Genomic DNA, 56,910 nt, shown 5'->3' with positions numbered 1-56,910 from the left:
TCTAATCTAGTTTCATACATTTCTTTTTCACTAGCATATATTTCATTTATATTATCTATTTCATTTTTCTTTTTTTCTTCTAGCTGTTCTTTTTGACTCTTAAGTTCTTCTTTTTTATCTTCTAACTCTTGTATTTCAAGCCTTTTCTTTCTTTCATTAAGTAACTTTTCTAACTCTTTTTCAAGTTGTGCTTTATTGCTATCGTCATGTTCAAATTCTATAGCATTTTTAATTTTTTCTATATTTTTTAGTTCTTCTTTTTCTAGTTCTTCTTTATCTTTTTGTTTTTGTGCATTTTCTAAAGCTTTTAATTCATCATCTATTGATTTAATTTTTGCATCATATACAGTGTTAATTCTTTTTATACTTTCTTCTTTCCATTTATCTAAATTAGTAATTTGCTTCTTTATAGATTCTTCTTGAGCCTTATATTCTTCCTGATATTTAGTCTTAAGTGCATTAACAATTTCTTTAGTTAAATCATTTACTTGTTTTACAAAATCTTTTCTATCTTCCAATTCTTTCTTTAATTGTTCCTCTACAGCTTTTTCAGTTGCTTTAAGTTCATCTATTTTAGCTTTTGTTTCTTTTTTCATTAACTCTATTTTTTCTTTTAATGCATTTTCTTTTTTATCATATTCTTTCTTTATTGAGTTTTCTATTGCATCATACTCTCTTTGTATAGCTTTTTTCTTATTAGCATCTTTTATTTTTTCAAGTTTGTCTTCTTTTTCATATTTTAATTTAGCTAATCTATCTTTTTCTTCATCTTTTAAATCATTTATTTTAATATTTAATAAGTTTAGGTCTTTATCTGAGTTTGATTGTATTTTTTCTATTTCTGATGTTATTAGCTTTGATAATCTAGCTGTAGCACTTTTAACTTGATCTTCATTCTTTATCATACCTACAGCAATACCTTCAACTATACCAGCACCTACAATGTCCCTCATGATTTTTGAAGGGGAGTTTATTTTAAGATTATCTTTAAATCCCTTGACTATATTACTACAAAATCCTGATATTTTTCCCCATAACCAATCGCCAGCGCCTGTTATACCGTTCCATATACCTTCAACTATATCACTACCAATTTTTTTAATCTTGTCTGGTAAGTTTTTAAATCCATTAATTATTTTTTTTACAGTTTCATCAACGGCTTGTTTAGCTTTAGAAGCCATATCACTTCCCCATTGAATTATCTTATTGATAGAATTACTTAACCATGTCCATATTTTATCTGGTAACTCTGAAAAGTATTTTATAACTGAATTTATAGTATTAGATATATACTCTTTAGCCTTATTATAAGTCTGCGTTCCCCAATCTACTACTTTTTGTATAGCATTAGACAACCAATTCCATATTTTACCTGGAAGTTCTGAGAACCAAGTAGAAACACCTTCTATCCATATAGGAATATTTGTACTAAAATAATTCCAAGTATCTACGCCCCAATTAACAATATTTGCTAATGCTTCACCAATTGCATATCCTATTTTATTCGGTAACTCATTAAACCAATTTCCTATATCTTCTATCCATTGTGGAATTGTACTTGTAAAAAAATTGGTTATATTGTCTCCCCATTGAGTGAATGTATCAGTTACACTTGTCCATAAATTATTGAACCACTCTGGTATGCCAGAAAAGAAATCGCATACACTTTGCCACGCTTGAGGTATAGTTTCCGTAAAGAATGTACAAACAGCACCCCAACAAACTTCGGCTGATTGTTTTATAGATTCCCAAATTCCTATTATTACATTTCTAAACTCTTCACTTGTATTCCAAAGAGTCATTATTCCTACTACTACTCCAGCTATCAATGCACCTACTAATACAAATGGGTTAGCTAACCATGTACTATTAAATAGTTTTGCTGCTACTGTAGCAATGGTTAATCCTCCTTCGAGTGCCATTAAACCTTTTACAAAAAGAAATATTTTTTCAGCTATTAAAACTCCTTTTAAAATAATGAAAGAAGTTGTTATGGCTGTAATAGCACCTGTTATTAATGGTCCATTATTAACTACAAATCCTACAAAATCTCCAACTGATTTAACTATACTAGATAATATATCTTTTATAGTTGGAGCATTAGATTGCACATAACCTATTACTTCTTCTATTGCTGGCTTTAACTCATTACCTAAAGGTTCAATTACATCAACCGTAAGTACTCTTCCTAATCCAGCAAGAGCTGACCCTAAATCATCATATTTTTTATTATTTATATCATCTAAAGCATTCGATGTTCTGTCAGCTTCTCCACCTATATACATTAAAGCTTCTACACCTTTAGTACCTAAGTCTTCAAACATTGTACCAAACAAAGCTACACCAATTTCATTTTGTTTAAGAGGGTCTTCAATAGTAAATAAAGCATCTACTACTTCTCCCATAGCATCAGAAGCTACATCTCCACCTTGTGAAAATCTTTCTACAACATCATTTACATTTAGTCCTAAACCCTTTAATGCATTAGAAGTTCCATCACTTCCGTCTTTCATTCTGATTCCAAACTCTTTAACAGCATCACCTAACTTATCTACTGAAAATGTTCCAGCTTCAGTACCATTTTTCAATGAGTTAAGCATTTCTTCTGCACTATATCCAGCTTGTTCAAAATGTACAGAATACTCATTTATGGTGTCCAATAAATCTCCATTTTTATCTAATCCCATTTGAGCACCTTGAGCTATAAGATTATATGCTTCTTCAGAAGATAATCCAAATTGTTCCATCATCATTTTAGCTGTTCTAGTTGATTCATTTACATCAAATTCAAATGTATCTCTTAATAATAATGCTCTTTCTGTCGCTAATTCTAATTCATTTCCCGCTAGATTAGTATTAACTTTAACAGTAGCCATACTTTGTGCAACATCTTCTATAGATTCCCCAAAGTTATTTTTATATACATTTTCCATTGCTTCATTTAAACTATCAAACTCATCTTTACTAGCACCAGTTTTTGTAATCAAAGTATTAAATGCTTTATCAAAATCAGTATTTATTTTAGTTGCATATGTTGCTACAGCTATAGCTCCTGAACCAACAGCAACCATACTAGTACCAATATTTTTAGCTGTACTTAACAACTCTTCTTTTTGCTTCTCTAGCTCTTCAGTTGATTGCCTTACAGCATCTGCGTGTTCTCTTTGTTCTCTTTCAGCTTGTTTTAAAGCTTCTTTTTCAGCATTTAAAGCATTATTTTGTTCTTCTACTGCCCTAGAAAGTTTCTCAGCTTCATCTTTTGCAACTCCATTATTATCTCCAAACTCTTCTAAGTTTCTTGTAGCTGTTTGCAAAGAACTTTTTATATTACTTAATTCATTCTCAGTCTTTATAATTTCTCTTTGAAATGATCTATATTGTTCTTCTCCAATATCTCCGTTTTCAAATTGTTCTTTAACTTGAATTTGAGCTGCTTTTAAAGCATTTAACTTTTCTTCGGTAGTGCCTACTGATTGACTTAATAATTCTTGTTTTTGAGCTAATAACTCTGTATTTGTAGGATCAAGTTTAAGTAACTTTTCAACTTGTCTAAGTTCAACTTGTAAAGATCTACTATTTTTATTAACATCTCCTAAGGCTTTATCAAGTGGGCCTGTATCTCCGCCTATTTCAACTGTAATGCCTTTAATACCTTTAGCCATATTCTAACCTCCCTTCTTTGAAAAATCTCTTAACTTACCTCTATCAGGTTTAGTTTGTTCTAACCTATATGCATTTGCTAAATATTCTCTACCTGATTCAGTTTTACTTTGGTTGTATATAAAAGCATCTCTTCTATAAACTAAATAATCTATATAATCTAAATCATTAACTTCTAATATGTTTAATCCAGTATATTCAGATACGAGCTTCTCCCAAAAGGTTTTAATATCATAATTGATACCCCCATCATCTTCAACAGGATAATAGGGGATTTTTAGTTTTTTGAAGCCATTTGTTCATTCATAAATTGCATATATCCATCGAAGAATATTATTATATCCTCGGTATCAAATATTCCTTCTAATTTTTCTTTAGATATTTTAATTCCACCCTTATTTCTACTCATAACAGTTGCGCAAACGCCATACAATAAATCTATTTGATCATCATTAGCTTCGTTATATTTGCTTATTGATTCTATTTCCATTAATGATTCTAAAACTTTTTTAGTTGGACTCATGATTAATAACGTTGTATTTTCTTCATCATTTAAAGTAACTGTTAAATATCTCTTTTCTATCTTATTAAAATTTATACTTTTCATAATTATCCTCCATACAAAAAGAGATATTAGAATCCTAATATCTCTTTTTTATTTATTTTTTATTTGTCTATTCTTCTACTACAGGTATTTCTTCTTGGTATTTTATTAATGTTCCTTCTTGATCTTGTGGGAAGGCTTTAAATTCGGCATCTATAACAGTTTCTTTATCTTTTGCAAATGTTAATGCAAATCCTGCTTGGTTTTTACCAACTATAGTAACTCTTATATCCCCTTCTATTTTATCTTCATGTACAAAATGAATAATATAAGATTTACCACTTTGAGTACTTATCCCACCTATCTTCACAGTTCTCATCCCTGATGTTTCCGTTACTCTACCAGTTTCACATAATACTTCTAACGTTTTTCCATTAAAAGTCATTATTCCAGTTTTAAAGTTTACTTCTTCTTCTGTTAAAATATCTTTTGCTATAAGTCCCAAATCATCTTTAGCTCGGTAATAACTAGGCTTATATTCTAAAGTCGCTCCTCCTGATATATTCCCTAATATATTATTATCTACTTCTATTGCATTATTTTCTGGAATAGTTTTTCCATCAAATTCTTTATAGTATACTTTTCCACTTCCCAATGTTATTCTATCTGGCTTTGACATATATATCTATCTCCTTTTCTTTTCAGTAAATTCTAAATCATATATAGTTAAATAGTGCGATTCTTCTTCTATCCACTCTCTGGTTCTTTTATAATTGGTTTCTAGTTCATCAAGTATTAAGTTTTCAATTTTTACTGAAGAATCATCTTGATTTATTTCTTTTGTATATAATTCAATAGATGTAACATGATCTATCACAATACTTTTTTTATTATCTGAGCCTCTTACAGATTGCTCATCATTAAAAATTATGTATGGATATCCAGGAGGTTTTAAAAATCTAATTTCTTTTGATTTTATTCCTGTTGTATCTATTAATTCCTTAATATCCATTTTTAACCACCGCCTCAATTCCACGCTCTAGTTCCTTAATAGCAATCTCCTCATTATTAGTTATGTGGTTATCTCCTTCTATAAATCCTCCACCCTTTTTTGCATGACCATTATTAAGTAAATGAGCTAATCTATGTTCAGGACTTCTTACATACCATACTTTAATTTTTTTATGTTCATTTTCATATAGCACCTTACTAGATATAGCTTTTTTATACTTTCCTTTTCTTCTACCTACCTTAGCATCTCTCTTTGTATTTTTAACTAAGTTAGATGTAACTTCATCTGTAACTTTTTTAACACCTAGAGTGACTTCTTTACTATAGCTTTTTAACTCTTTGGATATTGCCTCAGCTAAATTATTAAGGTTAGTCATTTCTACCAACTCCTAAAAGTTTTATACTTTTTCGCTTAAGCATGTAATCGTCATAATCTACTATGTTATATATACAATTATCAAAATTAATTCTATATGATTGAGTATTCAATGATATTTCTTTCAGAGGAGGGCAATATCTAACTTGAAATACTAATTCCTGTGATGATTGTAAAACTCCACTTGATAGATATTCTGACCCCTTTGATTTATTAATACTAGCATGTAGATTTAAATAATCACTCCATTCTTCTGTATCTTCATCTAACTTTTGTATTAAAATAGGTTTATTATATACCATCTTTTTTCTCTCTCCTTAGTTCTAGTATTAATTGTAAAGACATACTTTCTACTAATTTCCTTGTATTCCCAGTTACTTTATCGTTCATACTATGGTTATCAAACAAATCTTCAATTATAATTAAAGCTATTTCTTTTGCTCTATCATCGTCTTTAGGATAATCCTTACCTATAGAGCCTTCCAAAATTTTATCAGATACTTTTATAAGATGAACCAACCTTTTTTCAGTTGGTCCATCTGTATAGTCTATTCCTAAGTAACCTTTAACTTCTCCTGTACTCAGACTTTGCATTTATACACCTCTTAAGCTTTTTTTATTTCTATGTATCCATTTATAAATGCTTTATCATCTTTTTTAGTTACATCTTCTCTTTCTATTGCTCTAAATAAAGTTAAATCTTCTTCAAATGCATTAAGTTCTCCTATTGAGGCAACATCAGATTGTTTTATATTCATTTGTTGTCTATCCCAGAATATTATACCTTCTTTTAAATCTCCTATAATCATCGGTATTTGTTTTACTCCTTCATTTATTGATGAAGGTAAATCTTCATTTGGATACACTTCTATGTCTAATATAGTAGCACCAGCACATAATCTCATTTTTGTAGGATCTGTTGGATTCGGCTGTAGTATATATTTTCCATCTGCATCCTTTAATGTATCTAAATATAGTGCTCCATCATCATTAGTTACTATTAAGCTTGTATCCTTAAATGCTGATCCTATTGTTACAGTTATAGCTTTCTTTATATCGTCTAAATCTTCAAATTTAGTTTTAGCTTTTAGGTTTATCTCTTCTATTATTAACTTATTAGATGTTACCCTTGATTCATCACCTATCCATTCAATTAATACTTCAACCAAATTATTATCAGAATCATATAAAACTTCATTTGTAACAGGGAAGTATCCTGCATATTTTTCTATTTCATAAGATACTCTTTCGAATTTCGGAGTGGCCTTAGCACTTATTTTCCCATTCTCTCCAACCTTTACAAATCCAGTTTGCTGAGATCTTTTCTTGAAAGTTCTACTTCCTTTATTAGTTTTTGTAGTTGCTACAGTTACTAAGTCCTTTAAAGAACGTTTAGATTCTCTATATTTTTCTATTCTCGTTAATATATCCTCCGGAACTGCATACCCTCCATCTTCAGGGTTAGTTTCATTGAATCCTTTTTCTGACTTAAATCCTCTTCTAGCTGCTTCTGCAAACTCTTTTGTAGAATCTTTTTCTTTATTTTCTTTATTTTTTTTCTCAATTTCATCATCATCGGGAGTATTTTTTTCTTTCTCAGCTTCATATAACCTTTTTTCTAAATCAAATTCTTTTTGTAATTCATCAACTTCGTTTAATAAGGCTTCTGCTTTTGCTAAGTCTTTATTTTCTCCATCTTCCATAAATCCTTTAGCCATTAGTCTTTTTTGCTCCATTCTAGCAAATATTTCTCTCATTTTCTTATTCATATCTTAATCCTCCATATTATTTTTTGTAAATAAAAAAGAATCTAACGCTTTAAGTCTTAACTTAAGTTCAGATTCTTTGTTCATTTCATTATTTTTTTCTTTTTCATTTTCTTCAATAAAATCTTTAATTTTGGCACCATAATTCTTAGTTGTTCCTGCTCTTGGTTGCGCTGGAACTGCAACTAAAGATAATTCATATGCTTCTTTTGCACCATCTAGTGTAAAATAACATGTTTTTTTACCTTCTATTGTGTCATATTCTCTTCCCCAATAATGAGGACAGTAGGTTTTAGAATTATCAGTTCCACAAATACTACAATATACATGCTTTGCTTTGCATCCAGTAGATACTTCTTTCTTGATTCCACCTTTAATCTCTGCTATTAGGTCAGCATTACTTGATGTTTTTATCATATATTGTTTTGTTACTAATTTTGTTGATGTTTCTCCTGCACCTGTAATTTTAGATGCATCTTGAAGTAATTCTGTATCAAATATTCTTGCTACTTGATTATCCGCATTCCTTCTATGGTCTTTAATCACTGTTTTCCCTATATATAATTCTTTTAGATCCTTCAATGCATTTAAGTTGAATGGTTCAAAGTTTCTATCGTCTAGCTCATTATCTCCTACTACTGTTTTAAATACGTATACTTCTTCTGCTGTAACGGGGGATAATGTGAATTTATTTATCTTCTTTAGATCTTCTTCTGTAGCATCATGAGTTTCTACATTTGCTGCTTTTAAAATAAAATCTTTTTCTATTTTATCTTTATTCATCTTCCTCACCTCCTTTTTGATACTGTATCCCTGCTAAATTAACAGGAATAGTTGCTCCATTTCCTAATAACTTATCTCCTCCATCTTTAGCTTCAAGGTCTAAAAATGCTCTAGCTTCATTTGGTGTATATATAAAATTCCCTACCGCAGTGCTCAATGTTTCTATTTGAGTTTTTAAATCTGCTCTTAATATAACTGATATATTAAATTTAAAATGGAATCCTTTCCCTAATTCATATCTACTCAATAATTTATAGCTAATTTCTTCTTCATATTGTTTAAGAATATATAGCAATGTGTCAACATAAAAACTTAACTGTTGAGCTTCTGCACTTGCATAACTTGATTTGGTATAATCTCCTATTTGATAAGGTTTAATACCAAATGCACTAGCTATTTGAAGAGCACTATACTGTTTGACTTCTATAAATTGATTGTCTGCCAACTTGATATTTAAAGGTGTAAGCGTTGCACCTAGTGGCATTGGTATTATATTTTTTATACCATCATTTTCTAGCTTTCCTGTTGCATAGCCTTCTATCCCAGATATAAATGTTTTTACATTTTCATCACTTAATGAACCTGTATATTGCACTACCGCCTTTGCTGTAAATCCATTTTCATACATTTTATTAAGTAATTCTTGTGACTTCAAGTTTCCTTGTATACTTGTTTTAAGCTGTTGCCTAACAGATATGCCTTCTATGCCATCAAATGTATTACTAGCTTTAAAATGAAGTATTTCTTCTGAGCCAAACTTATATAGCTTTCTCCCACTTGAATATAAGTAGTAAATATCTGTATTATTTCCTAATAATTTTGCATCATCATACCATATTTGGATTTTAGTATAATCCAATATCCATAATTTTAAATCTTCTCCGGCTCCATCTATGAGTACATATGCATTCCCAAAATGATTCCGGTTATATTCAACTGTACTCCAAAATGTGCTTGATGTCATATATGGATTAGGTCTATCCTTTAAGATAGTATATATTGGATGGTCTCTAGCTGCCGTAACTCCATTTTTATCAGTGTATTTTAATAATTTCAGTGGAAGTTTACCTATTGATTCACTAAGCACTTTAAGACAAGCAAAATATGTCGCTTCACTTAAGTCCTCTTTATTTGTACCTTGTAACCCCAGAAAATCTAAGAGTTGATCTAATGCAATATCTCGTGTATCTGATTTAAATGCTTTATACGCATTTTTAAATCTTTTTCTTATTTTCATTTTTTTCACCTCCCCTTAAATTATTTTTTCCAACCCATTTTTTCTAAGTAATTATCTAATTCTGACTTAACATCTACAACTTCTTTAGTACTAAATTTCATTCTAACTGCATGTGCATCTATTGCTGCATCAACAGGATCTATTCTTTTAAATCTAGCTCTTGGCTCTTTATCTACTTTCATTTCTCCAAATGAATTTTTAACTATCTTTGCATTAGTAAAACTCCATGTTAATAATTCATTTTCCTTGTTATAATCAATTTTTTCTGATTTAACTGCTAATTGCATGTCCACTGTTGCATCATTTAAAAATTTAGCGGATTGAGTTACCATCAATATTGGGCAACCAAATTCCTCTAAATCCGATAATACTCCATCTGCATTATGCGGATCTATTCCTATCCCTAAAAACTTTAGGTTATATTCTTCCTGAAGTTCCTTTAGGTGCTTAATTATAAATTTATAATCATTTTTATAATCTCCACTACCACCAGTAACAGTTAATAATTCCATTGTCTCCCATAAATCATATGGAGCTAAATCTGTTTCTATATGCTCTTCTAATCTTCCTCTTGGCATAAATGAATGCGAATATAAATAATACTCTTCATTATCTTCTTCAAATTCAAGTGCTAAAGTTGTTAAATCTCCTCCACTTGAAAGGTCTAAACCAACCCAACATTCTCGATACCTAAAGTCTTCTAATGTTCTCTTTGAACCACACTTTTTCCACTTCTCTACATTTATAAATTGATCATCTGAATTTTGAACCCACATATTAAGACATTTTGTAAGAAAGTCTCTTAAATCACTTCCTCCCATATCTCTAGCTGTTTTAGCATCAGTTCTAAGCGTTTCTAAACCTTCTTCACTCGATGCTAAAAATGGATTAGCTTTAATCCAATTAGATTCAGCCCAAATATCATCATCTTTATCTAAGCAATAAATATCAACAAAAAAATCCTCAGCAGTAGTTGTACCGTTGAGGATTTTTATACAATAATCATCCATTTCTTTACAGAAACTATTTAATTTATCACCTCTAGTAGTTATCATACTTACTAAAGTTTCACTTAAAGCTCTTGTACCATTGTAAATAGCTTTATAAATTTTATTATCTCTATGCTGATGTAACTCATCTATCGAACTATAAATAGATCTAAATCCATCATCTAATCCAGATTCTCTAGATAATGCTTCTATTGTACAATTAGATTCTATTGCTGTTATCAAAGATTTATAATCTTGGACTATAAATAATTCATTTAAATCTTCATCAATATTTATAAATTTAGACATTTCTTCCCATGCTAATCTAGCTTGTCTTTTCTTTGTTGCTACTGTAAACAACTTACCAAATTTATATCCACTAAATCCAGCTACATAAGTTCCTGTTATACCATTTTCAAATGTCTTACCATTTTGTCTTGCCATAGATTTATATTTACGTCTAAATCTTCTTTTCCCATTTGATTTAAACCATCCAAACGGAACTGCTATATCGAAGGCTTGGCAATCTAATAACTTTACTGCTTTAGGTTCTGAACCTTCTGCTATAGTTAAAGTCTCAGCATAATCAATTATTCTATTTGCTTTTTCAACATCCCAATAATATGGAAATTCAATTGTGTTTTGTCTCTCCAAATCATTTAAATGTCTTTCACAAGCAAGTATATGTAATTCTCCAGCTGTAACTTCTCCATTTACAACTCTTTCAGCATATTCAGTTACCCTATCAAACATTATCCTCCTCCAAACTTAGAGAATTTATTTTTCTTAGGTTCTTCTCTTGGCTTTGGTATAACTAGTTTGCATCTGCTAGATATTGTTAGGCCTAAATCTATTGCATGTTCCCTACACTGCTTTCTATGTCTATCTTCAAACCTAGATAATTTATCATAATCTTCACAGTTATCTAAAGGATCTAGTTTATCTAATTTTTCTTTTACTTTATCGAACCTGCTCTTAGCTATTAGATAAAATCCTAATGCATCACAATCTAAATTAGACATTATATCTAATTCTATTAATTGTTTTGATATCTTTTTGAACTCACTTTTTTGCTTTTTATCTAAATTAGAAGGTGGTTTTATATTATCTGCTAGAGCCTTAACTTCCATAGATTTACGTTCCTCAATCTCCGCTTTTGTAAGGTGTTTCTTACCTTTTGCTATAACTAATTCAATTGGTTGTTTTTGTCCTGCCATATTACCACCTCCTAATCTTTTATAAAAAATCTCCGTGGGGAGTTTTTTCTACAGAGAACTCCCCTTGTATCGTTATCCCCAAAATGATTTACAGAATTTTACCCACCCCTACCCTGTAGAAGCTTCTCAGATTAATTTTAATTTATTTATCGATACTCTATATTATTAACACTTCTTTCTTCTTACACTCCGTTTAAATCGGTCATGTTCTTTATTATGGCAGTCTAAACATAGCGCTTTTAGGTTATAATAATCTAATCTTTGTTCCCAACCTTCAACAGTTTGTATTGGTTTTATATGATGTACTTCACTCGCAATAGCTCCACACTCCTCACATCTATATCCTTTATCAGCCATATACTTAGGTGCTAATTTAAATTTCCAATCAGGGCTATTATAGAACTTAATATACTTAGGATCTCTTTTGTTATTATATTTTCTATTAGCTCTCTTACTATTCTTTACTTTAGCTTCTTCTCTTTCATTCTCTACTATATCTTTACATTTATCACAATATGTTTTTGGGTATAGCACTGGCTCCTTGCACCTTGAACATAGTTTAGTAATCATATTAATATCCTTTCAAATAAAAATAACCTATCCAAATTAGGATAAGTTATTTAATATATCTTTAAAGCCTTTACTTAATGCTATTAGCCCAACTCCAACTAAAGCTACTAGTATACCAAATATACTTGCTGGTATCGCTAACAGTAATCCAACAATTATAAATATAATACCTGATGTCTTATATACTTTATAGTTTAGCTTCAATCGTTTTATATCTTTCTCTGAATAAGTTCTAGTATTTGTTTCTCTTATTTCTTCGTAACCTTTTACTTTATTGTTATTAATTATATTACTACTCTTCGTATAAGATAGTCCTGTATTTCCTAATCCAACTGTTGTTGTCTTTCTTCCATTTGAATTAACTGATACTCTTGCACCTTTTACTCCTGCACTTAATCCTACACTTTTCTTGCTTACATTAAGTTTTACTCCGCCTCCAAGATTTATACTTTTTCTAAATCTAAATCCCACTTATTTACCTCCTAGATAAATATAAAATATTATATCCAAATATTACCATAAGTATTGTTATTTTTATAGTCATAAAGTAACATATCTAATAGTGTGTTACGTTTGTTTTGCAACTCTATATTGATGTGTATACCTAAGTAATATCAATAGTTTTAATATTATCTATTTACTATGATTTCTTAACGATTGTAACATACTCTTTTTATGTTACGTTTATGATAAATAAATAATTAAAAGTATCTAAATGTCTTGTATGCTCTATCCATTCTATCTTGATCTATACCGATATAATGAAGTGTTATAGCTGGACTTGAATGATTAAATATCTTTTGTAGTAATGCTATATCTTTAGTCTGTTTATAATAGTGATATCCAAAAGTCTTCCTCATACTGTGACATCCAAGATATGGAACATTAAACATATCTCCTAGCTCCTTTAGTATCTCATATGCCCTTTTTCTCGTTATTGGCCTATTATAATTATTTCTCGATTTAATTAAAAATTCATCTGTATCTTTTTCTTCTACATACTCTCTAATGGCTCGTCTTAGGATTGGGTTAATCTCAATGAACTTCTGCTTTGATGTTTTTTGTTCTCTTAATACTAACTGTCTTTTATCCTTTACATCATAAATTCTTAGCTTGAGTATATCTGATATTCTAAGTCCTGTATAAATTCCTACTAAAAATAAAATATAGTTACGTTCATTTGTTTTTTTAAGATATGAACACATATTTTCTAGTGTATCTAAGTCTCTTATTGGCTCAACAAAGTTCATTTCTTTTCTCCTTTACATAGAAAAAGGAGCATCCGTTGAAATGCTCCTTCTCCACATAGTGTGTAGTTGTAATTGGTTGAGTTACCCTTGTTTTATTAAGTTTTTTAAGGAACATTTGTTGATAATGATTCCTCCAAGTCTTTCATGATATAATATTAGCACCTTATTTATAACGTATGTGTAACATATTCATAACACTTTTATAACATCTACGCTATTTCAACGCTTTGAAACTTATATTCTACTATTTTTTCTAATGCCGAATCATGCCACCTTTTTGCAGTTGTATGAGAACAACACATATCCTTGCCTATTTTTTCATATGATGTCCTATTGTTTGTAATATCTAAGTATCTCCTATTTAATACTTCAAATTCATAATCATCTAATAATACTAAGTAACCCCTATATTCTTTTAGTTTATGTTTCGCATAGTCTATATTACTTTCTAAAGTATTTAATCTTGTTTCGTCCCTTGCTAATATATCATCTATTGTTACAACTGATGGCGATCCAATAGCTAAACTGAATCCTCCATCTTTATAAGCGCTCATCTTCTCTTTTAATACTTCTATTTCAATCTCCCAAGCTTTTATTTTTTTTAGATTTTTTCTTAATTTTTCTAACTCTTTTTCTATTATCTTTATCATCTTATACTCCCCCTTCCTTATGTATAAAAATAACTTATATTTTCATATAAGCTATTTAGTAAGTTCAAGAAATTTTAATTCTTAGTTACATACTTCTATTTTTATATTGTTTACTTTATCTAATTATGTATTTATTGAGTCTATTGTTGTATTACTTAAATTTTTTTAAGTATTCTTTCATTTCTTCTTTACTTAACTTATAGGTTTTAACTTTACTATGATGTTCCTTTTCGTAATCATACTTTAGTTCACCATCATATTGTCTCCAGTTCCATGTTTTTACATTTGTATCTTTTTTTATAAAATTTTCTGTAAGTTTCATTTTATCTACCTCGCAAATTATTATTTTATTCGCTTATATTTTTATTTTACCATTCTTTTAGTAATAAACCTAATTCAGTAAGGTCCTTCATTCTAGTTAATTCTTTATTACTTATTTTTAGCTTATAATTACCGAGGTCATTTACTTTTAAATTTATTTCTATATTTACGTTATTATCATCACAATAACTATATAAACATACATCTTTTAACTCATTTATGTTATCTGCTATACTCATAACTAAATCGTTGTTTTATAGGCACCTACTTAAATATACGTAGGTGCCTTTTTTATTACAAGATAATTATAATTATCTTATTTGGTGTAGTTCCCAATCTATAAGAAATTCAGCAAGTGCAGTTTCAGAAGTATAATTTTTATTATTAACTCCTTTCCATTCTGTATTTGTCCAGCTTAAATTATATTCATCCATAGTTCTTATTAAAGTTAATCTGAACACATCTGAATAATTCCCAGATCCAAAATCTGTTCTAGGTCTTTTTATTGCTAGTAATACTTTTGGTGAAAATCCTCCTACTATTAATGATGATAAATCATTATCAAGTGTTAGATTATTTAATCCTGTATTTGAGTATCTACTTCTCATAAATAGTTGATTCCCATATACAGGATTCCAAGAATCTCTATCATATCCTTGTTTATCTTTATTAAAGCTTACATTCCAAAATGATTTATTTAAAGTATTTTCTTTTAAAATTGTTTGATAATCAGGCTGTTTATAAGATATTGTTTTAGATACAGTATAATTACCAGTAACACCGCCACCACCTTCAACACTTCCACCATCACTTGAAGATCCTTTTATATCGATACTTCCACCGATAGAATATCCCATAGTTTCAGAAACATTGATAGTCTCTATAGTATTTATTGGTGCACACTTCAATATATTTGCTCTAGAATTATCTCTATCTATTAAATCAGCATCTATTGAATATACTGAAGGCCAAATCATTTTACCCCACCAGTAATCACCTGTTTTTACCATTCCAGATGGTATAAATGATCCTTCTGTTGATAATAATAGTGTTAATTGATTATCCTTAGGATCATCAATAAAAGTTCCATCAAGTACTACCTTAAATTTATTACTAAAGCTATAAACTTTAGAAGACGTATACGTTTTAATTTGATCACTCATAAATCTATTACCTCCTATATATTTTTAATGTGAGAGTTATCCTCACACTAAAAATATATGTCATATATAACAAAATAGTTCCATTTCTAACTATTCTCGAAATATTTCGACAAATTTACGCCAAAATATTTATACTCTTAATGGTAAAAATTGTAGGTTTAGGAAAATCAATTTTAAAATTATGTATTTTCTTATATATATATTTTCTTATATAAATTACTTCTTCCAATACATAGCTTTTATCCTTGTAACGGTCTTTTCTCTTTCTTGTTGAATCATATGTGCTTTCCTGACTCTTAAATCATCGTTTTATCTTCTATAAGTTACTACTGTAAAGGATTGACCACACTCTTTACATATCCCCTCAAGTCCTCTACCAGTTTCTTTTAACCTAACCCACTCTTCACACTCTGGGCACTGTGATTCATACTTACATTCCTTACTCATTGTTACTTTCAGCGACCTAGTTTCCATATCTCAAAATCTCCCTTTCATTACCTAAAATAAATCTTTATGTATTTGTTTATACTCTTTAAGTCTTATTTTCTTCCTAATAGTTATTTCTTCTAACGTTGTATTTAAAGCTCTATATAAATTCACTATAGGTGTAAGTACAATAGTTAATAAGACTATAATAATAAGCCCAAAAATCAAGTTATCCATCTAATATCCACCTCTAAAATATGTTTTTTATTCTGCAAAATGTCTTGCATACTTGGCTACTTCTAATTTACCTTGCCAAAATGCTAGCTCTTTTTGTAACTTGCTCTTTTCTCTAGTATTATTAGTTTTAGTTAAGAGTTTATTTGTTATTGACATTTCGTTTTTACAAGTAACTATTAATGTATCTAGCATTGCTTTTAGATTTTCTAATTTCTCTCTATCACTCATATATACACCACCTCTAAAGTTCTGTACTACATAATAAATAAGGTTTTTCAAAGTCACCATTTTTTACTATTTGTTCTTCCATAGTTATACATTTCCAAACCTGTCCAAAACTCCATTGTATACTACCAATATACTCTTTAGTATTTAGCTCATCTAAATCCCCCAATTGTTTAATTGCATTTTCATCTGCATGTATCCACATGCCACCTTTAACGGACACTTCTTCTATATCAACATCTTCAAATCCATACTCTTCTTCATACCATTTTTTAGTATCTTCAAGATTCCATTTTGATGCTATAAACTCACTATCATATATTTTATAAACTTTTATTTTTTCTATCTCCATAACAATCTCCTCCATCTAACTAAATACTGATTTTATTTACTCTTCATTATTATATTTTTTCGCATGCTGAGCAATCTGTTTCAATTAGTCTAATTTCTTCCGCAGTATCTTATTCTACCAGGTAATCCTTACCACCTAAATTCATATAAGTTAGAAATTCTTTATATTTTCTATTTAATTTTTACATTGTTTTCATACCCCCTCAACTTAACCTAATTTCTTTTGTTCTTCTACTACTAATCTATCTAAGTATTGACTAAGAGCAACTACTACTTCATCATTACCAAACTCACTATATAATTCTGCTAACGCATCTTTCAAAATTTCCATTTTTAATCCCCCTTAGAGTTTATTTCTCTTGCTGCTATTAAATATGCTTCATACAAACTCATATTTTTATTTTCTTTTCTTAAATCTTCCGCTCTTACTTTTAATTCTTCTGCTGCTTCTAAAATTGACATCTATATTCCACCTTTAGCTTTCATAATTGTTGCACAAATATCACAACTTATAATATTAATATTTTCTTTCACTATATATAAATAGGCTTGTCCACATTTTCTACATTCGAATTTCTTTAACACGCATCTAGACTTATTTTTTAAAGAGCCTGTGATTAAGTTCTCTGCCTTTAAATTCAACTATATACTCACTCCATTCTCCATTTTCTTCATAGCTGCACATTTCAATAATTCGACTTGCCGTAGCCTCATTTATTTTTAGTAATCCATCTTTATCAAGCTCTGTTGTTATAATCATTGCTTTATTATTGTTATATCTATAATTGACTATATCTTGTACTATTCTTTGAGTTGCTGGAGATACATCCCCCTTGTATAAATCGTCAATAAAAAGAACAGTTACATTTCTATATTTATCTAATGTTTTTGTGAAATCTTCTTGATCTAACTGATTAAATTTCATTCTTGCTATTTCATTTACAAAGTCTGCATATCTTACACCTACACTTTTAAGTAGTACACTACACGTAGCTATGGCCAGATGTGTTTTCCCACTACCTACTTGCCCTGCTAATAGTAGGCACTTCATTTTATCAAAACTTTTTATATATTTTAAACAAGTTTCAACTGCATTTTTCCTTTGAAAATTATTAACTTTATAGTTATTAAATTTATTTTTATCAAATCTATAACTAAGCCCACTTTTTTCAATTCTTTCTTTAGCCAATCTTTGTTCTCTACATTCGCACCATTTAACTGCATTATCTTTTGTTATTGTATACTCTTTATCTTCACATTTTGGACAGTTATATTTCACTGATATCAATTCCATATTTTCCTGCAAGTTCTTTGACATCCACTTCTTCTTTATATCCTGAATCCAATTTTGATTCGTTATTTGTTGAATCTTTTCCATAACTATTTCCTCCAAAACTATTATCTTTTACCTTATTTTGGTTTATACTATTACTACGTGAATTTTTATTTTTATATATGTTTGTGTGCTCAATTAATTGGGCACTATTTTTTATTCCTTTTTCTATCCAGTTATTTAATATTTTAAATAAATATCTTATATCTCTAATGTTTGCTCCTACCATTTCATCAATAGCACTTATAATCACTTCATGTTCCATATCATCATCTAAGTAACTTAAAAGTTTTATTATGTGATTAGGAGTTATTACTCCCACGTATTTTTGATAGTAATTTATTATTAGTTTGTTTATTTCATTATTTAGTTTATATTTATTATTTAGTAGTTTCGGGTTTTCCGATTCTCGGTTTTTCCGACTTTCGGTTTCTCCGATTTTCGGATTTTCCGATTCTCGGTCATCAATATAATTAACATCTTCTATAGGCAATTCATATACCTCATAATCAAATCCACCTATAAACTTTCCAGATTCTTTATCTTGTCTTGCATATCTTTTTATATATCCATTTTTTATAAGTTCATTTATAGCACTAGATGTAGAATCTCTTCCATCCTTACTTCTTTTTCTTAAATCCTCAATGTATATCTGCCAATCATCTGGCAAACTTAGTAAATATGAATGAAGTCCTTTAGCCTTCCATGAAATTCTTTCATCCTTCAAACATGCTTTGTTTAACATAACATAAGGGTTATTCTTATCCTTTACAACTCTCACTACTGCCATTTTTGTCCTCCTATGCATCTAAAAGACTATCTCTAGATGTTTTTACCTTTATAGTTGTATTATCAAATCTATTGAAGAACTCAGCCTTTATTTTTTCATTTGATATATTAAGACAGTTCATATAATAGTTATCATGTAAGCTTAAGTTTCTACAAATAGTAGATAAAGTTCCAATATCTACTATAGGATCTTCGTTACTTATATAAAATCTTGGAACAGAGAAAGTCAGCTCTATGTCTTTGTTTTCTTCTTTATTCTTATATCTGTAAGTTGCTTCTACATATCTAGATTTGTCTAAGTCTGCTTTTATTAATTTAAATTTACTATGTGCCTTTATTCCTATAAAAGCATCTGCTATTATTTCTATCGCATTATTTTTTATCATATGTACATTCCTCACTAAATTAATTTTATTAAAACTTATTTTTTAGCTTTTTATATGCCTTTAAAGTGCTAAACATTTTATCTAAATCACTTATATACTTATATTCTTTTATAAATTCTTGTAATATTTTAATATCCATTTTACTCCCACCTTGTCCTAATTTTCTCATTGAGAGCATTGCTATTTAGTAGCAACACTTTTCTCTTTCTTATCTTTTTCAATTGATTTTTCTAAGGCTTTCATTAAAGCTTGTATCCACTCTGGAGACTTTTCTTCTTTTAGGACTTTCGCTACTGCAAAACACATTCTATCTTGAAATTCATCCATATTTTCTTCTAATGGATAATTGCAAATAACTTTGAATTCTCGTTTTTTTTCTTTTCTTGCCATACCACATCCCCCCTTACTATTTCTTATGAGTATTAAATTTTGTCCTATTCCTAAATAAAATTATTTATATACAAATATCTTGTTCTATTTCATCAAGTAATCTCTTTATTATGTAATCCTGACCTTTACCAGTAACTCTAGTAGTTCTATGAGTAAAAGTCCCCTTTGAACCTCTTGATATACTCTCACTTACTTCAAACAATCCTCTTTCAACTGCTCTTTGACTTGGTTCTGTTTTACCTTTTAATATAAGTCCCCAAGATCTAAGCTTTTCCCACAATCGTCTTTCCCCTATTATCAGTTGATCTCTTGATATAACTTTTGCTAATTCTCTTACTAATATAGTATTTTGTGATTGTGCTATTTGATTTAAATACCTATCTTTTGATTCAACCTCATAAGTAAGTTGTTGTACTTGTTGCTCTCTTTGAGCAAGTAATGCATCTTTTTGCTCAATAGTTCTTTTTGAAATCATTAAAGCTTTTGCCATTATAGTCTTTTCATCATCTTCTTGAGTTATTGGTATATATCCACCAGTTTGTCTTATTTGTGGCAATACCTCATCAAATACCCAACCTTCAAACCTTTCAGAATTTGGTAATTTAGATTTTGAAATAAGTCTGTATATATCTCCTTCTGGTATTACATTAACTTCTTGTCTACGACCTAACGAATCGTTAGTCCATATTTTTTTAACTTTTTTACAATGATCTTTTATAGCTTTATGAGGATTAGCATATCCTAAACTCTTCGCTATATCTGTAGCTATTACATATAACTCATTATTAATTTCTAATGCTCTTATTTCTCCAAATTCAAAATTCCTAAATTTTATTAATTTACTCATGTTATACCTCCTTTTTACAACCATCATTATTTATAATTTATTTTAAAATGATTTGCTAATTTGCATTAAAACTTTATATAATCTATCTTCTGTTAGAAACCACTTTTCTCTTTTTAACCTGAGTGCGATAATATCACCTCCAGCTTTCCATCATTATCTACACATTTTATGATTATAAATTTTTTGACTTCTTATTTTTAGGAACTAATTGTTCTTTTTATTCGCAAAAAAAATTTCATCTAATGTTGCATCTAATATAATGGATATTTTCTTTGCTAAAAATATACCAGGATTTCTTTTTCCTCTTTCTATCATAGATATATAATCTTTTGTAACTCCTGTCTTTTTTGCTAGTTCTACTTGAGTTATATTTTTTCTAGTTCTATATAGCTTTAAATTGCTTCTGAACATTTGAGCCTCCCTTTTAGAACTTACTGTTCTTTTTATATTTATTATATTATAGAACTAATTGTTCTTTGTCAATCTTTTTTAAGAATGTTTTGTTCCTTTATTTTTTGTTAGTTTCTATTTATAGAACAATATGTTATATTTATTTTGTAAATAGAACATATTGTTTATTTTTAATAGGAGGTAAAATAATACATGTTTGGAGATAGATTAAAATTATTAAGAAAAAATTCTGGTCATACACAAAAGGAGCTAGGAGAAAAACTAAATGTTTCTGGTAGAGTAATCGGATACTACGAATCAAATGACCGATTTCCAGATAAAGATACTCTTACATCTATAGCTGATTTTTTTGATGTGTCCCTAGATTATCTTCTTGGAAGAACAGATGTAAAGAATAGTAATAACAAGCTTCATATAGAAAATGAAAAAGATGTTGAAGAACTTCTTGAAGAAACCATGAGCCAAATACTTGACCAAAAAGGTCTGATGCTTAATGGAGAAATAATTGACGATAATGACCTTATACTTTTAAGAAATGCTATAAAAAATGGTATTGAGTATGCTAAGAGTATGAAGTCTAAAAAATAAGGGGTTGTAGTTTTATGGGGAGAATAAAAAATATAGCAGATAATCTAGCAAATAAATATAAAACTCGCAATCCATATGAATTATGTAAGCTTTTAAATATACCTGTACTTTTTGAACCATTAGGAAATATTAAAGGACTTTTTCAAAATGTTTTAGGTACACCTATAATACATTTAAATAATAGTTTTTCAAAGGATGAACTTAAGCCAGTTTTAGCTCATGAGCTTGGACATGCTTTATTACATAAAGAATTTAATGTATGTTTTTTGAGTAATTATACTTTTTGTATTACTGATAAATATGAAAATGAGGCAAACAACTTCGCTGCTCATCTATTAATAACAGATGAAGATTTAAATAAATTTTCTACTGGATATGAATATATAACTATAGGTCAGCTAAGTGGTTACTTTAGTGTTCCAGAAGAATTTATTATGTACAAAATTAGGGAGTAAATTAATAAATATTTTATCTAGTTAAATAATTTAACATTTGCAAGTTCTAGATGAACTTCTAATGTATAAATCTAATTCTATATATAACATTTTAAGTGGGGTAATATGAAAATAGGAGTTAGAAAACCAAGTATAAAAAATCAATATCCTCAAGAACAACTGTATAAGCCAAAAGAACTATAAAAAAAGATGTAGTCACCTACATCTTTTTTTCACTTAATTAGCATATTCTAGTTGAATCTTTCTCATATTTATCCATCCAAATACTGCTAGTATTCCTATAACAGCTGAGAAGATTACATAAGGTAAAAATAATATTCCACTTACAAAATACAATATCATTGCTGTTAATCCAGCCCATGCTTTATTCGTTATAACTGCAACTATTGAGAATATAGCTGCTATCGCCACACAGGCCATATGAGGCATAACTAAAGTTGCTGCAATTGATGCCCCTAATGTTTGTGCTGCATCAGATGAGTTCCCTATAGCTCCTGAGAAATAAGCTACAAGATAAACTGAATATAATATACCTAAAACCATACTTGTTATTAATACTTTACTTTTTTTCATATATTTATTACCCCCTACATCCTACGATTATTCCAAATAATACTATATCATATCGTCAATGTCTTATTTAGTCATTTTATGTTGTCGTTTAATTTACAATTATAGACTATATCTATATATTTCGCATTTATTCATATATAAAATAATTTATATGTATGTAAAGTTATTATATAAATTAATTATAAATCCATAATAATTTTATATAATTCGTAATTTATAAAATATTTTTTATAAGTTTTTCTCAAATTTATTCTATATAAACATATATCAAATTTAAATTAGTTGAAAATTATAAAACATACCAAAAAGACTAGGCTTCAATTTTCCTATTCTTTTCATTTTTTTAATATTTCCATTTATATATTTAATTAAAAAAATTAATTCTATATATTAAAATTCTCTAATACTAATTCAGAGCATTATAATCTTTAATTCATTACTCTAATATCACTAATATCGATTTTTTTCCTTATTACTTTAAAATATTTAGGTTTGTATTTATAGACATTTTTTCTTTATTTAATTTTATAATTTAACAAATATATAATATCTGAAAGGAGATTGGAAATATGCAAATGATACCTATATCTTCAGGTGGGATAGTCTCTATTGGATACGATAGAAACTCTAGAATTTTAAGAGTTGAATCAAAATCTTCTAATATATTTGATTTCTATAACGTACCTACACATATCTATATTAATTTTTTATCATCTCCAAATAAGACTAAATATTTTCACTCATCTGTTAGAGGTCGTTACAAAGTTCGTAAAATAAAAAAAGACTAGGTTAATACCTAGGCTTTTTATTTTGATAAAAATACACTTTTTAATATACTTAATATTTCAGATGCAATCTCAACATTTGATTTCATATTCTCCTTAGTAATAATAAAATCTGCTGTGACATCTGTAACTACTTCCGTAACATCTTTTACATTCTCACTTATTTCATTGAAATTATCCACTACATCAGGTAATTTATTCAATGAATTATGTATATTACTAGAATTATTCGAAACTAAATCATTTAAGTCTTTTATAAATTTATTCATATTACTTAAAGTAAATATCAAATAAACTAAAGCTATACATCCTAATATAGAGGCCACTATGTATATCACATTTACATCTATATACATAATTAAGCATCTACCTTTTCTTCTATACTACCTTCTAGTAATAATATCTTCTCTTCTATAATTTCTTCATTTTCTGTATTGTTTTTCTTTTTATCTATATACTCTTTTATTCTATTTTTAGATTCTATTATATTGATTTTTTCATTGATTATACCTTTTGCTTCATATGCTTTATTATTTACTTTCGATGCAACCTTATTTGATACTTCTTTGATATCTTTTCTTGTTTCCTTGCCTGATTTAGGAGCTAGAATTATACCACCTATTGCTCCGGTCAACATTCCTGCTACTACCCCCATTGTGGCTACTTTTATATTTTTAGTTCTTATTTCTCTTTGTTTAAGTTTTCTTTTCTCTTCTATTTTTTTGGATAAATTCATATTTTCCAACTCCTTAATTGATTTTTAATTTTACTAATAATATCATCTTTTTTTACATTATATTCTATTTTTTTTAACTTTTATTAAATTGAAATATAAAAATACTAGATAGTTCTAGTCTTTTTCATTCGTATTATTTTCTATTTTTATGGTATTAGTACTTATATTATTGTATATCTTTTTGTCTTTTAAGAATCCAATTTCGAAATATAGTACAAAAGAAAATATAGATGTATAAATTAATATAATTGATATTGATTTATAATATTTTCTTTCTAATGCGAATTTCATAGATTTATAGATAACTAACGGTAAGATCATAAGCAGAAACGATATAATAATATACTCTAAACTATACTCACTATGAATTATAATTTTTACACAAACAGAATAATAATAAATCATAAAAGGTACAATTAAAATTAAAAGTAAATGTTTATAATTTCTCTTTATTCATTTTGTCAACGACCTCCCATAGTTAATATATAGTTTTAAAACAATATTTTAACGTATTTTTATTTATCTTTTTCTAAGTATCTTTCAATCGCTTTATTTCTCTCTATTAAATCATCTATTATCTTATCTAGTTCTTTTAATATACAATAGTGTTTATAACATTTTTCTAGCAATTTTATAACTATAAAAATGTATATTAGTACTAATACATAAATCATCATTTAACCTCATTTACTTTTTTTACTTTTAAAATTAAAATTTATACATTGAAATAAATTATCTTAATTATTTGTTTCAATAATATTATCATAATTATAAAATCTATACTCTTTTTTATATAACCCATTATTTTTATGAATATTTTACTTATATTATCGTTTTATTATTGATATATATTATATTTTGCTATAATTTATAATTGAAAGGGGTGTAAAAATGAAAATAGCAATATACTCAAGAAAATCAGTATTCACTGGTAAAGGTGAATCAATAGAAAACCAAATACAATTATGTAAAGATTATATAAAGCTTCACTATCCTAATGTAACTGATATAAAAATATATGAAGATGAAGGATTTAGTGGAGGATCTACAAATAGACCAAAATTTCAAGAGATGATGAATTCAGCAAAATTAAAAGAGTTTGATATGATGCTTTGTTATAGATTAGATAGAGTTAGTAGAAATATAGGAGACTTCGCAAATTTAATTGATGATTTACAAAAACATAATATAGCTTTTGTATCTATCAAAGAACAATTTGATACCTCTACTCCAATGGGAAGAGCTATGATGTATATATCAAGTGTTTTTGCTCAACTTGAAAGAGAAACTATAGCTGAAAGAGTTAAAGATAACATGCTTGAACTTGCAAAAAGTGGTAGATGGCTAGGTGGTATGCCTCCACTTGGTTTTGATTCTGAAAGTATAACTTATATAGATGAAGAAATGAAAGAACGTAAAATGGCTAAACTTATAGTAAATAAAAAAGAAATGAATTTAGTAAAAATTATATATAATAAGTATCTAGAACTAGGTTCTATCAATCAAGTAGTAGCTTATCTACAAGAAGGAAAATATAAAAGTAAAAGAGATAAATATTTTACAGCTTCTACAGTCTCTAAAATCCTATCTAATCCTGTTTATGTTAAAAATAATGTTAATGTATTAGAATACTTAAGAAACAAGGGTATGCTTGTCACAGGAGATAAAGAAGGATATGGTATACTTACCTATAACAAAAGAGATAATGCATTTAATAAAAGAGATGTTAGCGAATGGATTGCAGCTGTAGCTAAACATAAAGGAATAATTGATGCTGATAAATGGTTGCTAGTCCAAAATACGTTGCTAAAAAACAAGGATAAAAATAAAACAATGAGATTAGGTACTTCAAGTAAAGGAATTCTATCTGGACTTATTAGATGTGCTAATTGTGGCTCTCCTATGAGAGTTTCATATGGTCGAAATCACCATTACTATGCTTGTACTTTAGCTATTACATCAAAGAGATCCCTTTGTGATAATCCAAATGTCAAAGGTATTGATATTGAACAAGCTGTAGTTGATAACATCATGAATTTAGATAAAACTAAATTATTAGGTAAACTTGCTTTAGATGATGCATCTATAACAGATAATAAAAGTTTATTAAAAAGTCTGGAAAGCGAAATAAAAAATAAAAGAAATCAATTAAACAATCTTATAGATAAGTTAGCAGATTTTAATTCTGATGTTACTCAAATTCTTAAAGATAAAATAAATGATATTACATCAGATATTAAAGACTTAGAATCTAAATATAACTATATATTAGATGATATTAATAATACAAATAATAGTATTAAAAATATTGGAATTGTATTAAATGCTTTAGATGAGTTTAAAACACATTATAACAAAATTGATGATATTAAAAAGAAAAAGTTTATGTTAGGACTGATAATAGATACTCTTACATGGGATGGAAATACAGAAGAGATTGAAATGAATTTTTGGGGAAGTAAAAAAAAAGAGTAGATGATCCTACTCTTCCTAATCTTTCCAAACTGTCGCAATACTATAAACTTAGCATGACCTGTATCAATTAATACTATATTATCAGCAAAAGCAGGTAATGCATATTGTTGACATACTTTTATATCAAGCTTTTCTTCATTTTTTAACTCTTGTGGAAGTGGAATTACTGCACAACCTTTTTCATTTAATTCATTTTGAATTTCGTCACTTAAAGATTCTTTTAATAATTTCATAGAGCCACTAAATGCACCATAGTCTCCATTATTTCTTCTACCTATCATATCTTCAACACCACATCTACTAGTTATACTAACTCTTCCACCAAAAGATGGACATCTTAATACACACATAGCACATCCATTACCGTATTTTTCACAATTGCCCATAGGACCTGACGAACCTGTTGTTTCTACAAAAGCATCCGCATCAATTTTTTCTCCACTTTCAAGTACTATAGTTTTTAATTTTTTGTCTTCCATATATGCATCTACTACTCTAGCAAAGAATTTTATTTCTATTCCCATATCTAAAATTCTTTGTCTTATTGGTTTTTCTATTTGAGTTACATTATATATAGTTGCGTGTTTATGACCTGGGAAATCTATATTAGTATGTGTTGCATACTTATCTGTAAGTTCAAACAGCTCTGTTGCTCCTAACGCTATAGCTTCTTCCGCTGCTGTAAATCTCCCATTATTTCTCATTATTCCACCAACATTACCAAGACCTAATAATAAATCTGTTCTTTCTAGTATAATAACATCAGCTCCGGCTTTTTTAGCAGATATGGCAGCTGCACACCCTGACCATCCGCCTCCTATAACAACTACTTTAGCCATTTTATTCCCCCCTAATAAATTAGATAGTTTTTAAGTATTCTCTACTATCAACTTGTGCTTTACACGTTTTAACTCTCTCTCCATTTATATTTATAGTACATGCACCACAAATGCCTTCTCCACAGCATATTAGATTATTATTTGAGATAGCTAGCTTAATATTTTCATCAATACTATCTACAAGCTCCATAATATATTTACTAAATTTAGCTGATCCTCCACTATAAACAAACTCTGAATTATTTCTTCTGATATAATCGATTAAAAAGTCTTTATCTTCATATAAGTCTATACTTTGTATATTTACTCCTAGATTTATTATTTTATCTATGACTACATCTAATACACTAGCCTTATTGTTAATAAATACTTCTACTTTATTATGGTTTCTTAATAGTCTTTTTATTACGTTAATAGAGTTAACCTGTGATAGTCCATTTAAAACTACTACACAATTTGCATGTGAATTAGTTTTTATCTCTTTTATCCCAAAAATCCCATTAAAATATGGTGCTTTTACCCATACTTCATCAAAGCTTATAATAGATTTTGTTTTTATCCCTACTGGCTTAATAACAACTTCTAATATACCCCTTTCTAAATCTACATCCATAACTGAGATAGGTGTATTAAATATTTGGTTATCCTTGTCCTTACTTTTTAGCAATACATATGCACCTGGACTACACAAATCATTTGTTAAATATTTTGGCACTTGTATTTTAATCCAAAAAGTATTGTTTTCTACCTCTTTAGTTTCAATGATTTGGCATAGTACTTCTTTTCTTTCATTGACAGATACGTTTTTGCTGTGTTGTAATTGATTATAGATACATACCCCTTGCCACTTACAGTCGCAAGTTCTGCACCCTTGTATCAAACTACATTTTATACAATCTCCTGAATAGGCAAGATGACATGGACAGTATTTCCCACCTGCATCAGCGCATATTTGATTATTGGCTTTTTTCAACTTATCCACTTCCTTAAAATGATATTTATAATTGTCTTAAACTGTATACTATTAATTTATTATTTTAAGGATAATTTGTTACACTAGTAATTTTATTTACTACTTCTATTTTATTTTTATAAAAAATATACTTTAATATATAAAGAACTTATATACCTATTTGGGTTGTTGTGAATATAATCTATATAAATACTTGTTAATAGGAGCGAATTTTATGGTTGAGAATACCTTCTTTTTTTCAAAGGAACATTTAATTGTACTTTTAATTTTTGCTATATTTTTATATTTTTCTCCAAGACTTACTAGAAATTTATTACCTCATAGTTATATTGTTGAAAAAATAATTTGCGGTTTAATAATTTTAGAAATAGTATTTGAGCAGGTCTCTATTGTTTCTATGGGAGGTTATGATGTTTTTACATCTTTACCAATTGGGCTCAGTAGATTTTGTGCATATATTTGTATAGCTATTTTATTTTTTAAGCAATACCAATTATTCAATATATTCTTCTCTTGGAGCATAGTTTGTGCTGTTGGAGAGTTGATATTTTTCCCTGATTTAGGGTATAGATTCCCTAATATTTTATATTATTTAGATATATTCGCTAAGTTCATACTTATTTATGCTAATGTTTATTTAATGGAAGTTAGAAAGTTTAAGGTAAGTAATACCGCTATAAAAGAAAATTTAATGATGTGTGTGGCTTATTTTTCATTTATATTTATTTTAAATACTGTTACTGCATCTCATTATTCTTATAGTTTTTCAAATTTTAATATATTAAGTATTTTAATCTTTATGTTGGTTACAACTATTGTTTATATACCATCACTTATATTTGATAATGATAATAAAATATATAATTTGAAAAAAAGGAAATAAAAAAAAGCTCGCTGATGATGGCGAGCTGATTGTTTTTATTTTCAATTTTGAATGTAAGAAGAAAATAAAAATCTTAGGCTAATTAAATTATAACATACCTTGGAACGATTCTAAATCTATTTTTTTATGTTAGCTAAGTAATAAAGAGTTCTTACCCCTTCTCCTGTTGCTCCTTTAGATTTATATCCTAATGATTTAGCGCTTTCGCTTGTTCCTGCTATGTCTACATGTAACCATGGAGTATTTCCTACAAACTCTCCTACAAACAGTCCTGCTGTTATGCATCCACCTTCTCTTCCAGCACTATTTTTTAAGTCTGCTTCACTACCTTTTATTAAGCTTTTATACTCATCAAATACAGGAAGTCTCCATATTTTTTCTCCTGATAGTTTACTTGCTTTTTCTAATTCATTATAAAAATCATCATTATTTGTTATAACTCCACTAGCAACAGTTCCTAATGCTACTATAGCTGCACCTGTTAAAGTTGCTATATCTAATATACTTGTAACTTTTTCATTATTTACAATATAATAAACTGCATCTGCTAATGTAAGTCTTCCTTCTGCATCTGTGTTTAATACTTCTATAGTCTTTTTACCCATAGAGTTTATTATGTCTCCTGGCTTATAAGCTTTACCTGATATAGCATTTTCACAAGCTGCTACAACTGCTACAACATTTTTATCTATCTTATCCTTAGCTATCGCACACATCGCACCTATAACACTTGCTGCTCCACCCATATCAGTTTTCATATTTACCATAGAACTTGTTGGTTTTATAGAATATCCGCCTGTATCAAATGTTAATCCTTTACCTACTAATCCTAATATTTCTTTATCTTCTTTATTTGGTATATATCTCATAACTATAAATCTAGGTTTCTTTTCTGAGCCTTTAGCTACTGATAAAAATGCTTCCATACCTAATGCTTTTATTTTTTCTTCTTCATAAACTTCAACTTCAAATCCATATTCATTTCCTAATTTAATAGCTTCATTCGCTAAAGTTTCTGGATATATTACATTTGCAGGTTCATTAACTAAATCTCTAGCTACTATAGTAGCTTTAGCTAATAATTCTCCTTTTTCTATAGCCTTAGATACATCTTCTTTTGTATAAAGATTTATAGTATCGATTACTTTTGCTTTATGATTAGTTTTATATTTTTTAAATTCATAATCTCCAAGGATTATACCTTCTACTAATGCATAAGCTCCTTCTTCACATAAATCACCACTTAATACATCTACATTAATAGCTTCATCTTTTATCATAGATTTTAATTTTTTAGCTAAATTACCGCCTACAACTCTAATCTTTTCATTGTCTAATTCTTCTATTTCCCCTAGTCCAACTAAACACACTTTTATTATTTTGCCTTCAACAAAAGCTTTTACAGTTTCTATTTTATTGTATTTTCCCTTAAAGTCACTTACTATTAAATTTAATTCATTAAAACCAGTTTCAACTTTTTCATTTAAAAATGAAGTTATTACTACTATGTTTTCATTTAATCTTTCTAAGTTTGTGTTAATATTTTTAAAATTCATAAAACCCCTCCTATTTTTTATACTCTTTATTTATATGTAAAAAGCTACCTGTTAATGGTAGCTTACATTAATTGTCTAAAGAAATTTATCTAAAGAAAATCTTTCATTATACTATTTGCTTCTTTTACTGCAGCAAATAATCTATGTTTTTCCTCTTCATCTAAAGTTTCTATTCTTATGTCTATAATAGATAAAAACTTTTCTATTTCTATATCTAGTAAATTACGACCTTCTTTTGTTAATCCATAAAAAGTATTTCTTCTATCTTTGGTATCCTCTTCTCTATATACATACCCTTGATCAACTAGTTTATTCATTAAAATACATAAACTAGATGTAGATACATGAAGATCTCTACTTAAATTTTTTAACTCGATTTTATCATAGCTCATCATGCTTCCTAGAGCAAGAAACTGCTTATCTGTTAAGATATCATCCAGCTTATGTCTTTCTTGGTTTAAAATTTTAATCAAATTAGTAAAGTCTTGTATACTTTCCATAATTAGAATAGAAATCTCTCTATTGTTCATAGGATTTCCCCCCATTCTATAGTCTCGTCTATTATTAATTTATTCAGTATAAGAGTACTACTTAGAAGTACTACTTAAGTATAATTAATAATTGTCTAATGTAATTATACTATATTAATGATACATTATCCATTTTAATTATTTTGTCCTAAATTATTAATTAAAAAATATATAAAATTATAATTTTTTTTAATTTTGACTTCATGGCTTTTATAGCAGAAAATATAATATTTTTTATTAATATTTTATACTAATATTTCTATTTTATTCTTATTTTTTCTTCATTTATACTCATAAATTTTATTCGAAGTACAAGTAGTACACCTGCCCCTATAATGTTACCTAAAGTAAACCAAAATAAATTTTTTAATACTAACTTTATTGGTAAGCTTCAAAAAAATATAGATTGCTTAAATAAAAACAGTATAAAATTAATAATTTCTAAAATATAAAAAAACTACCTATAAATATTTATAGGTAGTTTTTTTATATTTTAGGCTTCTTAGGTTGTTTATTCTTATTATCATCAGAATTATTTTTAGATAACTTTTGAATTTTTTCAATAACTCTTGGAGTAACTGTAAGTATATTATCAACTAAGTTTATATTACTATCTAAACTCATAAGTCTTGTTTCGCCATTTTCTACTACTACAAAAGCCACTGGTTGTACAGAAATTGCACCTGCACTACCTCCAGCAAAATTTGTATCATTTTTATCTTCTATCTTTTCATTATCTTTATTATTTTGATCATAACCTTTTGAATATTCTCCTCCACCTATACCAAAACCAACTGTAATTTTTGATATTGGAACTACTACTGTTGTATCAGTTTGTATAGGATCACCTACTATAGTATTTGCATCTATAGAACCATTTATAGTCTCAAGAGTTGTTTCCATAAGACTTTTTATTGAACCTGTTGCTCTCATTATTACCATCCTCCATATTCTCTTTATCATTTTTATAAATTTTATATCCAGCCCTTGCTACTGTTACTAAATCTCTAACAGTAGGTTTTGCATGCACTTTCATATCTGCTTTTAAATAATTATTAGTGAAGTTTGGTGTTACCCCCAGATATATTTTATCAGCATCTACAATATTGGCTACGTTTCCATAAATAACATTTATTAAAACATATATAAATGTAGTGAAGTTAATAATCTCACTTCCAAACTCAATTTTTGAATAAACTTCATGTATTTTTATTTTCTTAAAAAGCCTATAAAGAGTTAAGTAATCTCTACTCAATAAACTTCCTATTCTTTTTTCCTTTCCTTTCTTTTTATTAGAACTACTACTTTTTCCTTTGTTACTCGGTGGGTAAAGTTGCTTATCTATATTGATCAAATTGAATAGATATTTTATATTAATTTTAATACTTATATCTTCATTTCGTATTTTTGATGAAATTATTATGTGTAATGATGATCTTAAAGTTATTATAATAAGACCTACAATTAAAAATAATATTATTAATAGTAAAAAACTTAAATCAAATATTCCATTATATCTCATATTCCTATTATTTTCTAAAAGATAATTATCTATACTTTTTATTTAAAACTTATTATTTTAATATTTATAATTAAGTATAAAAATAAAAAAATAGACTAGGATAATATCCTAGTCTGTTACAATATGTTCTTTTAATACTTCTTTAATACTAGATACAAAATTTTTAGATGCTCCAAAGTCCATAAATAAAAGTCCTACTGAACCTTCCGTAGATACAGCTTTAACCTTCGTTCAAGCTAATATATGATTTTCTTATATTTACTATAGATTTTTTATTTGATCTATAAAATCTTCAGTTTGGACCTTTTTTAACGCCCTTGATGTAGTTATAATAATTATACTTGATAAAATTGCTACTATCATTACAATAGCCATGACAAAAGAAAAATTAATTAATTTAATATTTTCAAAGTCTTTTATTATTATACTTCTAACTATTAAACTAGGTATTATTGATATAATAAAACTAACTACAATATATACCATTGACTCTAATTTAACTATTTTCTTTATTTCATCTTTTGATATCCCTATTCCTCTAAATAATGCAAATTCTCTACTTCTACTATTTATACTAGTAGCTATAGTGTTACAACAGTTAAATAATGATAAAATGATTATAACTCCAGCCACTAATATCATAATCATAGCTTTTTGATTATCACTCTTTTCAAGTTCAGCTGATTCACTTTTATATGGTGTCAAGATACCTTTGCCTGATTTTTCTACTATTTTATTTAATTCTCTCTCAACGTGTTTATCATTGGCAAGCTTACTAGTCCACACATCAAATCTTTCATATGATGAAATACCTGTAAATTTATTCATTTGATTTACTGATATAACAGCTTCAAAGCTTGTGCCTCCACCTTGAGAAAATATTGGTAAATGCTTAATAATACCTCCAACAATAAACTCTTTAGAAATTGTTTCTTTATAGTTTCCTGTTTTAGAATCTACAGTATCAAAGTTTACATTAACTTTATCTCCCATTTTTATATTAATTGACTCGCATGTTGCATTATTTATATATATATATGGTTCTTTATTCAATTTACTTAAATTCTCTTTTCCTCCTATTAATACATCATTTAATACCTCGGTATCTTCAATGCCTAAAACTTCAAAATTATTTTTATATACTTTCACACCATTTTTTATTTCAGCATTTTGTTCAAGATTAGACTTCTCCATTTTCCAGTATTCTGATTTTTTATTTATATTATTATCATCAGTTTTTATATTAAAATGCTTGTCTCTCAATGCATTTACTTTTTTAACTCCATCTATATGTTCTATCTCTTTTAATATTTTTGAATCATAGCTTTTTTCATTTTGTATTGTAGATGATGGGTCAATATTTTGAATAGAATACTCTCCTGGTATCCATAGCCTCATTCCACCAGAATCTAAAAAATTACTAGTAGACTTTGTGTATACCGTTGCCATTAAGAAAATTACTAGCGTCATTGATGCTATAGCTAAGCTAGTACGTTTTTTATTTCTTTGAAGATTTTTTGATGCTATATTTCCATAGTCTTTAAAAGATTTAGTCATAAATTTATTTATAAGTGATTTTTGATTTATATTAATTTTTTCTTGATTTCTTCTCATACAAATAATAGGATCAATTTTAATTGATAGTATTAGCGGTTTTAATAATGATATTATTATAGTTAAAACACTTAATAAAATAGTAATTACATATGTATTTATATAGCTTTTACTTTTAATTGAATTTGCATAACTAACATCATATATTACACCTATAACATACTCCCTAGATGAATTAGATATTAAGTAACCTAAAATTAATCCTATTGGAATGCTTATAACAGAGTATATAAACACTTCTAAAATCATTATCTTAGAAATATCTTTTGGCTCAAATCCTAGTGCCCTTAGTGTCCCAAAGTCTTTTGTTCTATTTGATACCAATGTATAGAAGATATTATATATCAATAATATAGTAGCTAATGCAAGAATTATATTAATTATAATATATGGTATTTTCAAACTTAAGCTATCAGACATAGCTAATATTAATGGATTATTTAATCTCATATTATTTTTATTTAAGTTTTCATCTTCAACAAGTTTTTCAACTTGTTTTGGTATGTTTTTATCTTTCTTAAATGTAAACATAACTTGGTTATATTTATTATCATCAGGTATATTTTTAATAGTACATTCTTTGCTTATAACCCCAAGAGACATTCCTTGAGCTTTTAAAAGTGGATTACTTTGTAAAATTCCTACAATTTTAAACTCTTTTTCTCCAGTATATGACTCATGTCCATTTTCATCTGGTTTACTATAATCTAATTTTATAGTTTTACCTATTGAATTTTTTATGTTATTTTGCTCAATATACCATGTATCTACTGCAATTTCATTTTCATTAGTTGGAAATTTTCCTTTTTGTAATTTATAGCTATTACTTACCTCTTGAGCAATTTTATCATCCCATAATATTTGTAGCGTTTGTCCATTTCCTATATCATGAAGCCCTAATAACATTGATTTTCCAATTTTATCTATGCTAGGATTATTTTCTATATTCTTTATATCTTTATTAGTTGGATTATAATATGATGCATGGTGTATTCCTAATTCTTTTTTGGCTTGATCTATCATTAAGTTTCTAGCATCTTCGCTTATTATATTCATTACTAAAAACAGTGCAGTTGAAATTATAATACTTATAATTATCAATAATGTATTTTTCTTATTTTCTATTATATATCTTTTCACTATATCATTAAGTTTCATAATTTCACCTACTCTCTTATAAATCCATCTTCAATTTTTATAATTTTATCTGCATATTTTGCAATATCCATATTATGAGTTATCATTATTATCGTTTGATTATATTTTTTCTGAGATTCTTTTAATAGATTTAAAACTTCACTTTCTGTTTTTGTGTCTAGATTACCAGTAGGCTCATCCGCAAATATAATTGATGGTTTATTTACAAGAGCTCTTCCTATTGCCACTCTTTGTTGTTGACCACCTGATAGTTGGTTTGGTAGATGAGTTTTTCTATCTTTTATACTAAGTAGTTCCATTAATTCATTAACATAATTATCATCTTTATTATTTGTATTTATAGTTGGTAGCTTTATATTTTCTTCTACTGTTAAAACTGGGATTAAATTATATGATTGAAATATTAACCCTATTTTTTCCTTACGCAAAAGCGATCTTTGCTTTTTATTAAGTGATAAAATATTCATATTATCTATAATCACATCTCCACTTGTCGCTGTTTCAAGTCCTGCCATTATATGAAGCAATGTACTTTTGCCACTTCCACTTTTGCCTACTATTACAACGAATTCACCTTTATTTATTTCTAAATTTATATTATTTAATGCTTTTACTTCTGTTTCTTCTTTTCCATATATCTTAGTTAAGTCTTTTATTTTTAAAATTGCCATAATATATTCTCCTATTTATATTCTAAAAAAGGATGCTATCTTAACAAGCGCTTGGTTAGATAATTTCACTAAATTCATCCATTCAACACTTAAAAGATAACATCCTATATTTATTTTTTCAATTATATAGCTCCAACTGGGTTTGTTTTGTACCCAACTGGGCTATTTTTTATTAAAGGTATATAAATAGTCATTATAAATTTATTTTCAAATACATCTGTTTCAACATTCCCATCATATTTCTCTACTGAATTTTTTATACTACTTATACCTATACCATGTAAAAATAAATCTTTTTTATCAGTTATAAATTTATTATTTTTAAAGTTTATATTATTAACTTTTGTATTTTCACATTTAATTACAAAGAATTTATTTACAACAGTACCTCTAAGTTTAATTTTTCTTTCTATATATGTATTATTAATTTTATTACATGCTTCTATTGCATTATCTAACATATTTGAAAATATGCTACACACATCTAGCATATCTATAAAGTCACAATGAGAAAATTTAATATCTACAATAAAATCTATATTATTTTTATGACATATAGATTTTTTATCACTTAAAATAGTATCAAGTATCATATTTTCAGTATTAAATGATAAATAACATTGTTCAAGTTGTTTATTCATATTTTTTATATAATCACTACTTCCATGGATATTTTCTATACATATCATATGATTTTTCATATCATGATATAGACTTTTCACTCTTAGTTGAGATTCCTTTAAGTTTAAATAGTATGCGTATTGTCTATCCATATTTTCTTTTATAACTTTATTTTCTAGCCTTAACCTATTATCCTTTATTACTCTATTAATTATATCTATGGAAAATATACTTGATAGTAATATTATTGCTGATATTACTATAATTATTGTATCTAAGGTGAAATTACTAAATCCATATGAATCTCTATATACTAGTCCAAAAATAACTAGTGTACATATTACATTAGATATTATAGAAATAAATATATATACATAATCTTTTTTTCTAATTTCTGATTTTAAATTAATAACCTTAATTATAGGTATCATTGATAATAATAATACTTTAGATAAAACTACTATATCTAACCTTATTAAACTGATATTATAAATAAATTCATACTCTAATTTAGTAATTAAAGTAAATTTTTCATAAAGTATAAATATCAGTGCATAACTTGAAGCATAAAATATTCTTACTATAATCCAATAAAAAATACTTACTCCTAATCCTTTTAATTTACTTACTTTATAATTAAATATATAAAAAATATATGTAATTATAATAGCTATAAACATAATAAAATTAGGATTAATCTCTTTTATCATTATGATTATAAGTATAGTTGCAACTATTAATAAGTATAAGTTTAAAACTAATTTAGACTTTTTTAGCTCTCCAAATTCACCTAGTATAAATTTTAATACAGATAATTCTATAACTATAGATAATATGCTTATAATTATCCAAAATAAATGAGTTTCTAACATAATACATCACCTAAAGTATGAGTTAGCTTTGTTTTTAAATTACTAATCCTATGTTTACTAACTGGAATATCATCATCATTAATACTGACTGTATTTTTAGATATGTATTGAATGTGATTTATATTAATTAGATAACTTTTATGACATCTAAAAAAATTATATTTTTCAAGTTCTTTTTCAATTTTATCCATACTATTTTTCGTATAATACGTTTTATCTATTGTATGTATAGTTAATTCTTTTTTCATAACTTCTATATATGTAATACTGCTTATTGAGACCTTAGTTATACTCCCCTTATTTTCTATGATTATAAAGTTTTCTCTCTTTTTTATAATATCAGAAACACAATTTAATATATGCTTGTTTAATTCTTCATAATTTATAGGTTTTAATAAATATCTGTATGCTCTAACCTCGTAACCATCTTGAATGTAATCTATTAGTGAAGTTGTAAATATTATTTCAGATATATCATTTTTTTCTCTAATTACTTTAGCTACATCCATTCCGCTTATGTTATCCATTTGAATATCTAAAAAAAATATATCAATTCCATATAGATTTGTATTTATTAAATCTTCTCCTCAACTAAATTCTATTAATTCTATTTGATTAGAAATTTTTTTGAAAATTTTTGATATATAATTCCTTAAAAGTTCTCTTTGAGTAACATCATCTTCACAAATAACAATTCTATAAATAATAATCTCCCCCTTAACTTATTGCAATAAATATTATAAATATATTTTTATGAGATATCACTCTTATTAAAGTATTTTAATTAAATTTATAGTTTAAATTTTAACATAAACCTTTGTATTAGTATATAAACCTCTAAATTATATAAGTAGCTTATATAATTTAAATATTTCATATATGTACAATAGCTAATTTATTTTTTAAATAAAAAATAGACCAGATAAAATCTAGTCTATTTTTTCGTTATGATATTTACTTTGAGTAGTTATTTTTATAGTTATAATAATACATAAGTAGGTATATGTCTATATTATTTTTCAAATATATGCTTAATAACTTCTATTGGCTCATGAAATAATAACCTTGGTCCAGAGAATTTCATAACATCCTTTATTTTTATCTTCATATCTTTTTTATAACAATGTATTTTACATTTACTACAAAACTTTTTTTCTTCTCCAAACTTACAAAAATCTAATCTTTTATTAGCATACTCTAAAAGCTCGCTACATTCATTACAAAGTTCTCCCTTATTACGTCCATGATTTTTACTACAATATATATTTATCATAATACCTATAGTCTTTTTTTCTCTTTCTATTCTACTCATGATTCCCTCCCAATTTAAATTTTTCTGCCCTCAAGTTTATTCGCTTAAATTACAATTAATCAATTATTTAAATAAACTAATAATACATCAGCATATTAAAAAAGGGCTAAAATTTAGCCCTTTTATTAATTAAATTCAAGTGTATTATTTCTTACATAAACTTTCTTATCACAAATTGCTGTACTTGATTTCCTATGAGATACCATTATTACTGTTTTATCTTCAGATTCATTTTTAATGCTCTTTAAAATTTGAGCTTCATTTAAAGTATCTAAGTTACTTGTAGGTTCATCTAATATAAGTACTTGTGAATTATGTAAAAATGCCCTTGCTATTCCTAGTCTTTGCTTTTCTCCTGATGATAAGTTAGACCCTATTTCTCCAACATTAGTCTTATATCCATTAGGAAGTGTTTCTATAAATTCATGTATAGATGCTTTTTTAGCCGCTTCTACTACTTCTTCATAAGTTGCATCTATTTTACCTATTTTTAAGTTATTCTCTATAGTGTCATTAAATAAGAATGTTTCTTGACTAACTAAAGACTGTGATTTTCTTAAAGATTTTGTTGGTATAGTCTTTATATCTTTATTAGATATTTCAATACTACCTTTTTCAACATCCCAAAATCTCATTATTAATTTTAATAATGTACTCTTACCACATCCACTTTCTCCAATAATAGCAACTTTATCGCCTTTTTCAATATTAAGATTTACATCTTTAAGTAATACCTCATCTCTTCCATTATACTTAAATTCCATATCTCTTATATCTACATAGTCTATGTTTAAATCTTCATTTCCAGCTACTTCATTTACAGCAGGAACTTCATCTAATACATTGAATAATCTTTGTGCACAAGCAAAAGTATGCATTAAATTATTAGATAAATTACTTAAAGCAACAGTTGGCCCAAATGAACTAGCTAAAAGAACTACTGCCACTATTAATTGACCTAAGTTTATTGTGCCTGATTCAAATAACTTCACTCCTGTAAATAAAGTTACAATTATAGCTATCATTATAGTTATATCTGTGAAAGCTCTTATTATACCTTCATGCTCTTTTATAACTTTTAATTTTTCATTTAACTTTTCACTATTTTCATTTATAGTTTTTAATCTATCATTTCCAGCCCCAAATAGTAATACTTCTTTTATACCTTTTAAAGAGTCTAATAAAAAACTATTTGTATTTCCAAACTCATTTCTATATTCAAGACCTGATTGGTTTGCATATTTAGAAGATATAACTGGTATTAAAAGACCTACTATTAAATAAAATACTAATGCTATTATCCCAAAGTAAGGATTTATACTATATAATACTCCTGCTGTTATTGCTGAAGTTAATATTCCTATTGCTATAGGTGCTATTGTATGAGCATAAAATACTTCTAATAATTCTATATCGCTAGTTATAACTGATATTAGATTACCTTTTTCTTTTGTTTCTAATTTTGATGGCGCTAATTTTCTTAATGCTTTAAATACTTGGTCTCTTAGTATTGCTAATATTTTAAATGCTATATAATGACCTGAATATTGTTCTATGGATCTTAGCCCACCTCTTAGTATTGCACATCCTATTATAATCTTTATAGTTATATCTAAAGTAAATTCCATATCTAATTTAAGTATAGTTCCTACTGCTATTGCACCAAATGTTGTTACTGCTGTAGCTGCTAAAAATCCTAAAACTCCAAAAGTTATTGTTATTATCATTATTGGAGTTAGAGGTTTTAGTATTTTTATAAGTCTTGCCATTATCTTTATTCCAGACATTCTCTTTTGATCTTTATTCACTTATAGCTACCTCCATTTCTGCTTCATATATACTTTCTAAGTTTGTTTGATTTGTATATAACTTACAGTAAGTAGAGTTATTTTTCATAAGTTCATTATGATTTCCACTTTCTACTATCTTACCTTTATCTAATACATAAATCTTATCTGCATTTTTTACGTTTGCAAGTCTATGAGATATTACTATTACAGTTTTTTCTTTTGCTATATCATATATAGTCTTTAATATGCTATCTTCACTTTCTACATCAACATTTGAAGTAGCTTCATCAAATATGTACACCTCTGGGTTTGTAAGTATCATTCTAGCAAGTGCTAATCTTTGTTTTTGTCCTCCTGATAAAAGTGATCCACCTTCTCCAACTTTAGTATCAAGTTTATCTTCTAAGCCAATTACAAACTCATATAAATTCGCTATTTTTAGTGCATTATATAACTCTTCTTCTGTTGCATCATTTTTACCCATTTTTAAGTTTTGTGCAATAGTAGTATTAAATATATAAGAGTTATGACTTATAAAACTTACTTTTTTTCTTAATTCTTCAAATGGTATATTATTTATATTTATTCCGTTTAAAGTTACTTCTCCCTTGTCTACTTCTCTAAGCTTTAAAAGTAAGTTAGTAATTGTACTTTTACCACATCCACTTTCTCCAACTAAAGCAACCATAGATTTATTTTTTACTTCTATATTTATATCTTTAAGGACTTTTCTTTCTTTATCATAACTAAAATCTACATTTTTTAGATTTATAGATATATCTTTTAATTTTTCACAATCTTTATTAGATAATTTAAGCTCTTCTTTAACTTTTGTATCTAATAATTTAAACATTTTTTCAGATGCTGCCATACCATTAGTAGCTATGTGGAAAAACGATCCTAAAAGTCTAAGTGGTATAAAGAATTCTGATGATAATAATATTATTATCACAGCCCCTCCAACAGTTATATTACCTTTTGATAATTCATTTACAGCAAGTAATATACCTACTGCTGCTCCTCCAAATGCTATTAAATCCATTATAGTTATAGAACTTAATTGCATTGTTAATACCTTCATAGTTACTTTTCTAAATGTTTCAGCTTCTTTGTTCATTTCTTCATTTTTTTCTTCATCTAAATCAAATATCTTTAAAGTTGTAAGACCTTGAAGATTTTCTAAGAATGAATCACCTAAGTTTGTATATATGCCCCAATATTTACTTAAAAGTTTTTTAGCAAACTTCATAACAGCTGCTATTGATATTGGTATTAATGGTATACATACTAAAAGTACTAATGCAGCTTTTAAACTTATGCTAGCCATTACTACAAATAATGTAAGTGGACCTAGTAATCCATAAAATAATTGAGGTAAAAACCTTCCGAAATATACTTCTAACTGTTCAACTCCATCTACTGCTATTTGAACAGTTGATGATGTTGATAGTGCATTATTATAATCTACACCAAGTTCTAATAGCTTTTTATATATTTTTTCTCTTAATATGTTTCTAACTTTTCCTGATGAATTATGAGAAAACTTACCAGACATATAATTACAAATAAATCTTATTATCATTAAAATCGATAAAAGTATTGCATAGCTACCTATACTAAAACTTAAATCATTTTTATATAATTTATCGATTATACTTCCTACAAATAAAATTATACCTATATTACAAATTACAGATATCCAGTTCATTAAAACTGTTAAAAATATGTATTTTTTTGGTTCTTTACAAATAGATAATAACCTCTTGTCTACCATTTACACTTCCTCCTAATTAATTATGTGATATATAAGACTTAATGCAAATAATATCACTGATACTAAATGTAGCCATTTATATTTCTTTCTTACTTTATTAGTCCCTGATAATATTATTAATCCTGCCATAATTCCAACCGGTAAAATAGTTATCTCTTTATCTTTTATATAGTCAGTAACTGAATATATAATCATCAATAATGCTCCTAATGTTCCAGTTAAAATATGTAGTTTTAAACTTAATTTCTTATTTATAAATTTAAAGTATTTAAAAAAATAAGTTATTATTGCTAATAAAAATAATGTTGATCCTAACCTATGTAACATAACTTTCTCCCGCTTCACTTTTGTATTTATAATTACTAAATTTAAAGAATTCATCAATATTTTAATTCTCTTAATTAAATTAATTTATACCATTATATATATTGACTATCATTCTCATTGTATTTTGATAAATATTTCTTAGTTGCACTATTTAAACCTTATTTATCTACTTTATCTCTTAGTTTATGAGTTTTATTTTTACAATTAATTTTTATCTTAGTTCAATAGTTGTATTAGACCTCTGCTTTATCTTCTTTTATTGTTTTTATTCTAAACATAAAGTAATAGAATTTAACTGCTATTAAAAATAATAAAAATATCCTCATATGTAAGCTATCTATTATTATCAAAGGAAATGCTAACATTATATCTGCAAATAATAATATACAAACCTTTTGTTTCATAGTCATAGCCTTTTCTTTAACAAAACTTTCTAAATGATTTTTATAAATCTTTGTTGATTTAAACCATCTATCAAATTTATCTGAACCCTTTACAAAACAATATGATGCCAATAGTAAAAATGGTGTTGTTGGAAGCACTGGTATTATAACCCCTACTGCTCCTAATACAAATGATATTAGCCCAACTACTACGTATATGAACTTTTTAATTTTATTCATTTTATCCTCCATACAATTTTAAATTTAATATACTAATAATTTATCACAAGTGATAATTATTTTCAATAATATTTCCATTTTAATTGGAAATAATTATTATTTTTAACTAAAAACATTTTACATAAGTTAAGTATTTATATAAAAAAAGACTGCATTAGATTTTTAATCTAATGCAGTCTTTTAACTTTTATTCACTTACAGCATCTTTATAATTTTCAATTGGAGGTAAGTCTTCTAATTTTTCTATACTTAATAATTTTAAAAATTCATTTGTAGTTTTATATATTATTGGCTTCCCTATTCTATTAAGTCTACCTGCTTCTACTATTAAATCATTTTCTAAAAGTGTTTGCAGTACCTTATCACACTTAACCCCTCTTATATCTTCTATTTCAACCTTTGTTATTGGTTGCTTATAGGCAACTATAGTAAGAGTTTCAAGAGTTGCTTGACTTAAACTCTTCTTTTTCTTTGGTTCAAGCACTTTTTTGATAAAAGAAGCGTACTCTTTATTTGTGCACATTTGGTACTTGTTTTCTAATTTTATTATTTGTATTCCTCTATTATTTTCCTTATATTCCTCCATAAGAGAATGAAGCATAAATTCTATTTCTTTACTTGCTAAATCTTCGTTTATTATATAATTTAATTCTTTTATACTTATAGGATCTCCATATGCAAACATAACTGATTCTATAATATTTTTTATATCTTCACGTCTCATTTTATCACTCCGAGCTTTTCTTTATTAGTATATCATCAAAGAATATATCTTGAGCTACTATTATTTCTTTTGCTTTTATTAATTCAAGTATTGATAAAAATGTTGCTATAACTTCATCTTTATCACAATCTTGTATTACTTTAGTAAATCTTACTTCTGATTTTTCGTTTATAATATTTCTTATATAACTTATCTTTTCTTCAACAGATATGATTCTTCCCTTTACTATTTTATCTAGTCTTTCATCTTTTACTTCATCTGATTCTGATGTTTTAACCTTTAGTATATATGGAAGTATATTTTTTATAGCTTCTATCGATATATCACTTAAGTCTACACTTTCATCAACTATTATCTCTTCTTTTTTTCTATAGAATAATTCGTTTACATAGCTAACATTTTCTTTTAAATCTTCTGCTGCTAATTTAAACTGTTTATATTCTTCTAATTGCCTTGCAAGTTCTAATCTTGGATCTTCTATTTCTTCGTCATCTTTTTGCTTATACAATAAGTATTTAGATTTTACTTCTAAAAGTTTAGAAGCCATTGTTATAAACTCACTAGTTATTTCTAAATCCATTTTTTCAAGCATTGATAAATATTGTATATATTGCTTAGTTATCTCTATTATTGATATATCTTTTATATCAATCTTTTGCTTAGATATTAAGTCATACAATAAATCCAAAGGCCCTTCATAAACTTGTAACTGTATATTATACTTCATCTAGTTTCCCTCAGTCCTATGCAAATAAATATACTATCTTTACTATTACATTATATATAGGTCCCATAATTATTAAATGGAAATCTGTAATTATTAAAAGTAAAAATAAAAAAGTACTCATACTTTCATATTTATAAACAAACTCATTGTACTTATATGGTATAAATGATGATATTACTCCCCATCCATCAAGTGGTGGTATCGGAAGTAAATTAAAAGCTGCAAAGCTTATATTATACAACATAGTCATTCCTAATATCATATTAATTGCTTCCATACGAACAACCTTATTTAACATCATACAAACTATAGCAGTTAATATGTTTCCTAATGCACCTGATAATGAAACTAATACATTTCCAACCTTATAATTTTTAAAATTATTAGGGTTTACTGGAACAGGTCTTGCCCAACCTATTTTAAAAATAAGCATCATTATAATTCCAATAGGATCTAAATGTTTTGCTGGGTCTAAGGTCATTCTACCCTGCATTTTAGCCGTATCATCACCTAATAAATGCGCTGAGTAAGCATGTCCAAATTCATGAACAGTTATTGCAATTACTATTGCAACTAAGCTCACTAATATATTACTTAAAGAATTCATATTTATCTCTCCTAAATTTCGATTTTAATACTATTATACCAATTTACAAATGTATAATCAAAGTTTTTATATATATAAAATTCACTCTGCTCTTATCTCTAACTACTCTGTTAGTTGCTTAAAATCTTTTTTTTACTTACTATTAATGCATTTATATTACTTAAGTTAATAAATTATCTATGATGTATTATAGTTTTGTTAAATGTAAAAAAGAAGTCTTTCGACTTCTTTTACTTTACATCATATTGTCTATAACTCTTTGAAGCATTTGTAGATAACTTGCTTTATTTATATCCTTTGTATTTACCAAATCTACTTGCCCTATAAGTTTTTTATCTTTATAAATTTCTAATTTTCCTAAAGTAGTTCCTTTTTTAATTGGAAGTTGAGGATTATCATAAACTTTTATTTTTTTAGTGAAATCCTTATTACTTCCTTTTTTAATTAATGCTGTTAAACTTTCTTTAGCTACTAGATTTACTTTATTGTCCCTAGCTTTATCTAATGTTAAAGTAGCTACGTTGTCATCTTTAGCACATAATTTTACACTTTCATAATTTGCAAACCCATAGTTAAGTAAGTCAGTTGCATCTTTAAATCTTTCTGGCGATGTCTCAGCTCCAAGTGTTGCAGCTACTAAATGAGTTTCTCCTCTTTTAGCTGCAGCTGATAAACAATATTTTGCTTGTTGAGTAAATCCTGTTTTAACTCCAGTAGCACCTTGATAATGTTTTACAAGTTTATTAGTATTAGCAAGTCCTATTGTAGCTTGTTTTTTACCTACTACAACTTTGTCCATCCAAGTTGTTAAATACTTGTGTATAGCTTCATGTTTTAATAATTCCCTAGACATTAAAGCTATATCATGTGCTGATGTGTAATGGTCATCTACTGGTAAACCGTTAGTGTTTGCAAAATGAGTATCCTTCATTCCTAATTCTTGTGCTTTTTTATTCATCATATCTACAAAGGCCTCTACACTACCTGCTATATGTTCTGCCATAGCAACACAGCCATCATTTGCTGAAGCTACTGCTATACCTTTTAAAAGGGTATTAACATCTTGAGTTTCTCCTGGTTCTAAAAATATTTGGCTTCCACCCATACTTGCAGCATTTTCGCTTATTTGTACTTTATCCTCTAATTTTACTTTACCTGAATCTAGTGCTTCACATATTAATAACATTGTCATTACTTTTGTTACACTAGCTGGCGGTAACTTATCATGTGCATTCTTTTCATAAAGAATCTGTCCACTTCCTACATCCATCAATATTGCAGATTTTGATGATATATTTATGGTAGCACTAGGATCACCTGCAAAAGCTATATTCATAGGCATTAAAGCAAGTAACATAGTCATAGCTATACTAGTCAGTTTTTTCATCAACGTCACCTCTTAATATTTATTTAAACTTATTTTCTACCATTTACATTTTTTTATTCTATTGGTGATGTTTTACTTGATGAGTATTTTTTTTATTTTCTAACTTTCTAAAATGACTAGCTAAAGCTCCATCATTGTGTGCATTTTCTATTATGTCAAATGCATATTCATAATCCATACCATAGTCTGCTGCTATTTCCATTCTTACTTGTTTTAAAGCCATTCTTGCGTTATGGTTTGCTATATTATTCATTTTTAGCCTCCTATTAGCATTTATTTATATGTAATTATTTTCTACTAATATTCAGCTTTTATAATTGTTATTTTTTGTAAAAACTCGTTTCGCTTAATCTACTTCGTAGTCGGCTACACTCATGTCGCCAACGATATGACACTCGCTATTGCTTCGGTCACATCCGTTGCTCAAAATTCTACGTTCTTATTACCAGCGATATACATTTTCTCAAAATATAGCTTTCTATAAAAAAAGGATGCCTTTTGGCATCCTCTAAAATCTAATTATTTTCCTGCTAATTCTATAGCTCTATCTAATACAGCTGCTCCATTACACATTCCGTAATGAGACATGTTTATAACCTCAACTGGTGCTTTTCCATCTACTATCTTCTTAGCTTTTTCTAACATAAATCTAACTTGTGGTCCTAGTAATAAAACATCAAAGTTTCCTATTTCTTTATCTATATTAGCTTCACTTATAGCCCAAATTTTTGCTTCTATTCCTTTTTCCTTTGCTGCTGCTTCCATTTTTGTTACTAATAAAGATGTTGACATACCTGCTGAACAAGCTAACATTATTCTTATCATAATATTTCCCTCCTAGTATTTAGTGTACCTGAGTACTTAATATTTATTTAGTATTATATCATCTACTTTTTGAAAACGTTTTTTAATATATTATAATAATACACTATTTATTTTTAATTGTCTATACATTTAATTTTTATTGTCTAAAATATTTTTATCACTATAATTAACTAAAGCTATATCATTTTCTTCTAGTACTTTTTTTACATTTTCAGACGTTAATATCTTATGCTCTTTAGCTCTTGGTATAGCATAAGAAGTTGAATTTAATAAAAATTCATCTATAAAAGCTGGATGAGTCATTATATCTGCTATTTCATATTTCTTTAATTCTTCTATATTTTTTTCAAAATAATCATAGTCTACATTATTATCATAAAAAGTATCTACAACAGGTATTATTTTTTTATAATCTAGATTATACTCAAATCCGCCTCTAATTGGTAGCTTGTACTTGTTTAATATTTTTTTGATTACTGGATTTAATTTTAATAATCCATGTACATGATGATGACTATCTAAGTGAGTTATCTTTATACCGTATTGTATTACCCTGTCTATTTGAGCACAAAATTCTTCGTATATTTCATCTATGTCCATATCTTCTAAAGATTCATTTGTAATCCTTTTATAAAAGTATCCATTTTCATCTACGATTGTTTTATGCTTTTTAAGTAGAGGTTTATAACAGCTTAAAGTCATATGAACTCCACATCCTAATCCTGGATTTTCTTTTAATAACTCTACTCCTTGTTCAAACCCTGGCATTGCACTCATCATAGTAGTGGAACTTACTACTCCATTTTTGTATGCTGATATTATACCTAGATTAACACCTTCGCTATACCCAAAATCATCTGCGTTTATTATTAGTTTTGTCATACTTATACCATCCCCTATTTCTACAATACTAAACTATAAAGTATTACTTTTATTATAACGTACCATCGTTTTTATATGTAAGTCAACTGTTTTTTACGATAATGTATATACATTTAATCATATACAAAAAAGCTTAGATTTCTCTAAGCTTTTTTATTTAATAGTCATTGATCTCATCTTCAATTTCTATTATTTCTGCATCTGTATTTGCATCTATAAAATTTAAAATTTTTTCTCTAGTAAAATCTCCTTGTCTAGAGTCTAGAAATATTGATGCTATTCCTATTGTAATTCTTTGATGCAAATCTTGATTTTCTATTTCGCAAACAGATGCATTAAAATTATTTTGTAATTTTTTAACTAAGCTTTTTACTACCATTCTTTTTTCTTTTAATGAATGTACCCAACTAGCTCTAAGATTTATTTTCATTACTAATATTTTCATAGTAATTTACCTTTCTTTTGTTTATATAATAATTTTCATCTGTTAATATTAACTATTTATAATCTTTTTCCACTGCCTGAGCTAATATTTTATTTATATTATCCATCATTAAAGTTAGTTTTTGCTCATTAGTTAAGTAATTATACAGTTTTTTATTATTTGTTACTTTCTTTTTTGTGTTTTCTATCTTAGTATTAGTTTTTTTATCTATTTGTTGATTCTTCATGGCATAGCTTTGAATTTGCATTTGAGTTAATCTATAATCTTTTAGAAGCTCCTCACATTCTTTATCAGATTTAACTTCTTTCATAGACTTTCTAAAATCTTTATACTCTTTACTATTTTTTATTTCACTAGCTAACTTTGTAGCTGTATCATAAACTCCCATAAAAACCTCCAGATATTATATATTACTTCAATAAAAAAGATTGAATATAATAAATTATATTCAATCTCTTATAATTATACCTCCATTATTATAGGAAGTATCATTGGATTTCTCTTTGTCTTTTGGTATAGGTACTCTTTTAAGTTTTCTTTTATATTATTCTTTAAATAAGCCCACTCTTTTATGTTTCTATCTTCACAGTCTTTTAAGACTTGCTTAATTACATTTTTTGCTCCATCCATTAAATCTTCTGATTCTCTTACATATACAAATCCTCTAGATATAATATCTGGTCCTGCTAATACTTTTCCGTCTTCTTTTGATATTGTTACTACTACTATCATCAGTCCATCTTCTGATAAATGTTTTCTATCTCTTAATACTATATTCCCTACATCTCCAACACCTAATCCATCAACTAATACATTTCCTGTTGGTATATTTCCAACTACCTTAGCTGAATTTCTATCTATCTCTAAAACTTCTCCAGTTTTATTTATAAATATATTTTGACTTGGCATTCCTAATTCTTCTGCTAATTCAGCATGTTTCTTTAACATTCTATATTCACCATGAACTGGCATAAAGAATTTAGGTTTAGTTATTCTATGAATAAGCTTTAATTCTTCTTGGCAAGCATGCCCAGAAACATGTATGTCTGCTTCGTCATAAACTACTTCTGCTCCTTTTTCAAATAAGAAGTCTATTACTTTTGATATTGGTTTCTCATTTCCTGGTATTGGATGAGCTGATATTATTATTAAATCTCCATTTTTTATTTCTACTTTTTTATGTTCAGCACTTGCCATTCTAGCTAAAGCTGACATTGGCTCTCCTTGAGATCCTGTTGTTATTAAAACTATTTCATTATCTTCATATTTAGATAAATCATTTAGGTCTATTAACATATTATCTGGGATATCTATATATTCTAGCTCTCTAGCAACATTAACTACATTTACCATAGATCTTCCTGACACCGCTACTTTTCTATTAAACTTTTCCGCTGTATTTATTATCTGTTGTAGCCTGTGTATGTTAGATGCAAATGTTGCAACTATTATTCTGCTATTACTAGCTTTTCTAAATAAATCCTCTAGTCTTGAGCTTACTATTCTTTCTGACATAGTATATCCTGGTCTTTTGGCATTAGTACTTTCTGCTAATAATAAAAGTACTCCTTTTTTACCAAGTTCACAGATTCTTGGTATATCCATAACTTCTCCATCCATAGGAGTATAATCTATCTTAAAATCTCCTGTATGATATATTATCCCTTGATCCGTATGAACAGCTATAGAGCAAGCATCTGGTATACTATGATTGTTCTTTATAAACTCTATTTCCATATTGTTAAGCTTTATCATTTGCTTTGGCGTTATAACGTTTAGCTTAACATTATTCATTTTATGCTCTTTTAGCTTAACTTGTATAAGCCCTACACTAAGTTTTGATCCATATATAGGTACATTTATCTTTCTTAATATATATGGAAGAGCCCCGATATGGTCTTCATGTCCATGTGTAATAAATATACCTTTTACTTTATCCTTATTTTTTATTAAATAAGTTATATCAGGTATGACTATGTCTACCCCCAACATATCATCTCCTGGGAAACTAAGCCCAGCATCTATTACAATTATTTCATCTTTATACTCAACCAGAGTCATGTTTTTTCCGACTTCGTTAAGCCCACCTAGTGCCATTATCTTTATTTTATTGGCATTTTTCTTGAACAATTGCATCATCTCCTTCTGTCTATTCAGTTTTTCTTAAATTTCAACACGTTCTATAATTTAGATAATATCAAATCACGCACTCTTTACCAGTTATTATCATTGTACCATATTTCCTGCTATAATTTAAGTAATATTTAAAATACATTTATTGTATTATTTTGACAAAGTTATCCTATTCTGATATTCTCTGATTATAATATACCAAATTAAAGGAGGACATATGAGAGGTAAAACCCACTGTGCCATAGGTGTTTTAAGTGTTATACAAGCTTCTCTACTTTTTAAAATACCTATTTCTATCTTTAATCTTATCTTGTCTGCTTTTTTCTCAATACTTCCAGACTTAGATGAATCTAATTCTATCGTTTCAGACTTCTTTTTAAAAAAGAATGTATCTAAGTTTATACTAAAGCTGGCAATATACTTGATAAACATAGTAATCTTCTTTATATCTTTAAAAATAAACGATAATTTTTATATAAGCTCTGCAGTGACATTTATAGCTATTATAATAATAGAAGCTAAGTTAACTCATACATTACTTAGAAAGATTTTCTTATCTCTAATATTTGTTTTTTTAGCTATATGTCTTTATTTAATAAATGTAAAAATATATTTTTCAATTTTTTGCCTAATGCTAGCAACTTTCCCTTGGCTTAAACATAGAAGTTTTTCTCATAGTATATTTGCTACCGTGTTAATATATTTTCTATTAAAACAAATAGAACTAATATATAATATATCTAATTTGGCCTTTTTTGGTACTATTAGTTATGCTAGTCATCTATTTTTAGGCGATTTATTTACAAAATCAGGAATTCCTATTTTATATCCAATAAGTAATAAAAAATTCTCTTTAGGGTTTTTTAGGGTTGGAAGTGGGTTTAATAATATATTAGAAATGCTATTTGTGCTGTTATTAGTAAGTTGTATAATTTTCACTATAATAAAAATGTAAGTCCCATTTGGGACTTACATTTTTATAGTATTATTTACTACATGCATCACATAACCCATAGAATTTAACATCATGGTCTAATATTTTAAATTTATATAATTCTTGTATTTGATTTTCAATATTATCTAATAAATCTTCCTGTGCTTCCATTATCTTTCCACAGCTTTTACAAATAAGATGATGATGATTATGACAATCTTGTCTATCTAAACTAAGTTCATATCTTATACATCCGTCATCTAAGTTAAGTTTTGATATTACTCCTATTTCATCTAGTAGTTGCATTGTTCTATAAACAGTAGCAAGCCCTATTTCTGGACAGTCTACTCTTACTAAATCATAAATTTCTTCACTGCTTAGATGCTCTGAATTATTTTTAAGTAGTATGTCTACTATAGCTCTCCTTTGTGGAGTAATTTTAAATCCTGTTTCTTTTAATTTTTCTTTTAATATATCCATTGTATTAATCATAATATCACCCTTATTTTTCAATTGATAATCTTTATTAATTATTTTAATTGATAATCAAGTTTTTGTCAACATTTAAGAAAACGTTCTTTTTGTTAATTGCCATAAATGAAGTTGTGTAGAACCTCTAAATTCTTATCTATATTCCATTTAACCACATACATTCCATCTTCATTTAATCTTCCTTCTTCTCTATAATCTGCAAGTGGAAACTCTAGTTGTTTAATATCATAACTTGCAAGTTCATGTGCTGAAAATGCTAGTTTCATTATTTTATCTAAAGCTATATTAACATCTACATGCTTTAATACACTTTTAATTACTTTAGGGTATTTAGTTATAGATGTATTTGACAATTTATTAGCTATGCTAGTTAAAATCGCTCTTTGTCTTTCATCTCTTTTGTATATTGTGTCTATTTTTCTAATTCTAGCATAAGCTAATGCTTGATATCCATTTAAATTATTAATCCCTTTATTTTCTATATACTTAATATTACCCTTATTTGAGTCATTGAAACCATAACATGTTTTAATAAACTTATTTAAATGGTTAATTTCGCCTTCTTTAATATCTACTTCAACACCACCTAAAACATCTACCACGTCAATAAATGATTTAAAATCTACAAGTGCATAATCGGTTATATCTAAATTAAAATTTTTATTAATAGTTTGAATTAGTAATTCTTCTCCACCATAAGCATATGCATGATTTAATTTTTCACGGCCTTTACCTGGTATATCAACTAAAGTATCCCTTACTAAGGAAGTTAATTTTAAAGACTTATTAAGGTTATCAATAGTTAGAATTATCATTGAGTCTGACCTTGATGGTCCTTTATTACTAAGACTATCTCTACCTATTAACAATATATTATCTACTTTTTTTTGATTAGAAACTTCATTAAATTCATCTTCAGCATAAACATTATTTGAACATATCATAAATATAAATGCTAAAGATAAAATTAATATGTTTTTTAATTTTGTCATTTTATCACTGCCTTTTAAGATTAGATTTATATTTTTTATTTTCTCCTCTTAATCTAAAAATTACCCGTATTATATAAATTACAATATATTTACTTGTTATGATTTTTTTGTAAGTTATATTTAAATCAATTATTTTTTAATCATTTTTTGCATATAAATATATCATTTATCTATTAATTAATTTATATACAAAAAAAGCTTCTTAAAATCAAATTTGATTTTAAGAAGCTACAAGTTATAAATTATATATTATTGCTCGTCTTCGTCGAAGTTTAATCCTTCTTCTTCCATTAATGTATTGTATACATCTACAACTATTTCGTATTCTGCATCATCTTCTAAAGGAACTAATATTTCTCCTTCTTCATCTTGGTCTATTCTAAATATTAATGCTTCTTCTGCTTCTTCATCTTCAACAGGCATTAATATAGCGTATTCCTTTTCTTCTGCTTCTAGAGTTAATATTATTTCAAATTGAGCTTCAACTCCGTTTTCATCAACTAAACTTATTATGTTTTCTTGCATGCGATTCACCTCTGATTCATTATTTGTTATTTATATTATATATCATAAAGATATAATTTTATAGGTGTTTTAAAAATTTCTTTGTCTATCTAAATATCCTTGTAAAATTATAACAGCTGCAACCATATCTATTACACTTTTTCTATTTTCTCTTCTTACATTTCCTTGTATTAGAGTTCTTTCAGCTGCTACTGTAGATAATCTCTCATCCCAGTATTCAATTTTTATTCCAGTTTCTTCTTCTAGTAATTCACAAAACTTTATTACTTTTTCACCTTGTGGTCCAAGTGTTCCATTCATATTCTTTGGAAGCCCAGAAACTATTTTATTAACTTGTCTTTCCTTTATTATTGACTTTAATTCCTCTATGTCTTTTTTCTTTCCTATCCTTTTAACAGTTTTTACACCTTGTGCAGTTAATCCCATTAAGTCACTTACTGCAACTCCAATAGTTTTATCTCCTACATCAAGACCCATTATTCTTCCGTCTAACATATGTTTTCTCCTTATAGTGCTTGTGTTATATTAATTTAATAAACTTAGAATACCATATATTATACTATTATGTATAGCTACTAATATACTTATTATTGCTTAAATTGTATATATTTATTTAGTTTATATAAATATATATCTGATTTTCTTTAATAATCACTCATCAAAACATTCTAGTATATAAAAATTAGCCAGGTAATTATCCTGACTAACCTTATTTTAAATTTTTAACTTTTTTTATCATCAAATATCATCATATTTATACTTATTATTATCAGTGGTATAAGTATATAAATAGATGCTGTAGCTGCTGCTATTATTCCTGAATCATTAACTAAAAGTGTAACAACACATCCTACCATAGTAGCTATAAATCCTTTAAATATAAATGGATACTTATTAGCTATCAATCTAAAATGTCTTGTAGGTCTAAATATAAGTACTCCAATTATACCTACACCTGCTAGCAAAATATTTACCCATACACTAGTTTGAGCTAATTTTAAGTTCATTTGTATTTTTCTACCAAATGTTTGAACTATTTCACTCGGTCCATTTAACATAATTTGTTTAACAAATCCTGATAAATGGGACTCACTTCCTGATATTATATCTATAGCTGCAAAAACTACTACTACACCTACAGCTGCCATTCCCAACAGTATAACTTTCTTAAGGTCAAGTTTAACATCAAATATTAATAAAACTAATAATAAATATGCTACACACTCTGATATTGCAGCTCCAACATTAGCTCCCATCGCTGGAGATGCTGTTGTAATTAGTATTATAAGACTTAAAACTGCTATAGCCCATTTTGGTATCTTTTTATAATCAAGTAAAACTGCTAATCCAAAAATTGCACTACCAATTGCAATACCTTGATATTCATTACCCATACCATAGTATCTTGCACCAATTATAGCATCATAACTCATTATGCTACTTTTCATTAAATATGTACCAAATATAGAGTCAAAGGCTATAACTAGTATTGTTATAATAGAAAAGAATGCCATATGCTTTACATCATCTTTTAATACTTTTCTACCTATAATGTATAATACTAGCGTTGTTAAAATTATACCTGATGAAATAGACTCTGGTGTTTTTAAATTAAGTACTGGAGCTATTAGGAAAGATATTGGTAATATAAATCCTAGTTTTATAAATTCTTTTAATAAATTAAAAACTTTCTCCTTATGAGATATTCTATCTCTAAATAACACTAAAACCATGGCTATCACCCAAGATGCAGATACAATACCTACAAATCCATTTATAATAGTTGATCGTATGCTAGATATAGATACTATCTTCTCATATTCATCTAATATATATCCAGTATTATCTTCTTTATTTACTAGTTCATAGTTTTTACCTACCATATCATCATTAGTAAGTCCAAATTCATTTAATATGTCTACACCAACATCCAAATTAGCAACAATTCCATCTCTTCTTGTTGTAGATGAAGATAATAATCCTTTGTTGTTTCCTTTAAATTTAATTATTGGAGATAATCTTCTTCTATTTTTATAGTCTATGTCACTTGGAAATCCACTAGTTATATAAACAGTATCATTTTCTCCTAACATTTCAAATACTTCTTTTAAGTATTTATCAATATTTTTATAAATACTTTTTTTCATACTTGCAAATGTATGGTCATTTAAATAGCTTTTATATAAATCTAGTCTATTTGTATCTCCTAATTCTATAAATAATGCATCACTATTTTTATAGTTTTCCTTAGTTTCTTTGATTAATTTATCATAATCAGTTTGTATTCCAAATGGCATACTTGAATTTTTAGTATTTATATTATCTATATTACCAGCATCTATTCTACCGTACTGATCCATACAAACTAAACCTAAATCTCTATTTTTTACTAGTTCTCCATTTTCAATAATATCTGCATTACCAAGTAAAGCAACTTTTAATTTATTTTCAGATAGTGTTTGACCAAGAGAACCTAGCACTGATCCATACTGACCATTATCTGCATTTTCATTTATTGATTTATTTATAGTTTGATTATTTATTTTTTTTGGTGATTTTCCAGTTGTCGCTTTAAAACTTGCTTTTGCATCTTCATTAATCTCTTCAAAATTAATATTCATTTCTGTA

Annotated in this window: 72 protein-coding genes and 1 pseudogene (2 of these 73 running past the window's edge); 6 read left to right on the top strand and 67 right to left on the bottom strand. The window is 27.1% G+C overall.

What is annotated here, in order from left to right:
- From JNUCC81_RS04885 to JNUCC81_RS04730, 32 genes are all read right to left on the bottom strand, one after another.
- Nucleotides 1-3,662 carry the 5' portion of a phage tail tape measure protein gene (locus tag JNUCC81_RS04885; RefSeq protein ID WP_454095548.1) on the bottom strand. It extends 406 nt beyond the left edge of the window, so 3,662 of the gene's 4,068 nt are visible here — the first part of the coding sequence; its start codon is at nucleotides 3,660-3,662; its stop codon lies off the left edge, out of view.
- Nucleotides 3,663-3,937: 275 nt separating this feature from the next.
- Nucleotides 3,938-4,267, bottom strand: a complete 330-nt coding sequence (locus tag JNUCC81_RS04880; RefSeq protein ID WP_454095547.1) for a hypothetical protein — start codon at nucleotides 4,265-4,267, stop codon at nucleotides 3,938-3,940.
- Between the two features lie 67 nt (nucleotides 4,268-4,334).
- A complete protein-coding gene (locus JNUCC81_RS04875) occupies nucleotides 4,335-4,883 on the bottom strand; it encodes a hypothetical protein (RefSeq protein WP_208331791.1) in 549 nt (182 codons plus the stop codon).
- Between the two features lie 6 nt (nucleotides 4,884-4,889).
- Nucleotides 4,890-5,216: a hypothetical protein gene (locus JNUCC81_RS04870; RefSeq protein WP_454095546.1), complete on the bottom strand. Its 327-nt coding sequence runs from the start codon at nucleotides 5,214-5,216 to the stop codon at nucleotides 4,890-4,892.
- A complete protein-coding gene (locus JNUCC81_RS04865) occupies nucleotides 5,206-5,592 on the bottom strand; it encodes a hypothetical protein (RefSeq protein ID WP_454095545.1) in 387 nt (128 codons plus the stop codon). Before JNUCC81_RS04865 ends, JNUCC81_RS04870 begins: the two co-directional genes overlap by 11 nt.
- Nucleotides 5,585-5,893, bottom strand: coding sequence for a phage head closure protein (locus JNUCC81_RS04860; RefSeq protein WP_454095544.1), 309 nt, complete (start codon nucleotides 5,891-5,893; stop codon nucleotides 5,585-5,587). Before JNUCC81_RS04860 ends, JNUCC81_RS04865 begins: the two co-directional genes overlap by 8 nt.
- Nucleotides 5,883-6,185: a head-tail connector protein gene (locus JNUCC81_RS04855; protein ID WP_454095543.1), complete on the bottom strand. Its 303-nt coding sequence runs from the start codon at nucleotides 6,183-6,185 to the stop codon at nucleotides 5,883-5,885. The genes JNUCC81_RS04860 and JNUCC81_RS04855 overlap by 11 nt, the downstream gene beginning before the upstream one ends.
- Nucleotides 6,186-6,196: 11 nt before the next feature.
- Complete coding sequence (locus tag JNUCC81_RS04850; protein WP_454095542.1) at nucleotides 6,197-7,360, bottom strand: phage major capsid protein; 1,164 nt, start codon at nucleotides 7,358-7,360, stop codon at nucleotides 6,197-6,199.
- Between the two features lie 3 nt (nucleotides 7,361-7,363).
- Nucleotides 7,364-8,140: a hypothetical protein gene (locus JNUCC81_RS04845; RefSeq protein ID WP_454095541.1), complete on the bottom strand. Its 777-nt coding sequence runs from the start codon at nucleotides 8,138-8,140 to the stop codon at nucleotides 7,364-7,366.
- Complete coding sequence (locus tag JNUCC81_RS04840; protein ID WP_454095540.1) at nucleotides 8,133-9,377, bottom strand: phage portal protein; 1,245 nt, start codon at nucleotides 9,375-9,377, stop codon at nucleotides 8,133-8,135. Before JNUCC81_RS04840 ends, JNUCC81_RS04845 begins: the two co-directional genes overlap by 8 nt.
- A gap of 20 nt (nucleotides 9,378-9,397) precedes the next feature.
- On the bottom strand, nucleotides 9,398-11,119 hold the full coding sequence (locus JNUCC81_RS04835) for a terminase large subunit (RefSeq protein ID WP_454095539.1): 1,722 nt from the start codon (nucleotides 11,117-11,119) through the stop codon (nucleotides 9,398-9,400).
- Nucleotides 11,119-11,583: a phage terminase small subunit P27 family gene (locus tag JNUCC81_RS04830; protein WP_454095538.1), complete on the bottom strand. Its 465-nt coding sequence runs from the start codon at nucleotides 11,581-11,583 to the stop codon at nucleotides 11,119-11,121. Before JNUCC81_RS04830 ends, JNUCC81_RS04835 begins: the two co-directional genes overlap by 1 nt.
- Before the next feature lie 165 nt (nucleotides 11,584-11,748).
- Entirely contained in the window at nucleotides 11,749-12,153 is a 405-nt protein-coding gene (locus JNUCC81_RS04825) for an HNH endonuclease (protein ID WP_454095537.1), read from the bottom strand.
- 36 nt (nucleotides 12,154-12,189) lie between these two features.
- Nucleotides 12,190-12,624 carry a DUF4236 domain-containing protein gene (locus JNUCC81_RS04820; protein ID WP_454095536.1) on the bottom strand — a complete coding sequence of 145 codons (435 nt, stop codon included), beginning with the start codon at nucleotides 12,622-12,624 and terminating at the stop codon, nucleotides 12,190-12,192.
- 230 nt (nucleotides 12,625-12,854) lie between these two features.
- Entirely contained in the window at nucleotides 12,855-13,403 is a 549-nt protein-coding gene (locus tag JNUCC81_RS04815) for a site-specific integrase (protein WP_454095535.1), read from the bottom strand.
- A 209-nt stretch (nucleotides 13,404-13,612) separates the two neighbouring features.
- Entirely contained in the window at nucleotides 13,613-14,053 is a 441-nt protein-coding gene (locus tag JNUCC81_RS04810) for a hypothetical protein (protein WP_454095534.1), read from the bottom strand.
- 151 nt (nucleotides 14,054-14,204) lie between these two features.
- Nucleotides 14,205-14,375, bottom strand: coding sequence for a hypothetical protein (locus tag JNUCC81_RS04805; protein WP_454095533.1), 171 nt, complete (start codon nucleotides 14,373-14,375; stop codon nucleotides 14,205-14,207).
- Nucleotides 14,376-14,685: 310 nt separating this feature from the next.
- The gene (locus tag JNUCC81_RS04800) at nucleotides 14,686-15,537 is read right to left on the bottom strand and encodes a leukocidin family pore-forming toxin (protein WP_454095532.1); all 852 of its coding nucleotides are present in this window, start codon (nucleotides 15,535-15,537) and stop codon (nucleotides 14,686-14,688) included.
- Nucleotides 15,538-15,846: 309 nt separating this feature from the next.
- Nucleotides 15,847-16,011 carry a hypothetical protein gene (locus JNUCC81_RS04795; RefSeq protein WP_454095531.1) on the bottom strand — a complete coding sequence of 55 codons (165 nt, stop codon included), beginning with the start codon at nucleotides 16,009-16,011 and terminating at the stop codon, nucleotides 15,847-15,849.
- 24 nt (nucleotides 16,012-16,035) lie between these two features.
- On the bottom strand, nucleotides 16,036-16,200 hold the full coding sequence (locus tag JNUCC81_RS04790; protein WP_454093589.1) for a hypothetical protein: 165 nt from the start codon (nucleotides 16,198-16,200) through the stop codon (nucleotides 16,036-16,038).
- A gap of 27 nt (nucleotides 16,201-16,227) precedes the next feature.
- The gene (locus JNUCC81_RS04785; RefSeq protein ID WP_454093590.1) at nucleotides 16,228-16,428 is read right to left on the bottom strand and encodes a hypothetical protein; all 201 of its coding nucleotides are present in this window, start codon (nucleotides 16,426-16,428) and stop codon (nucleotides 16,228-16,230) included.
- Between the two features lie 13 nt (nucleotides 16,429-16,441).
- Nucleotides 16,442-16,777 (bottom strand): hypothetical protein, encoded by a 336-nt coding sequence (locus JNUCC81_RS04780; protein WP_454095530.1) that lies wholly within the window; start codon nucleotides 16,775-16,777, stop codon nucleotides 16,442-16,444.
- A 207-nt stretch (nucleotides 16,778-16,984) separates the two neighbouring features.
- Nucleotides 16,985-17,107: a hypothetical protein gene (locus JNUCC81_RS04775; protein ID WP_454095529.1), complete on the bottom strand. Its 123-nt coding sequence runs from the start codon at nucleotides 17,105-17,107 to the stop codon at nucleotides 16,985-16,987.
- Between the two features lie 2 nt (nucleotides 17,108-17,109).
- Entirely contained in the window at nucleotides 17,110-17,238 is a 129-nt protein-coding gene (locus JNUCC81_RS04770; RefSeq protein ID WP_454095528.1) for a hypothetical protein, read from the bottom strand.
- A complete protein-coding gene (locus JNUCC81_RS04765) occupies nucleotides 17,239-17,361 on the bottom strand; it encodes a hypothetical protein (RefSeq protein ID WP_454095527.1) in 123 nt (40 codons plus the stop codon).
- A 10-nt stretch (nucleotides 17,362-17,371) separates the two neighbouring features.
- Nucleotides 17,372-18,070, bottom strand: coding sequence for an ATP-binding protein (locus JNUCC81_RS04760; protein ID WP_454095526.1), 699 nt, complete (start codon nucleotides 18,068-18,070; stop codon nucleotides 17,372-17,374).
- The gene (locus JNUCC81_RS04755; protein WP_454095525.1) at nucleotides 18,045-18,899 is read right to left on the bottom strand and encodes a DnaD domain protein; all 855 of its coding nucleotides are present in this window, start codon (nucleotides 18,897-18,899) and stop codon (nucleotides 18,045-18,047) included. Before JNUCC81_RS04755 ends, JNUCC81_RS04760 begins: the two co-directional genes overlap by 26 nt.
- A gap of 10 nt (nucleotides 18,900-18,909) precedes the next feature.
- Entirely contained in the window at nucleotides 18,910-19,284 is a 375-nt protein-coding gene (locus tag JNUCC81_RS04750; protein ID WP_454095524.1) for a hypothetical protein, read from the bottom strand.
- A gap of 28 nt (nucleotides 19,285-19,312) precedes the next feature.
- On the bottom strand, nucleotides 19,313-19,453 hold the full coding sequence (locus tag JNUCC81_RS04745; RefSeq protein ID WP_454095523.1) for a hypothetical protein: 141 nt from the start codon (nucleotides 19,451-19,453) through the stop codon (nucleotides 19,313-19,315).
- 11 nt (nucleotides 19,454-19,464) lie between these two features.
- Nucleotides 19,465-19,674 carry a hypothetical protein gene (locus tag JNUCC81_RS04740; protein WP_454095522.1) on the bottom strand — a complete coding sequence of 70 codons (210 nt, stop codon included), beginning with the start codon at nucleotides 19,672-19,674 and terminating at the stop codon, nucleotides 19,465-19,467.
- Between the two features lie 64 nt (nucleotides 19,675-19,738).
- A complete protein-coding gene (locus JNUCC81_RS04735) occupies nucleotides 19,739-20,521 on the bottom strand; it encodes a phage antirepressor (RefSeq protein WP_454095521.1) in 783 nt (260 codons plus the stop codon).
- Between the two features lie 204 nt (nucleotides 20,522-20,725).
- The gene (locus JNUCC81_RS04730; protein WP_454095520.1) at nucleotides 20,726-20,932 is read right to left on the bottom strand and encodes a helix-turn-helix transcriptional regulator; all 207 of its coding nucleotides are present in this window, start codon (nucleotides 20,930-20,932) and stop codon (nucleotides 20,726-20,728) included.
- A gap of 192 nt (nucleotides 20,933-21,124) precedes the next feature.
- On the opposite strand from JNUCC81_RS04730, the gene JNUCC81_RS04725 reads away from it, so the two are divergent.
- Together JNUCC81_RS04725 and JNUCC81_RS04720 are read left to right on the top strand one after the other, a co-directional pair.
- Nucleotides 21,125-21,520 (top strand): helix-turn-helix domain-containing protein, encoded by a 396-nt coding sequence (locus JNUCC81_RS04725; protein WP_454095519.1) that lies wholly within the window; start codon nucleotides 21,125-21,127, stop codon nucleotides 21,518-21,520.
- 14 nt (nucleotides 21,521-21,534) lie between these two features.
- Nucleotides 21,535-21,975, top strand: coding sequence for an ImmA/IrrE family metallo-endopeptidase (locus tag JNUCC81_RS04720; RefSeq protein WP_454095518.1), 441 nt, complete (start codon nucleotides 21,535-21,537; stop codon nucleotides 21,973-21,975).
- A gap of 216 nt (nucleotides 21,976-22,191) precedes the next feature.
- Here JNUCC81_RS04720 and JNUCC81_RS04715 read toward each other — a convergent pair whose 3' ends face one another.
- Nucleotides 22,192-22,548, bottom strand: a complete 357-nt coding sequence (locus JNUCC81_RS04715) for a hypothetical protein (RefSeq protein ID WP_454095517.1) — start codon at nucleotides 22,546-22,548, stop codon at nucleotides 22,192-22,194.
- Nucleotides 22,549-23,117: 569 nt separating this feature from the next.
- Between JNUCC81_RS04715 and JNUCC81_RS04710 the strand changes: the two genes are divergently transcribed.
- Complete coding sequence (locus JNUCC81_RS04710) at nucleotides 23,118-23,336, top strand: KTSC domain-containing protein (protein WP_454095516.1); 219 nt, start codon at nucleotides 23,118-23,120, stop codon at nucleotides 23,334-23,336.
- A gap of 17 nt (nucleotides 23,337-23,353) precedes the next feature.
- Here JNUCC81_RS04710 and JNUCC81_RS04705 read toward each other — a convergent pair whose 3' ends face one another.
- From JNUCC81_RS04705 to JNUCC81_RS04690, 4 genes are all read right to left on the bottom strand, one after another.
- A complete protein-coding gene (locus JNUCC81_RS04705; RefSeq protein ID WP_454095515.1) occupies nucleotides 23,354-23,689 on the bottom strand; it encodes a hypothetical protein in 336 nt (111 codons plus the stop codon).
- Between the two features lie 2 nt (nucleotides 23,690-23,691).
- Entirely contained in the window at nucleotides 23,692-24,069 is a 378-nt protein-coding gene (locus JNUCC81_RS04700; protein WP_454095514.1) for a YtxH domain-containing protein, read from the bottom strand.
- Nucleotides 24,070-24,183: 114 nt separating this feature from the next.
- Complete coding sequence (locus tag JNUCC81_RS04695) at nucleotides 24,184-24,360, bottom strand: hypothetical protein (protein WP_454095513.1); 177 nt, start codon at nucleotides 24,358-24,360, stop codon at nucleotides 24,184-24,186.
- Between the two features lie 224 nt (nucleotides 24,361-24,584).
- A complete protein-coding gene (locus JNUCC81_RS04690; RefSeq protein ID WP_454095512.1) occupies nucleotides 24,585-24,746 on the bottom strand; it encodes a hypothetical protein in 162 nt (53 codons plus the stop codon).
- Nucleotides 24,747-24,960: 214 nt separating this feature from the next.
- On the opposite strand from JNUCC81_RS04690, the pseudogene JNUCC81_RS04685 reads away from it, so the two are divergent.
- Nucleotides 24,961-26,040: pseudogene (locus tag JNUCC81_RS04685) on the top strand (recombinase family protein); the annotation flags it as partial.
- Nucleotides 26,041-26,417: 377 nt separating this feature from the next.
- On the opposite strand, the gene JNUCC81_RS04680 reads toward JNUCC81_RS04685, so the two are convergent.
- Entirely contained in the window at nucleotides 26,418-27,383 is a 966-nt protein-coding gene (locus JNUCC81_RS04680; protein WP_454095511.1) for an FAD-dependent oxidoreductase, read from the bottom strand.
- A 19-nt stretch (nucleotides 27,384-27,402) separates the two neighbouring features.
- A complete protein-coding gene (locus tag JNUCC81_RS04675) occupies nucleotides 27,403-28,365 on the bottom strand; it encodes a 2Fe-2S iron-sulfur cluster-binding protein (protein WP_454095510.1) in 963 nt (320 codons plus the stop codon).
- Between the two features lie 205 nt (nucleotides 28,366-28,570).
- Here JNUCC81_RS04675 and JNUCC81_RS04670 point away from each other — a divergent pair, with 205 nt between their 5' ends.
- Nucleotides 28,571-29,239 (top strand): TMEM164 family acyltransferase, encoded by a 669-nt coding sequence (locus JNUCC81_RS04670; RefSeq protein WP_454095509.1) that lies wholly within the window; start codon nucleotides 28,571-28,573, stop codon nucleotides 29,237-29,239.
- A gap of 116 nt (nucleotides 29,240-29,355) precedes the next feature.
- Here the strand turns inward: JNUCC81_RS04670 and JNUCC81_RS04665 are convergent, their stop codons facing one another.
- The 23 genes from JNUCC81_RS04665 to JNUCC81_RS04555 form a co-directional block, all read right to left on the bottom strand.
- Nucleotides 29,356-30,795, bottom strand: coding sequence for a leucyl aminopeptidase (locus JNUCC81_RS04665; protein ID WP_454095508.1), 1,440 nt, complete (start codon nucleotides 30,793-30,795; stop codon nucleotides 29,356-29,358).
- Nucleotides 30,796-30,884: 89 nt separating this feature from the next.
- Entirely contained in the window at nucleotides 30,885-31,325 is a 441-nt protein-coding gene (locus JNUCC81_RS04660) for a MarR family winged helix-turn-helix transcriptional regulator (RefSeq protein ID WP_454095507.1), read from the bottom strand.
- Nucleotides 31,326-31,811: 486 nt separating this feature from the next.
- Entirely contained in the window at nucleotides 31,812-32,258 is a 447-nt protein-coding gene (locus tag JNUCC81_RS04655) for a spore germination protein GerW family protein (RefSeq protein ID WP_454095506.1), read from the bottom strand.
- Complete coding sequence (locus tag JNUCC81_RS04650; protein ID WP_454095505.1) at nucleotides 32,212-32,847, bottom strand: DUF2953 domain-containing protein; 636 nt, start codon at nucleotides 32,845-32,847, stop codon at nucleotides 32,212-32,214. Before JNUCC81_RS04650 ends, JNUCC81_RS04655 begins: the two co-directional genes overlap by 47 nt.
- 261 nt (nucleotides 32,848-33,108) lie before the next feature.
- The gene (locus tag JNUCC81_RS04645) at nucleotides 33,109-35,619 is read right to left on the bottom strand and encodes an FtsX-like permease family protein (RefSeq protein ID WP_454095504.1); all 2,511 of its coding nucleotides are present in this window, start codon (nucleotides 35,617-35,619) and stop codon (nucleotides 33,109-33,111) included.
- 8 nt (nucleotides 35,620-35,627) lie between these two features.
- A complete protein-coding gene (locus JNUCC81_RS04640; RefSeq protein WP_454095503.1) occupies nucleotides 35,628-36,290 on the bottom strand; it encodes an ABC transporter ATP-binding protein in 663 nt (220 codons plus the stop codon).
- 122 nt (nucleotides 36,291-36,412) lie between these two features.
- Nucleotides 36,413-37,783 (bottom strand): GHKL domain-containing protein, encoded by a 1,371-nt coding sequence (locus JNUCC81_RS04635; protein ID WP_454095502.1) that lies wholly within the window; start codon nucleotides 37,781-37,783, stop codon nucleotides 36,413-36,415.
- Nucleotides 37,777-38,310, bottom strand: a complete 534-nt coding sequence (locus tag JNUCC81_RS04630; RefSeq protein WP_454095501.1) for a LytR/AlgR family response regulator transcription factor — start codon at nucleotides 38,308-38,310, stop codon at nucleotides 37,777-37,779. Before JNUCC81_RS04630 ends, JNUCC81_RS04635 begins: the two co-directional genes overlap by 7 nt.
- Before the next feature lie 485 nt (nucleotides 38,311-38,795).
- Nucleotides 38,796-39,095, bottom strand: coding sequence for a nitrous oxide-stimulated promoter family protein (locus JNUCC81_RS04625; RefSeq protein WP_454095500.1), 300 nt, complete (start codon nucleotides 39,093-39,095; stop codon nucleotides 38,796-38,798).
- Nucleotides 39,096-39,220: 125 nt separating this feature from the next.
- Nucleotides 39,221-40,903: an ABC transporter ATP-binding protein gene (locus JNUCC81_RS04620; RefSeq protein ID WP_454095499.1), complete on the bottom strand. Its 1,683-nt coding sequence runs from the start codon at nucleotides 40,901-40,903 to the stop codon at nucleotides 39,221-39,223.
- Entirely contained in the window at nucleotides 40,896-42,659 is a 1,764-nt protein-coding gene (locus JNUCC81_RS04615; protein ID WP_454095498.1) for an ABC transporter ATP-binding protein/permease, read from the bottom strand. Before JNUCC81_RS04615 ends, JNUCC81_RS04620 begins: the two co-directional genes overlap by 8 nt.
- Before the next feature lie 12 nt (nucleotides 42,660-42,671).
- On the bottom strand, nucleotides 42,672-42,986 hold the full coding sequence (locus JNUCC81_RS04610; RefSeq protein WP_454095497.1) for a hypothetical protein: 315 nt from the start codon (nucleotides 42,984-42,986) through the stop codon (nucleotides 42,672-42,674).
- Nucleotides 42,987-43,219: 233 nt separating this feature from the next.
- A complete protein-coding gene (locus tag JNUCC81_RS04605; protein WP_454095496.1) occupies nucleotides 43,220-43,609 on the bottom strand; it encodes a YbaN family protein in 390 nt (129 codons plus the stop codon).
- Between the two features lie 187 nt (nucleotides 43,610-43,796).
- The gene (scpB, locus tag JNUCC81_RS04600; protein ID WP_454095495.1) at nucleotides 43,797-44,333 is read right to left on the bottom strand and encodes an SMC-Scp complex subunit ScpB; all 537 of its coding nucleotides are present in this window, start codon (nucleotides 44,331-44,333) and stop codon (nucleotides 43,797-43,799) included.
- 4 nt (nucleotides 44,334-44,337) lie between these two features.
- Nucleotides 44,338-45,060, bottom strand: a complete 723-nt coding sequence (locus JNUCC81_RS04595) for a segregation and condensation protein A (protein ID WP_454095494.1) — start codon at nucleotides 45,058-45,060, stop codon at nucleotides 44,338-44,340.
- A 16-nt stretch (nucleotides 45,061-45,076) separates the two neighbouring features.
- Nucleotides 45,077-45,667, bottom strand: a complete 591-nt coding sequence (locus tag JNUCC81_RS04590; RefSeq protein ID WP_208334784.1) for a site-2 protease family protein — start codon at nucleotides 45,665-45,667, stop codon at nucleotides 45,077-45,079.
- Between the two features lie 235 nt (nucleotides 45,668-45,902).
- Nucleotides 45,903-47,054 (bottom strand): D-alanyl-D-alanine carboxypeptidase family protein, encoded by a 1,152-nt coding sequence (locus tag JNUCC81_RS04585; protein WP_454095493.1) that lies wholly within the window; start codon nucleotides 47,052-47,054, stop codon nucleotides 45,903-45,905.
- A 58-nt stretch (nucleotides 47,055-47,112) separates the two neighbouring features.
- Complete coding sequence (locus JNUCC81_RS04580) at nucleotides 47,113-47,307, bottom strand: CD1290 family small acid-soluble spore protein (protein ID WP_208332011.1); 195 nt, start codon at nucleotides 47,305-47,307, stop codon at nucleotides 47,113-47,115.
- 266 nt (nucleotides 47,308-47,573) lie between these two features.
- Nucleotides 47,574-47,879: a PTS sugar transporter subunit IIB gene (locus JNUCC81_RS04575; protein ID WP_454095492.1), complete on the bottom strand. Its 306-nt coding sequence runs from the start codon at nucleotides 47,877-47,879 to the stop codon at nucleotides 47,574-47,576.
- Nucleotides 47,880-48,008: 129 nt separating this feature from the next.
- A complete protein-coding gene (chbG, locus tag JNUCC81_RS04570) occupies nucleotides 48,009-48,761 on the bottom strand; it encodes a chitin disaccharide deacetylase (protein ID WP_454095491.1) in 753 nt (250 codons plus the stop codon).
- Nucleotides 48,762-48,918: 157 nt separating this feature from the next.
- Complete coding sequence (locus tag JNUCC81_RS04565; RefSeq protein ID WP_454095490.1) at nucleotides 48,919-49,206, bottom strand: DUF503 domain-containing protein; 288 nt, start codon at nucleotides 49,204-49,206, stop codon at nucleotides 48,919-48,921.
- A gap of 52 nt (nucleotides 49,207-49,258) precedes the next feature.
- Nucleotides 49,259-49,594, bottom strand: coding sequence for a YlbF family regulator (locus JNUCC81_RS04560; RefSeq protein WP_454095489.1), 336 nt, complete (start codon nucleotides 49,592-49,594; stop codon nucleotides 49,259-49,261).
- 74 nt (nucleotides 49,595-49,668) lie between these two features.
- The gene (locus JNUCC81_RS04555) at nucleotides 49,669-51,342 is read right to left on the bottom strand and encodes a ribonuclease J (protein WP_208332007.1); all 1,674 of its coding nucleotides are present in this window, start codon (nucleotides 51,340-51,342) and stop codon (nucleotides 49,669-49,671) included.
- A gap of 214 nt (nucleotides 51,343-51,556) precedes the next feature.
- Between JNUCC81_RS04555 and JNUCC81_RS04550 the strand changes: the two genes are divergently transcribed.
- A complete protein-coding gene (locus JNUCC81_RS04550; RefSeq protein WP_454095488.1) occupies nucleotides 51,557-52,294 on the top strand; it encodes a metal-dependent hydrolase in 738 nt (245 codons plus the stop codon).
- 30 nt (nucleotides 52,295-52,324) lie between these two features.
- Here the strand turns inward: JNUCC81_RS04550 and JNUCC81_RS04545 are convergent, their stop codons facing one another.
- The 5 genes from JNUCC81_RS04545 to JNUCC81_RS04525 form a co-directional block, all read right to left on the bottom strand.
- Nucleotides 52,325-52,765, bottom strand: a complete 441-nt coding sequence (locus JNUCC81_RS04545; protein ID WP_208332005.1) for a Fur family transcriptional regulator — start codon at nucleotides 52,763-52,765, stop codon at nucleotides 52,325-52,327.
- Between the two features lie 92 nt (nucleotides 52,766-52,857).
- Nucleotides 52,858-53,757, bottom strand: coding sequence for an LCP family protein (locus tag JNUCC81_RS04540; protein WP_454095487.1), 900 nt, complete (start codon nucleotides 53,755-53,757; stop codon nucleotides 52,858-52,860).
- 249 nt (nucleotides 53,758-54,006) lie between these two features.
- Nucleotides 54,007-54,282: a DUF1292 domain-containing protein gene (locus JNUCC81_RS04535; RefSeq protein ID WP_454095486.1), complete on the bottom strand. Its 276-nt coding sequence runs from the start codon at nucleotides 54,280-54,282 to the stop codon at nucleotides 54,007-54,009.
- Between the two features lie 69 nt (nucleotides 54,283-54,351).
- Entirely contained in the window at nucleotides 54,352-54,777 is a 426-nt protein-coding gene (gene ruvX, locus JNUCC81_RS04530) for a Holliday junction resolvase RuvX (RefSeq protein ID WP_208332003.1), read from the bottom strand.
- A 227-nt stretch (nucleotides 54,778-55,004) separates the two neighbouring features.
- Nucleotides 55,005-56,910: the 3' portion of a hypothetical protein gene (locus tag JNUCC81_RS04525; RefSeq protein WP_454095485.1), read on the bottom strand. The gene runs 266 nt beyond the window's last position; only the last 1,906 of its 2,172 coding nucleotides appear in the window; its start codon lies off the right edge, out of view; it ends in the stop codon at nucleotides 55,005-55,007.

Source organism: Faecalimicrobium sp. JNUCC 81, assembly GCF_053667625.1.
This window is presented reverse-complemented; position numbering and strand designations above follow the sequence as displayed.

Excerpts from the sequence above, each read along its gene's own strand:
- JNUCC81_RS04880 (WP_454095547.1), bottom strand. The coding sequence starts at position 4,267 with ATGAAAAGTATAAATTTTAATAAGATAGAAAAGAGATATTTAACAGTT.
- JNUCC81_RS04875 (WP_208331791.1), bottom strand. The coding sequence starts at position 4,883 with ATGTCAAAGCCAGATAGAATAACATTGGGAAGTGGAAAAGTATACTAT.
- JNUCC81_RS04870 (WP_454095546.1), bottom strand. The coding sequence starts at position 5,216 with ATGGATATTAAGGAATTAATAGATACAACAGGAATAAAATCAAAAGAA.
- JNUCC81_RS04865 (WP_454095545.1), bottom strand. The coding sequence starts at position 5,592 with ATGACTAACCTTAATAATTTAGCTGAGGCAATATCCAAAGAGTTAAAA.
- JNUCC81_RS04860 (WP_454095544.1), bottom strand. The coding sequence starts at position 5,893 with ATGGTATATAATAAACCTATTTTAATACAAAAGTTAGATGAAGATACA.
- JNUCC81_RS04855 (WP_454095543.1), bottom strand. The coding sequence starts at position 6,185 with ATGCAAAGTCTGAGTACAGGAGAAGTTAAAGGTTACTTAGGAATAGAC.
- JNUCC81_RS04850 (WP_454095542.1), bottom strand. The coding sequence starts at position 7,360 with ATGAATAAGAAAATGAGAGAAATATTTGCTAGAATGGAGCAAAAAAGA.
- JNUCC81_RS04845 (WP_454095541.1), bottom strand. The coding sequence starts at position 8,140 with ATGAATAAAGATAAAATAGAAAAAGATTTTATTTTAAAAGCAGCAAAT.
- JNUCC81_RS04840 (WP_454095540.1), bottom strand. The coding sequence starts at position 9,377 with ATGAAAATAAGAAAAAGATTTAAAAATGCGTATAAAGCATTTAAATCA.
- JNUCC81_RS04835 (WP_454095539.1), bottom strand. The coding sequence starts at position 11,119 with ATGTTTGATAGGGTAACTGAATATGCTGAAAGAGTTGTAAATGGAGAA.
- JNUCC81_RS04830 (WP_454095538.1), bottom strand. The coding sequence starts at position 11,583 with ATGGCAGGACAAAAACAACCAATTGAATTAGTTATAGCAAAAGGTAAG.
- JNUCC81_RS04825 (WP_454095537.1), bottom strand. The coding sequence starts at position 12,153 with ATGATTACTAAACTATGTTCAAGGTGCAAGGAGCCAGTGCTATACCCA.
- JNUCC81_RS04815 (WP_454095535.1), bottom strand. The coding sequence starts at position 13,403 with ATGAACTTTGTTGAGCCAATAAGAGACTTAGATACACTAGAAAATATG.
- JNUCC81_RS04810 (WP_454095534.1), bottom strand. The coding sequence starts at position 14,053 with ATGATAAAGATAATAGAAAAAGAGTTAGAAAAATTAAGAAAAAATCTA.
- JNUCC81_RS04805 (WP_454095533.1), bottom strand. The coding sequence starts at position 14,375 with ATGAAACTTACAGAAAATTTTATAAAAAAAGATACAAATGTAAAAACA.
- JNUCC81_RS04800 (WP_454095532.1), bottom strand. The coding sequence starts at position 15,537 with ATGAGTGATCAAATTAAAACGTATACGTCTTCTAAAGTTTATAGCTTT.
- JNUCC81_RS04795 (WP_454095531.1), bottom strand. The coding sequence starts at position 16,011 with ATGGAAACTAGGTCGCTGAAAGTAACAATGAGTAAGGAATGTAAGTAT.
- JNUCC81_RS04790 (WP_454093589.1), bottom strand. The coding sequence starts at position 16,200 with ATGGATAACTTGATTTTTGGGCTTATTATTATAGTCTTATTAACTATT.
- JNUCC81_RS04785 (WP_454093590.1), bottom strand. The coding sequence starts at position 16,428 with ATGAGTGATAGAGAGAAATTAGAAAATCTAAAAGCAATGCTAGATACA.
- JNUCC81_RS04780 (WP_454095530.1), bottom strand. The coding sequence starts at position 16,777 with ATGGAGATAGAAAAAATAAAAGTTTATAAAATATATGATAGTGAGTTT.
- JNUCC81_RS04775 (WP_454095529.1), bottom strand. The coding sequence starts at position 17,107 with ATGGAAATTTTGAAAGATGCGTTAGCAGAATTATATAGTGAGTTTGGT.
- JNUCC81_RS04770 (WP_454095528.1), bottom strand. The coding sequence starts at position 17,238 with ATGTCAATTTTAGAAGCAGCAGAAGAATTAAAAGTAAGAGCGGAAGAT.
- JNUCC81_RS04760 (WP_454095526.1), bottom strand. The coding sequence starts at position 18,070 with ATGGAATTGATATCAGTGAAATATAACTGTCCAAAATGTGAAGATAAA.
- JNUCC81_RS04755 (WP_454095525.1), bottom strand. The coding sequence starts at position 18,899 with ATGGCAGTAGTGAGAGTTGTAAAGGATAAGAATAACCCTTATGTTATG.
- JNUCC81_RS04750 (WP_454095524.1), bottom strand. The coding sequence starts at position 19,284 with ATGATAAAAAATAATGCGATAGAAATAATAGCAGATGCTTTTATAGGA.
- JNUCC81_RS04745 (WP_454095523.1), bottom strand. The coding sequence starts at position 19,453 with ATGAGAAAATTAGGACAAGGTGGGAGTAAAATGGATATTAAAATATTA.
- JNUCC81_RS04740 (WP_454095522.1), bottom strand. The coding sequence starts at position 19,674 with ATGGCAAGAAAAGAAAAAAAACGAGAATTCAAAGTTATTTGCAATTAT.
- JNUCC81_RS04735 (WP_454095521.1), bottom strand. The coding sequence starts at position 20,521 with ATGAGTAAATTAATAAAATTTAGGAATTTTGAATTTGGAGAAATAAGA.
- JNUCC81_RS04730 (WP_454095520.1), bottom strand. The coding sequence starts at position 20,932 with ATGTTCAGAAGCAATTTAAAGCTATATAGAACTAGAAAAAATATAACT.
- JNUCC81_RS04725 (WP_454095519.1), top strand. The coding sequence starts at position 21,125 with ATGTTTGGAGATAGATTAAAATTATTAAGAAAAAATTCTGGTCATACA.
- JNUCC81_RS04720 (WP_454095518.1), top strand. The coding sequence starts at position 21,535 with ATGGGGAGAATAAAAAATATAGCAGATAATCTAGCAAATAAATATAAA.
- JNUCC81_RS04715 (WP_454095517.1), bottom strand. The coding sequence starts at position 22,548 with ATGAAAAAAAGTAAAGTATTAATAACAAGTATGGTTTTAGGTATATTA.
- JNUCC81_RS04710 (WP_454095516.1), top strand. The coding sequence starts at position 23,118 with ATGCAAATGATACCTATATCTTCAGGTGGGATAGTCTCTATTGGATAC.
- JNUCC81_RS04705 (WP_454095515.1), bottom strand. The coding sequence starts at position 23,689 with ATGTATATAGATGTAAATGTGATATACATAGTGGCCTCTATATTAGGA.
- JNUCC81_RS04700 (WP_454095514.1), bottom strand. The coding sequence starts at position 24,069 with ATGAATTTATCCAAAAAAATAGAAGAGAAAAGAAAACTTAAACAAAGA.
- JNUCC81_RS04695 (WP_454095513.1), bottom strand. The coding sequence starts at position 24,360 with ATGAAATTCGCATTAGAAAGAAAATATTATAAATCAATATCAATTATA.
- JNUCC81_RS04690 (WP_454095512.1), bottom strand. The coding sequence starts at position 24,746 with ATGATGATTTATGTATTAGTACTAATATACATTTTTATAGTTATAAAA.
- JNUCC81_RS04680 (WP_454095511.1), bottom strand. The coding sequence starts at position 27,383 with ATGGCTAAAGTAGTTGTTATAGGAGGCGGATGGTCAGGGTGTGCAGCT.
- JNUCC81_RS04670 (WP_454095509.1), top strand. The coding sequence starts at position 28,571 with ATGGTTGAGAATACCTTCTTTTTTTCAAAGGAACATTTAATTGTACTT.
- JNUCC81_RS04665 (WP_454095508.1), bottom strand. The coding sequence starts at position 30,795 with ATGAATTTTAAAAATATTAACACAAACTTAGAAAGATTAAATGAAAAC.
- JNUCC81_RS04660 (WP_454095507.1), bottom strand. The coding sequence starts at position 31,325 with ATGAACAATAGAGAGATTTCTATTCTAATTATGGAAAGTATACAAGAC.
- JNUCC81_RS04655 (WP_454095506.1), bottom strand. The coding sequence starts at position 32,258 with ATGAGAGCAACAGGTTCAATAAAAAGTCTTATGGAAACAACTCTTGAG.
- JNUCC81_RS04650 (WP_454095505.1), bottom strand. The coding sequence starts at position 32,847 with ATGAGATATAATGGAATATTTGATTTAAGTTTTTTACTATTAATAATA.
- JNUCC81_RS04645 (WP_454095504.1), bottom strand. The coding sequence starts at position 35,619 with ATGAAACTTAATGATATAGTGAAAAGATATATAATAGAAAATAAGAAA.
- JNUCC81_RS04640 (WP_454095503.1), bottom strand. The coding sequence starts at position 36,290 with ATGGCAATTTTAAAAATAAAAGACTTAACTAAGATATATGGAAAAGAA.
- JNUCC81_RS04635 (WP_454095502.1), bottom strand. The coding sequence starts at position 37,783 with ATGTTAGAAACTCATTTATTTTGGATAATTATAAGCATATTATCTATA.
- JNUCC81_RS04630 (WP_454095501.1), bottom strand. The coding sequence starts at position 38,310 with ATGGATAACATAAGCGGAATGGATGTAGCTAAAGTAATTAGAGAAAAA.
- JNUCC81_RS04625 (WP_454095500.1), bottom strand. The coding sequence starts at position 39,095 with ATGAGTAGAATAGAAAGAGAAAAAAAGACTATAGGTATTATGATAAAT.
- JNUCC81_RS04615 (WP_454095498.1), bottom strand. The coding sequence starts at position 42,659 with ATGGTAGACAAGAGGTTATTATCTATTTGTAAAGAACCAAAAAAATAC.
- JNUCC81_RS04610 (WP_454095497.1), bottom strand. The coding sequence starts at position 42,986 with ATGTTACATAGGTTAGGATCAACATTATTTTTATTAGCAATAATAACT.
- JNUCC81_RS04605 (WP_454095496.1), bottom strand. The coding sequence starts at position 43,609 with ATGAATAAAATTAAAAAGTTCATATACGTAGTAGTTGGGCTAATATCA.
- scpB (WP_454095495.1), bottom strand. The coding sequence starts at position 44,333 with ATGAGACGTGAAGATATAAAAAATATTATAGAATCAGTTATGTTTGCA.
- JNUCC81_RS04595 (WP_454095494.1), bottom strand. The coding sequence starts at position 45,060 with ATGAAGTATAATATACAGTTACAAGTTTATGAAGGGCCTTTGGATTTA.
- JNUCC81_RS04590 (WP_208334784.1), bottom strand. The coding sequence starts at position 45,667 with ATGAATTCTTTAAGTAATATATTAGTGAGCTTAGTTGCAATAGTAATT.
- JNUCC81_RS04585 (WP_454095493.1), bottom strand. The coding sequence starts at position 47,054 with ATGAAAAAACTGACTAGTATAGCTATGACTATGTTACTTGCTTTAATG.
- JNUCC81_RS04580 (WP_208332011.1), bottom strand. The coding sequence starts at position 47,307 with ATGAATAATATAGCAAACCATAACGCAAGAATGGCTTTAAAACAAGTA.
- JNUCC81_RS04575 (WP_454095492.1), bottom strand. The coding sequence starts at position 47,879 with ATGATAAGAATAATGTTAGCTTGTTCAGCAGGTATGTCAACATCTTTA.
- chbG (WP_454095491.1), bottom strand. The coding sequence starts at position 48,761 with ATGACAAAACTAATAATAAACGCAGATGATTTTGGGTATAGCGAAGGT.
- JNUCC81_RS04565 (WP_454095490.1), bottom strand. The coding sequence starts at position 49,206 with ATGAAAATATTAGTAATGAAAATAAATCTTAGAGCTAGTTGGGTACAT.
- JNUCC81_RS04560 (WP_454095489.1), bottom strand. The coding sequence starts at position 49,594 with ATGGGAGTTTATGATACAGCTACAAAGTTAGCTAGTGAAATAAAAAAT.
- JNUCC81_RS04555 (WP_208332007.1), bottom strand. The coding sequence starts at position 51,342 with ATGCAATTGTTCAAGAAAAATGCCAATAAAATAAAGATAATGGCACTA.
- JNUCC81_RS04550 (WP_454095488.1), top strand. The coding sequence starts at position 51,557 with ATGAGAGGTAAAACCCACTGTGCCATAGGTGTTTTAAGTGTTATACAA.
- JNUCC81_RS04545 (WP_208332005.1), bottom strand. The coding sequence starts at position 52,765 with ATGATTAATACAATGGATATATTAAAAGAAAAATTAAAAGAAACAGGA.
- JNUCC81_RS04540 (WP_454095487.1), bottom strand. The coding sequence starts at position 53,757 with ATGACAAAATTAAAAAACATATTAATTTTATCTTTAGCATTTATATTT.
- JNUCC81_RS04535 (WP_454095486.1), bottom strand. The coding sequence starts at position 54,282 with ATGCAAGAAAACATAATAAGTTTAGTTGATGAAAACGGAGTTGAAGCT.
- ruvX (WP_208332003.1), bottom strand. The coding sequence starts at position 54,777 with ATGTTAGACGGAAGAATAATGGGTCTTGATGTAGGAGATAAAACTATT.